This is a genomic window from Desulfoprunum sp., from assembly GCF_053613775.1.
On the sequence record NZ_JBSHXH010000004.1, the window covers coordinates 1,286,030 to 1,342,183 of the forward strand.

Sequence of the window (56,154 nt, forward strand, 5' to 3'; positions counted from 1 at the left end):
CCAGACGACCCGGGCGACATCCTCGCCGGTCCGGCCGAGGTCGACATAAGCCCCACCGCCCAGCAGCGCGATCAGCGCCCGGCAGCAGCCGGCGGCATCCCGGGCCACCGTCAGATCGAGATCACCGGCGGTAAGGCCCAGCAGGCAGTCGCGAACGGTGCCGCCGGAAATGAAGAGCTCGCCGTAACCGGCGCCAAGCCGCCGCAGGGCTGCGCCGATCTCCGACGGCCATGGTTCGAGCAGGCCCGCCAGCCGCTGCCGTTGGACCGTCCTTTCATTTTTCATCGTTGTTGACTATACTCCCGCCTCATTCGTTTCAACACCACCATGTGGCCAGTGTACCACACCCGGGAAGCGATGGACAGCTCCCGGCCGACCGAATTCCCCCGGACTATGACAGCGAACCAGAGCCCCACCCCCGCCGGACCACCGCCCTTCCTCACCCTCGCCCCGCTGCAGGGAGTGACCGAAGTCCTGTTCCGCAATATTTTCGCCCGCCACTTCCCCGGCTTCGACGCGGCGATGGCCCCCTTCGTCAAGCCCCAGGGACAGGCCCGTTTCCCGGACAAGCTGCTGCGCGACATCCTCCCCGAACTGAACGGCGGCCTGCCGCTGATCCCGCAGCTGCTGCACAACGATGCCGCCAATTTCCTGGCCGTGGCCGACCGGATCGCCGACCTCGGCTATCACGAGATCAACTGGAACCTCGGCTGCCCGGCGCCGATGATCGTCCGCAAGCAGCGGGGATCCGGCCTGCTGCCCCATCCCGAGCTGGTCCTCGCCCTGCTCGACGCGGTCGTTCCCCGGCTGCGGCTCGGCCTGTCGATCAAGACCCGGCTGGGCCTGCACGACAAAGGCGAGCTGCCGGCCCTGCTGCCCCGGCTCGACGCCTACCCGTTGACCGAGATCATCATCCACGCCCGCCTGGGCAGCCAGCTGTACGAGGGCCGGCCCGATCTCGACGGCTTTGCCGCCTGCCTGCCCCTGACCCGGCACCGCCTCGCCTACAACGGCGACATCGTCGATGTCGCCGGCTTTGTCGCCCTGCAGCAACGGTTCCCGCAGATCGACCGCTGGATGATCGGTCGCGGCGCCCTCGCCGACCCCTTCCTGCCGGCGGCGCTCAAGGGCATGGCCAGGCCCGGACAGGCGGAAAGGACCCGCCGAATCCGGATCTTTCACGATGAGCTGTACGCCGCCTACCGCGAGCGGCTGGCCGGGCCGAGCCACCTGCTGGGACGGATGAAGCAGCTGTGGGCCTACCTCATCGCCTCCTTTCCAGGGCGGGAGAAGCTGTTGAAGAAGATCACCAAGGCGATGAGCGAAGACCAGTACCGGCAGGTCGTCGAGCAGCTGTGGGAAGGACGGGAATCGGCGAGGGGCTGAACCGTCCTCAGAGCATCCAGCCGGCAAAGTCTTCGTCGGCGAGCGGCGCGGCGGCAACATGCCGCGCGCTGCCGGACAGGGTGATGACGATCTCGCCGGCCCGGGGCCTGCCGTCGATCTTGCGGGCATAGCGGGCGACCAGGGCGGCGGCGAGGTCGAGGTCGGCGGCCATGACGGCCGGCTCGGGGTAACAGCGGGCGGCCCGGCGAACGACTGCGATCGGGCCCGGCCGGTCATTCATCCGCAGCACCGCATCGTCGGCGGCGGCCAGCGCCAGCAGGCGGTCATTCTCGGCCTTGACCCGGCCGACCACCAGCCAGCCGCCGCCGGGCAGGACGAACTGACGGCCGACCAGCAGCAGGCGGACATCGGCGACGGTGAGGTCGGCGATCGGCAGCGCCAGCTGACCGCCGTAGAGCCGCTCGATCCGGCGGCTGAGGATCGGATCGGCGAGGATGCAGCCCCCGGCCGGGGAGGGAAAATCGCCGATCCCGAACTCCTCGGCCAGGGCGATCTGGCGCGATCGGCCGCGGCCGCTGAAATCGAGCAGGCGGGAGCGGTCGACCAGCCCCTGCTGTTCCGCCAGGGTCTCCGGCATGAGTCTGGCGGATAGCGGCCGCAGCAGGATGGAGCGGCTGCCCGAGTCCCGGCCGATGACGTTGAGGGTGTCGCGCCGCTGCGACATCGGCCGCTGCCCGAGGACCTCGCCGGTCACCAGGAACGAGGCCCCGACCGCCGCCATCATCTCTTTGGCCCGCCGCAGCATCATGATCTTGCAGTCGATGCAGGGATTGAAGTGCCTGCCGAAACCGTGCCGCGGGTGGCGCAGCAGTTCCAGGTAGCCCTCACTGATATCCTCGACCACCACCTCGATGCCGTATTTGTCCCGGATCTCCCGGCGGTAGCCGGCCACATCGGCAAGAAGGTCATAGTGGAAAAAGGGGGTGACGAACTTGACCGCCAGCACCTCGATCCCCTGGGCGGCCACCACCCGGGCCGCCAGGATCGAATCGAGACCGCCGGAAAACAGGGCCAGGGCCCGCGTCATGCCGCCGCCTCGCCCTTGGCCAGCAATTCCTCGGCCCAGGCCTCGGTATGGCCGGAGACCGATTCCCCGGCCAGCATCCGCGCCAATTCCCGGACCCGCTGCGGCCGGGTGAGCGGCAGGACCTTCGACAGGGTCCGGCCGTCCACCACCTCCTTGGCCACCTGGAAGTGGAGGTGGCCGCGGGCGGCGATCTGCGGCAGGTGGGTGATGCAGAACACCTGGTGATGGCTGGCGAGTTCGCGAATCTTGCGCGCCACCGCCTCGGCCGCTTCGCCGCCGATCCCGGCGTCGACCTCGTCGAAGATGACGGTATCGACCATGTCGCGGCGGGCGAACAGGCACTTGAGCGCCAGCATCAGGCGCGACAGTTCCCCGCCGGAGGCCACCCGGGCCAGGGGTCGGGCCGGCTCGCCGGGATTGGCGGCGAAGAAGAACTCGATCCGGTCCCAGCCGCTGGCCCGCAGGTTGGCCGGGACCGGTTCGATCACCTGCCAGTTGACAATGAAACCGGCCTGCCGGAAGGCCAGCGAGGCCAGCTCGGCCGTCATCGCCCGCTCCATCTCGACCGCCACCTCCCGCCGCCGGGCGCTGAGCCGGGCGGCCAGGGCGCAGGCCTCGACCTCCAGGGCCGCGGTCTGTTGCTCCAGTTCCCGGCCCCGCGCCTCCATTCCTTCCAGCTGTTCCAACTCCTGCCCGGCCGCCGCGGCGAACCGCAGAACCTCGGCCAGAGTCTCGCCGTACTTGCGTTTCAGGCCCTGCAGCACATCGAGGCGCTCGCCGACCCGCTCCAGACGGAACGGGTCGCTCTCGAGCGAATCGCGGTAATGGCGGAGTTCGAGGGCATAGTCTTCGGCGAGGAAACTGTAGCCGCTCAGGTCCTCGGCCAGTTTCGCCGCCTGCGGATCGAGGGCCACCACCTGTTCCATGTTGCGGCGGATCTGGGCCAGACCGTCGATGAGGGTCGTCGTCAGCAGCGCATAGCTTTCCTGGCTCAACCGGATCAAGGCGTCGGCGCTCTTCAGCCGTTTTTTCTCGGCGGCAAGCTGCTCGTCCTCACCCTCGACCGGAGCCGCTCCCATGATCTCATCCACTTGATATTTGAGAAAATCCTTCCGCCGTTCCTTGTCCTGCTCCTGACGCCGCAGCTGTTCGAGTTCGGCACGGCATCGCTGCCAGCGCCCGAAGACTGCGGCGTATTCCTCCCGCTGCGGCCACAGGTCGCCCAAAGTATCGAGAAAATCGAGGTGCAGCTGCGGTTGCAGCAGCTGCTGGTGGTCGTGCTGACTGGCGATGCTGAGCAGGTCCGCCGTCAGGTCCGCCGCCTGCCGGGTCGTCACCGGCGAACCGTTGATATGGAGCTTGCTCCGGCCGGCGGCGGTGATCATGCGGCGGATGATGACCGTATCATCATCGCCGAGACCACTCTCCGTCAGCAGCCGGCGAAGCCGGCTGTTCTCCGGCTTCAGAACGAAGACCGCCTCGACGGTGCAGGAATCCATGCCGGACCGGATCCAGTCGGCGGAGACCCTGCCGCCCGCCAGCAGCCCGAGGGCCCGCATCATGATCGATTTGCCGGCTCCGGTCTCCCCGGTCATGACGATCAGTCCGGTTCCATCCCCCTGCTCGAAGTCGAGATGGAGGGACTCGATCAACGCCAGGTTTTCAATTCGCAATTCACTTAACATCGGTTTTCTGCCGGTACACGTGCTTCATGTTCATCGCCGCTTGACGATATGGCAAAAGGACAGTAGGTTACGGTCGTATAACAGGGCTTTGGAGACTTGGCAACCGGTTTTCCCGCCGATTTCAGATCACTGCCCGATCCTCCGCGCCCCGAAATCGACTCGCATGAAAAAGAAAAAAGATCTCAGCGCCAGCCTGGAAGACTATATCGAGGCCATCCTTCATATAGTCAACGAAAAGCATGTGGCCAGAAGCAAGGAGATCGCCAGCCGGCTCGATGTCAGCCGGGCCTCGGTCACCGAGGCCCTCAGGGCTCTGGCCCGCAAAGGCCTGATCAACTACGCCCCTTACGAGGCGATCACGATGACAACCAAAGGGCGGAAGGTCGCCAAGGATGTCATCTTCCGCCACAACACCCTGAAGCAGTTCTTCATCGAGGTCCTGGCCATCGACCGCCCGACCGCCGAAGAAGCTGCCTGCCGGATCGAACACGCCGCGCCGCCCGAGGTTATCGCCCGGATGATCAGCTTTACCCAGTTCATGCAGTGCTGCCCGCGCGGCGGCGAGGATCTGATCAAGGGATTCGCCAGCTTCTGCGCCGAGGGCCGGACGCGTATCAGTTGCGAGGAGTGCCTTTCCGGCTGCCTCGAGCAGGCCAAAGGCCATGACGACGTAAAGATCTGAGCCACAGGGACCGGCTCCCGGTCTCGCCATCGCCAACCGGCGATCGCCCTCGGCGCATCGGAACCGGTTGGAACAGCGTGCATTTTCCGCCAATCCAGGTATACTATCGAGCCTTTCCGGAAGCCCGCGTCATTTTTCCTTTGACCTGACCAGCCGCATGCCAGACAACAGCAATCCCACCGCCCTTTTTTCCCGCCTGCACGCCCTCGATTCCGACGAGGAGCGCCGGCTGTCACCGGCCGCGGCCCCGAGCCGGCAGGCAGTCAGACGCAGGGACGATGAACGGCCGGGCTATCGCCAGCAGTTCGCCCTCGACGCCGACCGCATTCTCCACTCCCGGGCCTACACCCGCTATATCGACAAGACCCAGGTTTTCTGCCTGGTCGCCAACGACCATATCACCCACCGGGTCCTCCATGTGCAGTTGGTGGCCAGGATCGCCCGCACCATCGGCCGTTTTCTCGGCCTCAACGAGGACCTGATCGAGGCCATCGCCCTCGGCCACGATATCGGCCATCCCCCCTTCGGCCACGGCGGCGAGGTCTATCTCTCCCGCCTCTGCCGGGAGCACGGCCTCCCCCCCTTTCAGCACAATATCCAGTCGGTCCGTTTCCTCGACCGTCTGGAACGCAAGGGCCGGGGGTGGAATCTGAGCCTCCAGACCCTGGACGGCATCCTCAGCCACGACGGCGAGATCGACAGCGGCCGCCTGAGCCCGACGCCGCTTGCCTCCTTTGCCGAATTCGACCGGCGCCTGCAGGCCAAGGAAGAGGAGCCCGGGCTGAAACTGGTGCCGGCCACGCTCGAGGGCTGCGTCGTCCGCCTGGCCGACACCATCGCCTATATCGGCCGGGACATCGAAGACGCCATCATCCTCGGTCTGATTCGGCGAAACGACATCCCCGAGTCCTGCCGAAGAAGTCTCGGCGACTCCAACGGCACCATCGTCTACACCCTCACCACCGACCTGATCACCGCCAGCACCGTGCCGGCCGCCGGTGACACGGCCACGGACATCACCCCCGCCGTCGGCTTCAGCGCCGAGATCGCCCACGCCCTGCATGAGCTCAAGGCCTTCAATTACGAGCGGATCTACCTGGCGCCGCAGACGCGGAAGGATCTGCCGCTCATCGGTGAATGCTACGCCGCCCTCTTCACCACCTATCTCGATGGGCTGGAATCAGGCCGCCGTCCGCCCGGCCAGGTCGACCTGATGACCGACATGAACCGCAGCTACCTCGACAGCCAGCCGCCGGCGGCCATGGTCCGCGACTACATCGCCGGCATGACCGACGATTTCTTCCTCAGCCAGGCAGCGGCAATCGGCTGCGCCATCCCCGAGAAACGATGAGAAAGACCCTCCGCCAGTTTCTGCCGGGTGAAAACACCCGGATGATACTTATCGCCACCTGCATCGGTCTGGGCGCCGGCCTGATGACCATCGTCTTCCGCAGCCTGGTCGACGCGGTCCATGCCCTGGTCTTCGACGGTGGCGCCAGCCTGCTCGGCATCGACCGGGGCGGCTGGCACCTGCTGCTGCTGCCGCTGCTGCCGCTGGCCGGCATGGTGCTGCTGATCCCGCTGTCGCTGCTGTTTCCGGGGGAGGTCAACGGCTACGGTCTGCCGGCCTTCCTCCGCAAGGTCAATCTCGAGAACGGCATCATCCGGGCGCGGACCATTGCCCTCAAGATCATCGCCACCGCGCTGACCATCGGCACCGGCAATTCGGCCGGGGTGGAGGGCCCGATCGCCCAGATCGGCGGGGCGATGGGGTCCCAGGCCGGTCAATTCTTCCGGGTATCCGGCAACCGGTTGAAGGTCTTCATCGCCGCCGGGGCCGCGGGCGGCATCGCCGGGATGTTCAACGCCCCGATCGCCGGCATCTTCTTCGCCGCCGAGATCGTCCTCCTCGGCACCTACGAGATCTCCTCCTTCGCCGCCCTGGTCATCGCCTCGGCGATGGCCACCGTCGTCACCCGCGGCTGGTACGGCGAGATGAGCGTCTTCACCATCCCCCAGTATTCGGTGGTCAATTACCTCGTCGAGATCCCCCTTTACTGCCTGATGGCGATCTTCATCGGCCTGGCCGCCGTTCTCTTCATCCGGGTCTTTTACGCGGTCCGGGACCGCTACCGGGCAATCGCTCTCCACCCCCAGCTCAAGCCGCTGACCGGGGCCCTGCTGATCGGCGGCATCGGCATCTTTTTCCCGCAGGTGATGGGCGACGGCTACGAGTATATGGAAGATGTCCTCCATGGCCAGGGCATCGCCTGGGTCATGCTCGCCCTGGTCCTGCTCAAGATCGTCGCCACCTCGATCACCCTCGGGTCCGGCGGGGCCGGCGGGGTGTTCGCCCCGTCGCTGTTCATCGGCGCCGTCCTCGGCGGGGCGTTCGGGTCCGTCACCCACCGACTCATGCCCGATCTGACCGCCGGGTCCGGGGCCTACGCCACCGTCGGCATCGGCGCCTTTCTCGCCGCGGCGACCCACGCCCCGATGACCGCCATCTTCCTGCTGTTCGAGCTGACCGGCAACTACCAGATCATCATCCCGATCATGATCACCTCGATCATCGGCACCGTGGTGGCCAGCAAATTCTGCGAGGATTCGATCGACACCGTCGATTTCAGCCGGGAAGGGATCAATATCCACGAGGGGCGCGAGACGGTGATCCTGAAATCGCTGAAGGTCGGGGCCGCCGTCAGCGATGAGGTCTACTATATCAGCGAGGATGCCAACATCAAGGAACTGCTGCAGATCTTCAGCATGGGCAAGGGCTTTTATTTCCCGGTCATCGACACCTCGGGCAAGATGACCGGGATCGTCTCGCTCCAGGATGTGAAGAATATCCTCCATCGCGAGGAGAAGGAACGGATCGCCTACAAGGTGGGGGGAATCTGCAACCGCAACATTATCATGCTGACCCCGGACGATTCCCTCTTCGCCGCGATGCAGCTCTTCGATATCAAGGGCATCGAGGAGATCCCGGTGGTGGAAAGCCTCGAGGAGCGGTGGGTGGTGGGGATGCTCAAGCGCCGCGACGCCCTCGATCTCTACAATCGGGAGGTGCTGCGGCGGGGGATCAACGCCAAGGTCGGATCGCAGGGGCTTGGCGGCCGTTAGCGGCGTTACCGGGAACAAGGACGCGGCGGGGAGCCCGGGACCGCCGTTTTTTCGGCCCCGGTTCCAGCACAAGGGCTTGACCTTCGCCGGCGGAAATGGTATCGGAAAGCTCTCACGCACGCACCCGTAGCTCAGCTGGATAGAGCACCAGGCTTCGAACCTGGGAGTCGGGGGTTCGAATCCCTCCGGGTGCGCCACTCTCACCAGACTCCCTGCCGATTTGTTCCTGCCCCGTTACAACGTTTTCGCCTGGAAGGTATCGCAACTGCCGATCTCGCCGGCCTGGAAGCCGCGCCGGAACCAGCTCACCCGCTGCGCCGAACTGCCGTGGGTGAAGGAATCAGGGGTGATCTGGCCCTGCGAGCGGCGCTGCAGCCGGTCGTCGCCGATATTCGAGGCGGCGTTCAAGGCCTCTTCGATATCGCCCGGTTCGACCACCTGCCGCACCCGGTCGGCATGGCTGGCCCATATCCCGGACAGGCAGTCGGCCTGCAGTTCGAGCCTGACCGACAGCCGGTTGTATTCGACCTCGGCCACCCGGCCGCGCTGCGCCGCAACCTTATCGCTGATCCCGAGCAGGTTCTGGACATGATGGCCGACCTCATGGGCGATGACATAGGCCTGGGCGAAATCGCCCGGAGAATCGAGATCGGCCTTGAGGTCGTGATAGAAGGCCAGGTCGATATAGACCTTGCGGTCGGCCGGGCAGTAGAACGGCCCCATCGCCGCCTGGGCGAAACCGCAGGCCGATTGCACCGCCCCGGAGAACAGCACCAGCTTCGGTTCGCTGTAGGTCCTGCCGGCCGAGGCAAAGACCTCGTTCCAGGTGTCTTCGGTATCGGCCAGCACCACCGCCACGAATTCGGCCAGTTCCTGCTCTTCGGCGCTCGGCTGGTAGGGGGCCGACGAGTCGGGGGACGATTGCTGCACGGTTTCACCGATGTTGAGGATCAGGGCCGGATCGATGCCGAAATACATGGCGACCAGGGCCAGCAGCAGGATGCCGATGCCGCCGCCCTTGAATCCCCTCGGGACCCGACTCCCCCGCTGGTCCTCGATATTGCCGCTCCTCCGTCCTGTCTGCCAGCGCATGGTTTCCCCTCCTCCTGTGTTGTGACTTGAACGATAGCCGTTGCCGATACGAACCGGCGGTTCGACACCACTGCCGGCGATCCCGACCTTGGACCGCCCGATCGGCGTTGGCCGCAGCCAGGCAGGCCATTGATCTCCGCCCCTGGCCCCCTTCCGGGGATTGCCCATGCCATGAACCTTGCCGCAGGAGCCGGATATATCTTTCGGGATCTCTCCGGTCGCCGCGACAATTCCGTGTATTTATCTGGACTTTCATTATATATTCGATCAATCGATAAAATCAACGGGTTGATCCACTGTTCATTCATGCGGCCGGCCACCGGCCGGGGGCCGGCGGATGTCGACTTCACCTCGAGCGGCCGGGAGCCAAATTTGTCTGCGGCCGTCCACTTCCTCCTTGCACCGCCGATCAGGAATCAATACTGTACATGCAAAGACGGCAAACCGGCCCTTCGAACTCTTCCCCTCTCAATTCGCCATGACACGGTCTTCCTCCGCCACATCCCTTCTTCTTGTCGACGATGAAATAGAATTCACCGAAATCATGGCCCAGCGCCTGCATAAACGGGGGTTCCCGATAACCACGGCGACCGAGGGAGCGACCGCCCTGCGGCGGCTGGAGGAACATGCCATCGATGTCGTCATACTCGATGTGGCGATGCCCGGCATGAACGGGATTGACATCCTCAACGCCATCGGGGAACGCCAACCGCTGGTCGAGGTGATCATGCTGACCGGCCAGGCCACTGTCGGCACGGCGGTCGAAGCGATCAGGCACGGGGCCTTCAATTACCTGAAGAAACCTTGTGAAATCGAGGATCTCATCGCCCAGATCGATAGTGCGATGGACCGCCGGATGGAGCGCCAGAAAAAGGTCCTCGAGGTACGGATGACGCCGTATCTCTCCCCTGAAAGGCGTGCAGAAATGATTTCCGCTATCCTCAAGAGTTGACATCGGCACCCGAAGCCCCGCCGGCCAACCGACACGATGCCCCGTCAACCGATCATCACCGCCCAAGGAATGCGACACCGATGACAGACAAGACCATATTTCTCATAGTTCTGATCCTCGCAATCGTTGTGGCCCTCGCCATCCTCAAAAACGGCCGGACGCCTGATGCCGTCGGCCTGCGCCAGGGACGGCTGTCGCCTCTGCCCCCCACACCCAATGCGGTCTCAAGCCAGACCGAGGATGAACAACGCCACGTGGCGCCGCTCGCGTTCACCGGTGACCGGCAGGAGACCCACCAGGCTCTGCGGCAGGCAATCACCGGCTATCCGGGCAAGGTGAAGATCGTCACCGATACGCCGGCATATATCCACTGCGTGTTCAGCAGCGCCACGTTCGGCTTTCGCGACGATGTCGAATTCCTGTTGGACGATACCAGCCGCGTCGTCCATTTCCGCTCCGCGTCGCGCCTCGGATACTCCGACCTGGGGGTCAATCGCCGCCGCTACGCAGCCCTCGCGGCGCTGTACCGCCGCCCGCCCCGACAATGACGATTTCCCGCTCCCGGATACGGACAAAACCATGCCCAGACAGCTGCCGATGACCGGCGACGACGACAACACAGCCCGGGACATCCCCCTGGCCGAGAGGGCCCGCCCCCGCGAACTGGCCGACCTCTTCGGCCAGGACAGGCTGCTGCGGCCGGACTCGCTGCTCCGACGGATGATCGAGCAGGACAGCTACAGTTCCTGTATCCTCTGGGGGCCGCCCGGCACCGGCAAGACGACGCTGGCCCGGATCATCGAACGCAAGACAGGGCACGCCTTCGTCCCGTTCAGCGCCGTACTGGCCAAAATCACCGAGGTCAAGGAACTGATGGAGAAGGCGCGCCGGCTCCTCCTGGCCGAGGGCCGGCGGACCATCGTCTTCATCGACGAGATCCACCGCTTCAACAAATCGCAGCAGGACGCCTTCCTCCCCTACGTCGAATCTGGGGCGATCATCCTCATCGGCGCCACCACCGAGAACCCGTCCTTCGAGGTCATCCCCGCCCTGCTCTCCCGCTGCCATGTCTTCGTCCTCGAACCGCTCGGCGATGGGGAAATCAGAAACATCCTCGGGCGAGCCCTCACCCTCGTCGGCCGCGATCTCCACCTCGACGACGCAGCCCTCGCCCTGCTGGCGGAGAAGGCCGGCGGCGATGGCCGCCGGGCCCTCAACCACCTGGAGATGGTCTGCCGCAACGCCGACCGCGGCGACCGCATCGACGCCGAGGCCGTCGAGAAGGCCCTGTCGCACCGCTCGCTGTTTTACGACAAGGGGGGCGAAGAGCACTACAACCTGATCTCGGCCCTGCACAAGTCGATCCGGGGCAGCGACCCCCAGGCGGCCCTGTATTGGTTGGCGCGGATGCTCGAGGCCGGCGAGGACCCGATGTACATCACCCGGCGCATGGTGCGACTGGCCACCGAGGACGTGGGACTGGCCGACCCGCAGGCCCTGGTGCAGGCGATCGCGGTCAAGGACACGGTGCACTTTCTCGGCATGCCGGAGGCCAGCACCGCCCTGACCCAGCTCATCGTCTACCTGGCGACGGCCCCGAAGAGCAATGCCACCGAGGTGGCCTACAACTCGGCCAAGGCCGACGCCATCGCCACCAGCCATCTCAAGGTGCCGCTGCATATCCGCAACGCCCCCACCGCACTGATGAAGGATCTGGGGTACGGCCGGGGCTACCGTTACTCGCATGACTTCACCAACCGCTACAGCTATCAGCGCTGTTTTCCGGAGCAGATGGAGGAGAAGACCTATTACCGGCCTTCGACCTTCGGTTTCGAAAAGGAGATCAAAAAACGTCTCGACTGGTGGGCGGGCCTGAGACAGCAGCAGGAAGAACAGGAAAAAAAGGACGGTTAGCGGCGGCCGCTGATCACGCCGATGCCGGCGGCCGCCCCATCTCGGTCTTGATCGCCCGGACGAACTGGCTCATCGTGTACGGTTTCTTGACAAAACCGCCGACCCCAAGCTGCATCGCCGCCTTGACGTCGGCGCTCTCCGAGAAACCGCTGACGTTCCAGACGACGGTCAGGCCGAGCCCCGTCCCTTTCTTTCCCATCACCTTGCGGGTGTAGAAGGGCTCGAAGATATGCGCCCGGTATTCTTCGGGGATGCCGGGACCGTCGTCGCCCACCTCGAGCACCGCCTGGCCGCCATCGGCCAGGTCATCGACCCCACCCGGCTCCTGGCGTGAGGTCCTGACGACGACGGATCCACCACCGGGAGCAACGGCTTCGACCGCGTTCATCACCAGATTCATGATCACTTTCTGGATATGGACCGGTGAGCAGTTGATCCGGACGTTGTCCGATGCATCCACCACCGTCACCTTCACTTCCGGATGCAGCCGCATCATCGCCTGAAATTCCGCCGATCCCACGTACTCCTCGACCAGGGAATGGAGCGCGACATTCTGTTTGATCCGCGCACTGCCCTTGGCCAGGGTGAGCAGGTCGGCGACGGAATCGTATCCCATCATTGCCGCCAGCGCCGGGTTGATCTCAAGCAGGGTGCCGTCCAGGCGGGCGCGATAGATCCCTTCCAGGGCCGAGACGAAGAGCTCCCAGTATTTTTCCTCCGCCTCGCTGATTCTCTGGAAGGCCGCGATGCGTTCGAGGGCGCTTTCCATCAGGCCGGACAGGGCCTGGACGAAACCGGCCTCTCCCGGCGACAGCTGCCGGCCGTCCGTCTGGGCGACAAACTGGAGGGAAGGCCCGTCGGCGGCGCTGTTCCACCGTTTGACCGGCAGTGTGAGCAGGAAGCCGGCTTCATGTTCATCCGGTTTCCGGCGGACCGGCAGGTTTTCCTCGATCTTGTCGGCGGCGATACGAAAGACCTCTGCCCTGTCATCGGCCCGGGAGAATTGTTCGGCCGCCAGATTGAGGGCCTGCAGTTTGCAGGTTGAGTCCTCGATCTCTTTGAGCAGAGCATTGACCTGCCGCATCAACTCGCCCAACTGGTCGGGCACGCCGGGATTGACGATCCGGGCGGTAAAATCGCCGGCGGCATATCTTTTCAGAATCGCCGAGGCCTCGATGATGCGCGGGACGACCATCCGGTGGACGAGAAACGCCGAGATCAGCGTGGTCAGGATGATCGCCAGGGCGGCCCCCAGACTGAAAAACAGGATAGTGCCCATCTTCCGGTCTTTGATCGCATCGGCCGAGATCCTGACGTAGAGCCCTCCCGGCAGGGTGCCTTTGGCCGTCAGGGGGGTCACGTTCGATATGGTAGTGCGCCCCGCTCCCGTCGACGAAGGCATATTGCCGGGCCTGATCCATATCCAGGACGAAAACGCCCTTTTCCTCCTCCAGGAGAAAATCGGTGTATATCCTGCCCTCCCTGGACGGTTGAAAATTAAAGAAAATTTTCCCTTCCCGGCCGAAAATAAAGGCATCGACCACCTTTTCCTGAACCAGGTCGCTGAGCGCACGCAGGTCCTTGACCTTGTCATAGGGCATGGCCCGCTGATTCATCAACACACCGGGAAGGGCCAGCTTGTCGGCGATGCGACTGTCGATTTCCCGGTTGAACCGCGAACTGTAAAAAATCCCCATCACCATCAGCAGGACGACCTCGATGGCCAGGATGGCGAGGAGGATTTTGACGGGGATATTCATTCTGGTGCGCTCGATCAACCACATAATCAATCTACTGTATGAAAACTCTTCCTGGCCGGGGTAGCTCGTAAGAAGGCGGGATGGCCTCGCCCTTCGGGTGCCGTGTGGTCGTGGCATGTGCGAGGCATCCGGTCCTCGTCCTGACGCCGGATTGGCTCGTCACCGCTGGCTCCGGCGGACAAGCGTCTGGTAATAGTCCTTGGCCTTGAGCTGTCTGGTAATAGTCCTTGGCCTTGAGCTTTCCCTCGAGAATCAGGGCCAGACTGGTGCGGAATTCCTCCTCGCCTACCGGAATGCCCTTGCCGAAGACATAGGTCGGGGCACGAAAATTGCGCATCGGCAGCGTACTGTACTGCTGTTCCATGTCGTGGAGGAATTCACCGTAGACATCCCCGTCGACCAGGCCCAGCACCGGTTCCTGGAGGTTGCCGCGGATGCCGGTCGGATTTCTTGTATACTCCACCCATTTCTCGGCGATTTCCGGCTCCGCCCACATCATCGACAGGTCGATCGCCGCCTGTCGGTTGGGGCTTCTTTTCATCACCGCGAAGGCGTTGACAAAAAGGCCGACCAGTCCATTCGGCTGCTTCACGTACGGCTGTTCCACCGGAATGCCGTTTTGATAGTGCTGCGGCGAAACGCCGCGGAAATGGCTGTACATGCAGGTTCCGCCGGGCAGAAAGAGGCTGCCGCCGGTCAGGAAGGCCCGTTCGCAGTCCCTCCAGTCAAGGGTCCGCCAGTCGGCGTTGAGCAACGGCTGATAGTGCGAGAGGTGCTCGAAGATCTCCAGGGTGGCCAGAAAGGCCTTGGCCTTGCTGGCATCATATTTCTCCTCGATCACCAGTCCAGGGTCGGAAAACTGGCTCTTGAACAGATATTCGAACAGGGCCTCGATCCTGTTCAAGGAACTGAGATGCAGGAAGGGGATTGAAGTCCCGTGCTCTTTGTTGTAGGCGGCAAGCGCCCTGGCATAGGCGAGGAAATCATCGCTCGTCATCCCCCGCTCCTTGACCGCAATACCCGTTTTCTTCACCACCTGCCTGGTGGTCCAGAGACAGAAGACAATCCCTTCGATATGCGGGCCGGCAAAAATGCCGCCCATCCGTTCCCTGTAATACGGTGTATTGACGATGAAGTCTTTCTGGCTCCCGAGAAAACCGGGGACGGTGGCAAAATCGACCAGATGCTTCTGCCCCCACAACGGATCGCCAAGCAGATCGGCGACATGGTTATACACGGGAAGGTCGCAGAAGACGACATCCCATTCGATCCTGCCGGTTGTGATCATTTCGACGATCTTGTGCGCAACCTTCATTTTGTAATAGTCGCCCTCCCCTTCGATATCGACATCGAACTGGAGATTCACCGTCACATCCGGGTGGAGGAACTCATACTGTTTCCTGACCTCATGGACCAGCAGTTCACGCTTGTCCTCCCCCTTCCAGTGCCCCATCCAGTTGAGTTGGGCTCCCTGCAACGATGCAGGCGCAACCAGGACGAGCAGTGTCACCCAGAGAACATACGTCCTGTTCATCTCATTCTCTCCTCCAGAATGTCAGGGGAAGCCGGAGTCATTGATCCATTACAGGTAGTTCGATACGATCGGGATCCTTCGTCATCATACGGTTGATTTCTGGAAGTAAAAGAATATTTCCCGCCATCGCACAATCCGGCCACACTTCCGCAACCTGGTCGTCGGTCCAGCCGGATTTCGGATTATCCCGGAATATCTGCCGTTGGTGTCAAACTCAAGTTCACACCTTCATTCAATCCCACCGCCAGTCAGGATATTCCGCCTTTCCTTCTCCCGTGTCGACTGATCTTATTTCTTGTCAAACAGCAACAAATTACGTAGAGTTCAAACAGAGGACAATATAATTTTCAAATAAACTCAATCGTTCCGGACATTGGCGGCTGCAGCATTACGGCACATACAAGCGAGGCATTTTCCGCTCATCCGGCGGGACAGCAGGGATTGTCGGGGCGGCATCAGGGGCACCGGGTAACACATTACACCGTACAATTCTTCCCGGCGCCTGGAGCGGCCGGAACAACACAAGGGAAGTCATGGAAAAACGACGACACCAACGGATGACTATAAACAACCTCTGGGCGGATGTATCCGATGGCAAAGGTTTTTATTCCGGGATGGTGACTGATCTGTCACGTTTTGGCCTGAGGTTGACCGATCTTCCGCTCAGGTGCGACACCAGCCAGCGTCTCTCGATCGTCGTTTCCGGCCAGGGGAAAAATTTCAAGATGCTGGCCAGGCCGTGCTGGACGAAGAAAGACAACACCCAGAAAAGCGTCGGAGTCGAGATCATGAACGCCTCCTGGGGCTGGACCGAATTCGTCATGAGCCACGAACCACCTCCCGTTGATGTCTGGGGCGAGGTCGCCCTCCGAGCCAGCCCCGCCTTCCCATCGATATCACAGGGCAGCATCCGAAAACCACCGGAGCGGTGACCCGGGATATTGCATTACCGGGCCTACCGCATGATAGAGACTGATCTCGTCGAGTTGTCCTTTCCCCACTGTTGCCTCGCCCGGGTAAGGCTGTCCCGGATCCGCCGGCCATGAATTTTCTCTACGAACGGATCACCTATCTCTTCGACCCACTGCATCATCTCTGGGAACATGAAAAGATGCACAGGAAGATATCGGTCCTGCTGGTCATGTTCTTCCTCGGCAGTCTGATCGGTATCGAACTCAAGCGTCAGGGCTATCTCCCAGCCTCCGTCGCCCGGTATATCCCCGGCAATCATTTCTATGCCGTGCAGGCTGCCTTCACCGTGGTGTTGATCCTCGAGGTGATCAGCCTGATCTTCACCCTCCCCTGTTCGTTCAGCCGTTCGGTCGGCAAGCAGTTCGAGATCCTGTCGCTGATCCTGATGCGGAACGCCTTCAAGGAGCTGTCCCAGTTCCCGGAACCGATCGCGTTCGCCGGCAACCAGGTGGCGATCCTCCATATCCTCTCGAGCGGCTTCGGCGCCCTCCTGATCTTCGCCCTGCTGGGGTACTATTACCGGGTCCAGGCCAAGTCCGCCGACGAAGCCATGCGCCCCGTCGATCTCTACAGCTTCGTCGCCGCCAAGAAGGGCATCGCCTTGATCCTGCTGCTGGTCTTCTGCACGATGGGGATCCACAGCGGGATCCAGACCTACTTCGGGACCCGGGAGACGGATTTCCTCCATGAATTCTATACGATCCTGATCCTGACCGACATCCTCGTCGTCCTCATCTCCCAGTGTTTTCACCCCAATTTCGCGGCGATCTTCCGCAACTCGGGATTTGCCTTGTCGACCCTGATCATCCGCATCGCCCTGGCCGCCCCGCCCTATTTCGATGTCCTGCTCGGCATGGCCGCAGCCCTGTTCGCCATCCTGCTGACAAGGATCAGCGGCCACCTGTTTGTCAGGCAGAAAAAGGACCACTGAACGAAAACGGCAGAAAAAAGGGAGTGATCAGAAAATCGAGGACGGCAGTCAGTCCCAGATGCCGGCAAGATGGGCGCCGCAATCCGGACACGCCCCCCGGGTGAGGCGGTTCGCCACCACCTCGACCCCCCGCCGCTCGATCAGACCGGCACCGCAGGCACCGCAGATGGTGTCCTCGCCGCCGGTACCAACGTTGCCTTCATAGACGTGCAGCAGCCCCTTGTCCTTGCCGATGCGGGCGGCGGTCGTCAGGGTTGACCGCGGGGTGGGGGGGATATCGAGCATCCGGTGCGACGGGTGAAAGGCGGTGACATGCCAGGGAATATTGCGGTCGATGGCCGCCAGGAACGAGGCGATCGCAGCCAGTTCTTCCGGTGAATCGTTCATCCCGGGGATGATCAGGGTCGTGACCTCGACCCACACCCCGAGCCCATGCAGCAGCTCGACGGTGTCAAGCACCGGCTGCAGCCTGGCACCGCAGACCTTCTTGTAAAACTGGTCGCTGAAGGACTTGATATCGACATTGATCGCGGTCAAAACCGGGGCCAGCATCTCCGCCGCCTGCCGGCTCATGTAGCCGTTGGACACGAAGATATTCTTCAGGCCCTGCGGCGCGGCGAGGACGCTGCATTGATAGGCGAACTCGAAAAATATCGTCGGCTCGACATAGGTGTAGCTGATCGACCGGCAGCCATAGCGCTGCGCCGCCTCGACGACACTCTCGGGCGTCCTGGTGCTGCCGGGAAGATCGCCGGATCTGCGGTCGACCTGGGAGATCGAGGAGTTCTGGCAGTGGAGGCAGCGGAAATTGCAGCCCATCGTCGCAATCGAATAGGATAAGCTGCCCGGCAGGACATGGAAGAGCGGTTTTTTTTCGATAGGATCGATATGTTCGGCCACCAGGTTGCCGTAGACGAGTGAGACCAGCTTCCCGCCCCGGTTTTCCCGCACCCCGCAGATCCCCCGTTTTCCCTCCCCGATCAGACAATGGTGGGCACACAGGCCGCAACGGACAGCATCCCCCTCCCGTTCGAAGAACAGGGCCTCGCAGGTTGAGTTCATGGTCGCACCGGTTTCGAAGTGAATTCAGGCCGCAGATAATCCCGGCCGGAGCAGGGAACTGTCATCAGATCAGACGCAGGAACCAACCGGCGATGTTCCGGATCGCGACGACCAGCACACATTCCCGCGATACCGACGATCTGTAGTTCCGTATCCTGCCATACATCTGCCCCTCATCAGGCACGATCAACCGACGGCCGTACTGGTTGCCGGTATTGACAATGCCCTCCATGTGCCATTTTTTCATTGGTCCACCCCCATCATGGAATACCAATTTAAAAAGGTCGTGGCGCTCATGCCTCAACTCAGCATATCACAGATCAAAATCATTCGTCAAACATCCGGGCGAACAATCCATCATACCGAATTAATACTATAAAAATTCATTTCATCCTCCCGCTGCCCCCTCCCCGGCCGGCAGGCTACGATCGATAGGACCGCCATCGCCCCTCCTCCAACAGGGCATGGGGTTTGAATGCGGTCTTGTAACTCATCGCCGTAACTTCACGGATATAATAGCCAAGGTAGATGTAGTCGATGCCCCACTTGCGGCACAGATCGACAAGGGTGATGATGTTGGAGGTGCCAAGGCTGCGGCTGCTCTCGTCCGGATCGAAATAGAAATAGACGGCATTGACCCAGTTCCGGCCGATATCGGCAATAGAGGCACCGATGAGACGACCGGCCAGGCGCATCTCGATCCGGCGGCTGTCGACAATGCCGTTGAGGAAAAAATTCTGGTAATATCCTTCCGCGGTGTTGTTTTTCTGCGGATACCGCCGGGCGAGAAATTTCTGACAGAGGTCGAGGTTCTCCCGGTCCTGGACCAGGTCCACGACACTGCAGACAACATCGACGTTCTTTTTCTGTACCCGCCGCTGGTTCCGGTTCGGCCGGAATTCCCTGACGTCCAGACGGATCGGAATGCAGGCTGCACAGTCGGCGCAGTGCATGGTATAGAGGCAGTTTCCGTTGCGCCGGTAGCCGGCGGCAAGAAATAATTCCATCACCCGCTGTTCGATCGGGCACAGCATCGCCTGGTGAAATGTGGCGACGAAAGGGAGACCATACGGACAGGCTGTCCGCAGATCAACGAAATACGGCTCGATCCGGTGCCTGATCCGGCGAAAATCTTCGGCGCATTGTTCGTCATACGAAGACATCAGCCCCTCCCTCCACGACGATGAACCGGCCGGTGGGTTCATGGGTTGCGTCTCCCCGGTCGCCCCCGGTTGGTGCCGCGGCCATCATGGTACTGTTCGAATTCCGACGGGGTGTTGATGTTGTCCCAGGCCTGAAGGTATGCTTCCGGGATGACCGGACGGTAGACATTGACGTTGTGGGCAATTATCCCGATTTTGAGGGAACCAGAGCATCGCAGTTCCTCGAACAGTGTCCGGCAGCGCCGGTCATAGCAGGCGAAAAGCGGCTCGACATGGCTGTCGGCGCTCCGTCGCGGGATGACGGCCCATCGACCGGGACGGCGCCGGTCGAGCAGCCACTGCACCGCGGGAGATGTCAGCGACGGCATATCGCAGGCAACGAGGAGCCAGGTGACGTCCGGTTGCCAGCGCATGGCGGCGAGGATTCCTGCCAGGGGGCCGATGACGCCCGGCACATCGGCAATCCGGGTCAGATCCCGGAGGGAGGAAGGAATCTCCCCCTGACCGGCAAGGACGACTCTCTCGACGTGGGGCCGCAGGACCTCGACCGTGTCCTCCAGCCAGGTCCGGCCGTCGGATTTCTCGAGCAGGTGCTTCGGCCGGCCCATCCGCGAACTCCGGCCGCCGATCAGGACACAGGCCCAGACCGGGGCCATCTGCCAGACCTCTTCCAGCCAGGAAAGAAGGAGCTCGGCACAGGCCGCGACCCCCTGGCGTGGATCGGCCGTTCGGAGATTGACGCTCGCCTCGTCACCTGTCGCCGGCTCCGCCTTGGCCGCCAGGCGTAAGGTGTTGAGGGGCAGGCCGCAGTCCCCGTCGACCATGACGATAGTATAGTGCCGGGCCAGATCGGTCAGCAGCGGCATGGCATGACGGCATTCCGCCGCCTCGAAGCAGGCGATCCTGGATCGACCGCCACCGTCAAACCCGTCCGCCATTGTGGCCCACGCCGCCATGTGGGACGGGGAGGAAGCGGCCGTTGGCCCACCGCCCGACGGAAAACGGACGATCAGGAGCCGCATGCCCCGACCGGCGAGCTCGCCGACCAGCGCACGACCGAAGTCCCGATCGGTCACTCCGTCCCCCCCGATCAGCCGAAAGACCGGCAGTCGGCTGCACTCCGCCATCTCGAGGCCGGCGTCGTTCATCTTCCGTCCCCGAGTTGACAGGCAAAGAGGGGCGCCTGTCCGGCAGTCTCCGGCGGCAGAACGCCGGCAGCCCGACCGCGCTGAAGGAAGGCGGTAATCGCCGCCATTCCTTCGTCACCAAGATTACGGGAAAAATCATTTACATACAGGCGAATATGTTCCTGCACGATTTCCGGAGCTGTCTCCTGGCTGTTTGCCCGGATATAGGGCAGACTTTCCTCAGGAAAGCGGAAGGCATACTCGACGCTGGACGCCACCGTCCGCTCGATGCGCTTGATCATCGCGCCGCCCAGGCTCCGCCTGGCGACGATGCAGCCGAGCGGGATCGGCTGGCCGGAGATCGTCTCCCACCACTGGCCGAGATCCTGGAGACAGGTCAATCCTTCTTCGCCATAGGTGAAACGGCTTTCGTGGATGATGACCCCGGCATCGACCTCTCCCCGGCGAACCGCCGCCATGATCCGGTCGAATCGCATCTCCACCAGGTCGGTGCAGGCCGGCTGGAACATGCGGAACAGCAGGGCGGCGGTGGTCAGGCGGCCGGGGATGGCCACCCGTCGACCGGCAAGGTCGGCCACGGGAATGCCGGAGGCGGCAACCACCAGCGGTCCACAGCCGCGGCCGAGAGCGCCGCCGGCGGCGAGGACGCAGTATTCGTCACTGACATGGCCCAGGGCATGGCAGGAGATCTTGGTGACATCGAGGTGATGGGCCAGGGCCCAGGCGTTGAGCGTCTCGACATCCTCCAACTGCGGCCGGCCGAATTTCAGGCCGCCGAGATCGATGGTCCCATGGCTGATGGCGTAGAAGATGAAGGTGTCGTTGGGGCAGGGCGAGTAGCCTAAAGAGAGCTGTTTCATTACAGTTCCAGTTCACGGAGAAGCAACGAGGCGGCCCTGGCGGCGATCTCGCAGGCCTCGTCCAGCCGCCAGTTCTGCGGATTCCGGTTCTCGACCATGTTCGATATGCAGCGCACCTCGAGGAACGGCAGGGCAAAGGCCTCGGCGACCCGGGCTATCGAGGCGCCTTCCATGTTTTCGCACAACCCCTGCCACTGCTGCCTCAGATTCTCGCCGCGGGCCCTGGTGCCGGACACGGCATTGACGGTGATGAAGGTCCCGATATGGGGATTGAGGCCATTGCGCTGGAGGATCAGCCCGGCCTGGAGCAGTTGGGAACGGTCGATGTCATAGGCGATCCGGCCGGTCAGCTCCTCCGGCAGGTAATCCATGTTGTCGCCGTAGCAGATGCCGAAATCACCGGCGATCTCCCGCTCGGCCAGGCAGACATCAAGGGGCGCGGCCAACTGAGATCCTTCGAGGAGGACATAGGCCCCGGCGACGCCGAAGTTGATGATCCCGCGGATATGGCGCCCGTCCGTGCAGAGGAAGCGCACCAGCCGCAGGGCCGACTCGACCGGTCCCACCCCGGTGACGAGGGTCTCGCAGCGAACCTCGGAGGCAACCATTATCCGGCCCAGGGGCGCCATTTCCATTTCAGTTGCGGCAACGGCCAGGAACATGGTATCTAAAGCAGCCCCCTCACTGACAGATCCCAGGTAGTATGCCCGGTCTCCGCCCCAGACTTGCTGAAGCGGCGGAAACGGAGGCGACGTCCATCTCATCTCTTACTACTGAAAACAACACCCACATGCAACAGGATTTCATCCTCTCAGCGTACGACTATCACCTGCCGGCGGAGCGGATCGCCCAACATCCGGCCGACCGCCGTGACAACTCCCGCCTGCTGGTCCTCGACAACGAAAGCAAGGCGATCAGTCACCGACGATTTGCCGACATCGTCGACCTCATGAACGACGGCGACATGCTGGTGGTCAACGACACCCGGGTCTTCCCGGCGCGGCTGCAGGGACGAAAGGACAGCGGCGGCAAAATCGAGGTCTTTCTCCTCGAATTTCCCGCCCGCGTTGACGGCTCCTCGGCAGGACCGGCCCGGGCGACGGCCCTGCTCCGGTGTTCGAAGCGGCCGCAGCCCGGCAGTCGCCTGCTCCTCGACGGCGGTCCGGTCTGCACGGTCATCGAACTCCTGGCCGACGGCAAGGCCCGCCTCGAGATGCAGTTCGGGGAAGGCGAAGATATCGCCCAGGCCCTCTCCGCCTGCGGCCAGGTTCCCCTGCCGCCATACATCCTGCGCCAGGAGGGGACGACGGCGGCCGACCGCGAGCGCTACCAGACGGTCTACGCCCACCGACCCGGGGCCGTCGCCGCCCCGACCGCCGGCCTCCATTTCACCGAGGCGCTGCTGCAGCGCCTGAAGGACAAGGGGGTGCAACTGGCGACCATCACCCTGCATGTCGGATACGGCACCTTCGCGCCGGTGCGGACCGAGGAGATCAGGGATCACAGGATCCATGCCGAATATATCGAGGTCCCCGCCGCCACGATGGCAATGATCGCCACGACCAGGCAAAACGGCGGCCGCATCTGGGCCGTCGGCACCACCACCGTGCGGGCCCTCGAGTTCGCGGCGAGACAGTGCCACGGCACCCCGGCTGCAGTCGAAGGCTGGTGCGATCTCTATATCTATCCGGGCTTTGCCTTCAAGGTGGTGGACTGCCTGATCACCAATTTCCATCTGCCGAACTCATCGCTGATGTTTCTGGTCGCGGCCCTCTGCGGACGCGAGACCCTGCTGTTGTGCTATGAGACGGCGGTCAGGGAAGGCTACAGGTTCTATTCGTACGGCGATGCCATGGCTGTCGTTACCGCGAAGGCCACAGCATCGGCGGGATAGGCGGAGAAAACCCTTAACTGGCGGTCGCCGCCGGGCAGTTGGCACAACCGCCGCCAGACGGGCAGGAAGCGGCGGCTGCCGGTGCCGGTTTGCCGGCACCGCCGGAGGAACTCGAGTAGCCGTCGGCGTACCAGCCGCCACCCTTGAGCTGGAAGGAACTCATTGACATCAGCTTCTTAACCGATCCGTCGCACTCCGGGCAGACACTCAACGGTGCGTCCGATAGCTTCTGCTGGACCTCAAAAACCTTGTGACAATCGCTGCATTCGTATTCGTAAACAGGCATTATCGTACTTCCTCGACTATGGTTACACGGACCACAGGTCCGATTCAGATTGTAGCGCCGCCCCCTCTGCCTGGAGACGGCCCCCTTCCGAAACTGGTGCTAAAATAATTCTCCCGCCCGCCGCTGTCAACAGGCAGTGAAAATGAGCCGGGAAAAATCATTCCCTCAAGACCGGCATCTCTCGGGCCGAACCACCCGGATTCCCGGCAGCGGCCTGGAGGGAAACGCCCCGCTTGTTGTTTCGGTTCATTTCTGGTATAGATAACCTTCATTTTTTATTTTATTTCCGCAGCATCTCCCGCTACCGCATGCAGCGGTTCCACCTTTCTTCCATAGACATTCATGATTGGCATCTTCGATTCAGGCATCGGCGGCATGACCGTGGCCAGGGCTGTCGAGCAGCTCCTGCCCGATCATTCCATCCTCTATCTCGGCGATATCGCCAGGACCCCGTACGGCACCAAGAGCGCGGAGACCATTATCGACTATTCCCTGCGCAACACCGAGTTCCTGCTCGAAAAGGGATCGCGGCTCATCGTCATCGCCTGCAACACCGCCTCGAGTGTCGCCACCGAACGTCTCCGCCAGGAATTCAAGGTGCCGATCATCGAGGTGGTGACCCCGGCCGTCCAGGCGGTCCTCGCCCGCAGCCGCACCGGCCGCATCGGCATCATCGGCACCAGGGCGACGGTCAGGAGCAATATCTACGAGCGGTCGATCACCGCACTGGCCCCGCAGTACAAGGTGTTCTCCCAGGCCTGCCCGCTCCTCGTGCCGCTGGTCGAAGAGGGCTGGATCAACAAGCGCGAGACCAAGATGATCCTCCGCCGCTATCTCCATCCGTTCAAGGACAAGCAGATCGACACCCTGGTCCTCGGCTGCACCCATTACCCGCTGCTGACCGACCTGATCCAGCCGCGGATCGGCAACCGGGTGAACCTCGTCGATTCGTCGATCGAGACGGCCCACTACCTGCAGCACTTTCTCGCCGAACACCCCGACCTCATCAGGAACAACGGCGATCAACCGGCAACCCGCAGATATTTCGTCACCGATCTGACCGAGTCGGCGCAGCAGGTCGCCGCCAAAATCTTCAACCGCCCATTGGAGCTCGAGCTTGTATGAAGCCGTTTCACCCCAGCTGCCATATCGTCCTCCTCGCCTTTTTGCTCCTGGTCCTTCTTTCAGCTCAACCGGTACCGGCTTGGGCGGTGGACAACTTCCCCGACCCGCCCGGCACGGTCGCCGCCCGGCTGCAGGAGCGCTATGACGCGATGCGCAGCCTCTCCTTCTCGTTCGTCCAATCAACCAGTGGCCAGTTGGCCGGCCGGCCGCGCGAGGGCAGCGGCAGGGCGGTCTTTCTCAAGACCGGCACGTCGAAGCGGATGCGCTGGGATTACGACAGCCCGGAGAGACAGGTACTCGTCAGTGACGGCACGACTTTTTCGATGTATTTCGAGAACCTGCAGCAGATGATCGTCTCGCCGGCCAAGGTGATCGAAGAGGATATGACCTATTCTTTTTTCACCGGCTCCGGCAGGCTGGCCGATGAGTTCGCCATCCTCGGTCCCAACAAGAATATCGTCGACACCGAATACCGGGACCTGCGGGTCATCCAGCTGGTCCCCAAATCCGCCGAATCGCAGGTGCAGGACATCCATCTGTGGATCGGTCCCGATTCGCTTATCCAGCGCATCGAGATCCGCGACCAGTTCGACACCCGGACCGTTTTGACCCTCAGTCATATCGAGGAGAACACCCTCGACGGCAAGGACGAGCAGGCCCTTTCAGCCCTATTCTCCTTCAGTCCACCCGAAGGCACCGAGATCATCCATCAGGACGAATGACCGCCAGCGCGTCCGCCTCATGCTTCAGGGCGACGCTGATCTCGATGCCCTGGGCCCTGTTCAACCGGCCATCCCTCCAGCTCGCCGCCCTGAAGGCCTATGTCGAACAGGAGATGGGGGCGGAAATCACGACCGCCCACCCCTTCCTTCATATCGCCGCCGCCATCGGGATCGATGTCTACCGGCGGATTTCGGAAACCAGCTGGGCCGGCGAGGCCCTGTTCGCCCCGTTGGTCTTTCCCGGGCAGCGGGACAAGGCGCGCCGGCTGTTCGGGAAAAGTCTCCGTGAGGGTGGCGCGGGCGGGAAATCCCCCGACTATGACGAGCTCGTCGCCACGATTGCAGCGGCCTGCCGCAACTGGGTGGCCCACCAGGATTTTTCCTCCTGCCGGCTGCTCGGTTTTACCGTCTGTTTCGGTCAGCTGCTGTCGTCGCTCCACCTTGCCCGCCTGATCAGAGAACAAGGCTGCAGCGCCCCGGTCGTACTCGGCGGTTCGTCCTGCAGCGGGACGGTCGGACGAGCACTGCTGCGCCACTTTCCCCAGATCGACTACATCGTCGACGGCGAGGGAGAACGGCCGCTCCTCGGTCTCTGCGCCTTTCTCGCCGGAAACACGCAAGGACTGCCCAAGGCCATCGTCGGGCGCACCACCGTCCCCGCTGTCCCCTGTCACCAACTGGAAAATCTCGATCTTTTGCCGATACCCGATTTTCGTCCCTACTTCATCGAGATCAAAACGGTATTTCCCGAGTTCCCCTTCATCCCGGTGCTGCCGCTGGAATTTTCCAGGGGCTGCTGGTGGAACCGCTGCGCCTTCTGCAACCTCAACCTTCAGTGGCAGGGGTATCGCCATAAAAGTCACCAACGGATGGCGGCCGAGGTGGAGGCCCTGACCCGGACCCACCATTGTCTCGACTTTTTCTTCACCGACAACGCCCTGCCGCCCGGCGAGGCCGACCTGTTCTTCCGCCGGGAGGGGGAGTCCGGCCGGGATCGCCGCTTCTTCGCCGAAATCCGGGGCATCGCTACGCAGGAACAACTCGAAATTTACCGCAGCGGTGGGCTGAACGCCATCCAGGTCGGGATCGAAGCGCTGTCCAACTCCCTGCTGCGAAAAATGGCCAAGGGTCTCACCGTCATCGACAACATCGCGATCATCAGGGACAGCGCCGCCGCCGGGATCAACCTCGACGGCAATCTCATCCTCGAATTTCCCGGCAGTACGGCAGAGGAGGTCGCCGAGACCATCGACAACCTCGACGTTCTCCTCCCCTTCAGACCGCTGGCCAAGGCCGTCTTCTTCCTCGGGCAGGGGTCACCGGTCTGTCGCGCCCCTCGAACGTTCGGCATTTCCGCCCTGGCGCCGGAACACCGGTACCGTGCCCTCCTGCCACCCGAAGTAGCTCAGGATATCGGCGTATTCATCATGGATTACCGGGGCGGCCGCCGCCGGCAGCGACAACTGTGGCGTCCCGTCGCCGACCGGATCGCGACCTGGCGTGCATTTCACCACAACCGGAAACACCCGGACCAGCCGGCCCTGAGCTATCGGGATGGCGGCGAGTTCCTGATCATCCGCCAGGAACGCACCGACGGCCCGCCCCTGCACCATCGACTGCATGGCCGCTCCCGCGAGATCTATCTCTACTGCGGCCGGATCAGAACCAGGGACCAGATTCAGGAGCGATTCCAGCCGCTCTCGACATCGGCCCTCGACGCGTTTCTCGGCGATCTGCGCCGTAAGCGTCTGCTGTTCCAGGATGGCGAACAGGTCCTGACCCTGGCCATCCGCCATCCCGCGTAGCCCGGTTCCATCAGGGGACAACGGGCGGGGATATCACTCTCATGCGGACAACCTTCCCCGCATCAGGTACAATGCGATACGAGCAGACAGAAACCGGAGCGTCCAGCATGCCGGTTCGATCCAGAAGCGGCCGAACGTCAGGCTGGAGCGACTCCCTCCTCGGGCAGTCAGCAGGAACCTGCCGTGCATCAGGGCAGGGGAATATTACCAATCAGCAGCACTCAACAGGTACATCATGAGCATGACAGACGACAGTTTTGCAGACCTCTTCAACCAGGAAGAGAAAAAACAATTACGGCGCATCGCCCCCGGCCAGAAGATCACGGCGACCATCGTCGGCATCAGTGGCGAGTCGGTCTTTCTCGATGTCGGCGGCAAGAGCGAAGGGGTCATGAACACCTCCGAGATCACCGACAGTGCGGGACAGCCGACCAAGGCAGTCGGCGACACGATCGAGGTCTATTTCCTCAAGAGCCGGTCAGGGGAACATCTCTTCACCCGCCGCATCGGTTCCGGCTCCGACGCCGACCACCTCGAGGAGGCCTGGCGCAGCGCCATCCCGGTCGAGGGCCTGGTGAAGGGGGAGATCAAGGGCGGCTTCGAGATCACCCTCGGCAGCAATGTCCGGGCCTTCTGCCCCCACTCCCAGATCAGCCTGCGCCGCAGCAGCGATCCCGCCGGCGAATTCATCGGCGCCCGGCTGCCGTTCCGGATCACCCGCTTCGACGAGGGCGGCAGGAATATCGTCGTCTCGGCCCGGGCCATCCAGGAAGAGGAACGGGCCGAACGGCGTGAGGAATTGAAGAATACTCTGGAGGAAGGACAGGCTATTGACGGGACCGTGACCTCCCTGCGCGATTTCGGGGCCTTCGTCGACATCGGCGGCGTCGATGCCCTGATCCCGATCTCGGAGATCGGCTGGAGCCGGGTCGACAACATTGCCGATCACCTCAGCGTCGGCCAGCAGGTCAAGGTCGTCATCAAATCCCTTGACTGGGGCAAGGACCGGATCTCCGTGAGCCTGCGCGAGGCGCTGGCCGATCCGTGGGAAAACATCCCGCTCCAGTTCCCGGAAGGATCGACGCAGCACGGCCGGGTCGCCCGTCTTGCCCCCTTCGGTGCCTTCGTCACCCTGGCGCCCGGCATCGACGGCCTCATCCATATCTCCAGACTCGGCGGAGGACGCAGGATCCATCACCCCCGCGAGGTTCTGGAAGAAGGCCGGGAGATCGAAGTAAAGGTCGAATCGATCGATCCGGCCGGCCGCAAGATGAGCCTGGCCCCGGCAGACTACGTCTCACCCGAGAATGTCGAGGAAAACGAGCGGGGTGAATATCGACAGTACGTGGAAAAGAGCAGCAGGGAGCCCGCGGAGGCCAGGACCGGCAGCCTCGGCGATCTGCTGAAGGCCAGGCTGGCAGAGAAGAAGAAACGTTAACCGGGGATCCGGCGGCGGGAGGACAAAGGGCTGGCTGTAGCCCGGCGACCGGTCAGACAGCCCCCTCGTTCTGCCGCATGGCCTCGAACAGGATGACCGCGGCCGCCACCGAACTGTTCAGGGAGTCGAGGGTGCCGGCCATCGGGATCGAGATCAGGATATCACACTCGCGGCGGACCAGGGGCCGGATGCCTTCCCCCTCACTGCCGACGACGATGCATGCCGGGAGATGGAAATCGGTGGCATAGAGGGACTGGGCCGCCGGCTCCTTGACGGCGCCGAACACCCATGCCCCGGCCTCCTTGATCTTCTTCAAGGCGGCGACCAGGTTGGTGACCTGGCAGATGTCGATGTGCGAGATCGCCCCGGCCGAGGCCTTGGCAGCGGTTCCGCTGAGCGGGGCCGAGCGCTCGCGGGTCAGGACCACCCCGATGGCCCCCGAGGCCAGGGCCGAGCGGATGATCGCCCCGAGGTTATGCGGGTCCTGCAGCGAATCACAGGCGATCAGACGCGGCCTTTCGCCCTTGCGCACCCGGGCGGCGAAGCGCTGCACCAGTTCGTCGAACGGCAGCAGCGCTGTCTGGCTGGTCCGGGCCACGACACCCTGATGGCGGATGTCTCCGGCACCATCGCCGACCAGGCGCAAGGATGGGACGAAGGTCGTCTTGATCCCCTTCTCCCGCGCCATCCCGACAATTTCTTCAATCCTGCCGCTGCGTTTTTCCCGGTGAAGGATGACCTCCACCACGCGCCCGGGCTCGCGTTGCAGCGCCTCCAGGACAGGGTGCACGCCCCAGATCAGGTCGTCGCTCAGCCTGATCCGCTTTTCCGCCCCCGGTGGCTGTACTTTCTTTCGGCTTGTCATAAATCCAGCTCAAGTCCGATGTGCCGGCCGTCAGGACGGCGATGGGCCCTGGCCCGTTCGGCAAGAATGATGGCCCGCAGCAGTTCCGCCGCCTCGTCGAGGACGTCATTGACGATGAGATACTGGTATTGCCCTGCTTCCCGCATCTCGAGTCGGGCGGTCTGGAGCCGGGTTTGAACCTTTTCCTCGCTCTCGGTCCCCCGACCGCGCAGCCGCCGCTCCAACTCCTGCAGGCTGGGCGGGATGATGAAGATATGGGAGGCATCCGGGCCACCTGCCTTACGGACGGCCGAAGCCCCCTGGACATCGATATCGAGGATGACATCAAGCCCCAGTTGCAGTCGTCCGTCAATCTCCTGCCGGCTGGTGCCGTAATAATTGCCGTAGACGTTCGCCCACTCGAGGAACACGCCGCTGTCGCGCATGGCCAGGAATTCGTGCTGATCGACAAAGTGATAGTCGATCCCGTTCCGCTCCCCGCCCCTCGGCAGCCTGGTCGTGTGCGACACGGAAAAGGCCAGACCGGAGATGCCGGCCATGACCCGGCGCAGCAGCGTCGTCTTGCCGGTCCCCGACGGGGCGGAGATGACGAACAGCCTGCCGCCCATCACGATTCCGTCTCGCCCGGCTTCTCGGCAGCGGAAAGGCCGGCCAGATGATAACTCGGCTGCATCGCCTGGATGCGCTGGCTGATCGTGTCGGGCTGCACCGAAGAGAGAATGACATGGTTTGAATCCATCACCAGGATCGATCTGGTCCTCCGCCCTTCGGTGACATCGACCAGCTTTCCCTCAGACTTCGCCAGTTCCTTCAGCTTCCTGGCCGGCGACGATCCGGTGTTGATCACCGCCACTATCCGCTCGATCATGACGGTGTTGCCAAAACCGATATTCAACAACTGCATCCTGTCCTCCTCATCTCTTCAACGTTGTTCTGCAATCGAGACTCTGCCGTAACAGCTATTCGATATTCTGGATCTGCTCCCGCATCTTTTCCAGTTCGCTCTTCAGTTCGACCGTCAGGTGGGCAATTGCCGGATCGTTGATCTTTGAGGCCAGTGTATTCACTTCCCGAAGAAATTCCTGTACAAGAAAATCGAGTTTGCGTCCCACCGCCGCCTTTTCCTCGAGGAAGGCGAGAAACTGCCCGATATGGCAGCGCAGCCGGACAATTTCTTCCGTGACATCGGTCCTGTCGGCAAGAATCGCCACTTCCTGGGCCAAGCGGGACGGATCGAGCCGAACCTGGCCGAGCAGTTTCTCCAATCTCTCCTCCAGGGTCCGTTGACGTTGCTGCAGCAGAGTCGGAATGGCTGTTTCGATGGTGTCGACCGTTCTGGCAAACAGGCTGAGCCTGGCTCTGAGATCATCCCTGAGCACCAACCCCTCCTGCAACCGCATCTCGTCACAACGATCGAGCGCCTCCCGCACCACGGTTCCGAGTTGAAGCCAGACAGTCTCCGGGCCCTCATTTTCCTGTTCGCGGACCAGGACATCCGGCATCGATGCAATCTGGCTCACCGTGACCTGATCCGGCAGGTCCAGGGCCGAACAGATCTCGGCCAGGGCATGGTGGTAGGAACGGGCGAGATCGAGATTCACCTTTACCTGTTCGATATCCGCACACTCGCCGCTGGTATTGACGACAAGATCGACTCGCCCCCGCTGCAATTTCGACGATAGCAGCTTACGGAGCGGTTCTTCAAACATTGTACAATTCTTCGGCAGGCGAGTCTTGAGATCGAAATAGCGATTATTGACGCAGCGAAGCTCGGCAATCCAGGTTCTTCCTTCAGTCTTCACTTCTCCCCGGCCGAACCCGGTCATACTTTTGATCGACATACTCTCCTCACCACAGTTCCTGAAAAAACAAAACGATGCAAGGGAATCTCCCCTTGCATCGTTTCAGTACAGCACACACTTCAAATGCCTGGTGGCATGGACCGCTGTTACTTGCCCATGCTTTTGTTCAGCTCCTTGATGATGATATCACTGACATCGATCGCCGGATCATGATAGATAACACCGTTTTTACTATCGAGAATGGCGGTATAACCGTTTTTCTCGCCATATTTCACGACAACACCCTCAAGGGCCTTTATAATCGGTCCAATTTCCTTCTCTTCAAGCTGTTTCAGCTCAAAACGCGCATCCTCGGTTTTCGCCTGCAGTTCGCGCTGTTTTTTCTGGAAATCACGAATTTTTGCCGACTTGGTTTCTTCGCTCCAGGCTGAGCTTTTCTTTTCTATTTCCTGCTTGAGGGCTTTCAGGGTGTCTTCTTCGCCTTTGAACCTGCCCTGCAGTTCCTTAAATTTCTGATTGACACGGGCCGATCCGGATTTTCCCGCCTCGCACTGGGCGATGATCTTCTGTACGTTCATGACCCCGATCTTCATCTCGGCGGCCTGGACACCGCCTGTGAAATATCCAGTGAGCATGAAGAACATGCCGACGATCAACAGCTTTTTCAACACCATTGCCTTCTCCACAATATAAATTTACCTCTCAGCCTGGACTGCACTTAAGCGTTGTTAATTATTCAACGATGACGAAGTCGTCACGCCGGTTCTGAGCCCATGACATCTCATCTTCGCCGTGCAGCAGAAGACGCTCCTCACCGTAGCTGACGGTGGTCAGTTTGGCTTCTGCAACGCCGAGTTCGAGAAGAGCCTTCTTGGCGCTCAGGGCACGTCTCTCGCCAAGGGCCATGTTGTACTCGTTGGTGCCGCGCGGGTCGCAGTTGCCCTCGATACGGACATTGACGGTACCCTTGTTGATGAAATCGGCATTCAGCTGAATGCGGGAAGTCTGATCCGCCCGGATGGAAGAATCATCAAAATCAAAATAGACAGGCAGCATGCCCTCTGAGGTACGACCCTCGGAGATGCCGGTTCCCTTGGAGTCCAGCGACTCTTCCGGGGCTGCATCCGTCTTCATTGCTGCATCGGTATCAGCTTTCTTACCGCAGCCTGTCAGTGCCAGAACGGACACGCACAGCAATGCGGGTACTACGACCTGTAATCTCTTCATCATGACGAAACCTCCTAAGTCCGATATGATAGTGGATAAAAAAATGGCGGACAGCCCGAATAAAAAAACCCTTCCAGTGAACACCACTGGTAAGGCCCATTTTTTCACTAATGCGCTATATACAAAGAATACTATCTAAAATTCAAGCACAATCTACAGTGTCCGGAAGACCCGATCAAAAAAAAGTAGCTGTACTTCTCGAGTCACTGTCATATTATTACCAGACGCATTTGGATGTCAAATGCTATGTTCCGATTTATCTCCGGTTTTTGATTCATTTCCGTTTTATCTGCAGGAAAGGTTACCATGAACGCACCACGCCCCATCACCATCGATCGGCTGGAAAAAGAAATGATCGCCACCAGCCCGATCGGCACCTTTTTCGGAGTCAGCCAACAGACATTCGATCACGTCTGGGGCCACCTCACCGATCCAGCCGGCGATTCCGTCATCTATATCTCCATGGAAATCGGTGCTGATCCGGATGCCTACAGCCCGGTCCGTGACAGACTGGAGAATATCACCGACAGCCACCAGATCATCGATAGCCGATTGCAGGATTTTTACCACAGATACATCCATGGCCCGCAAAATATCCCCACCTACAGCGGCGGCCTCGGCATTCTCGCCGGCGATACGCTGAAGAGCTATGCCGACTGTCATCTGCCGGTGATCGCCGTCAGCCTGCTCTACCGCCAGGGCTATTTCGCCCAATACGTCGATTCCCAACTGGGGCAGATCTCGCAGGCCGTCGACTGGCAGCCCGAGTCCACACCGGGACTCTACCTGCTGCAGGACCCCGGCCATCCCGACAGACCGCTGCAGATTGCAGTCCCCTTCCTCAACGAATACGGCCAGGAGACTGTCGCCACCGCCCAGGTATGGATGAAAATGGAAGTCAGCTGCGATCTCGATTTTTTTGTCCCGGAGATCCTCCTCGATTTTTATCGTCCCGAAACTCCGAGCCTGATCCGTAATGCCGCGTCCAAGCTGTACAATGCCGAATCGTCGATGATCAAGGCCATCCAGCGCCGCATGCTCGGGATCGGCATCCTGCCGGCCCTGCGGGCGCTCGGCATCACCTCGAAGACCTTCCACCTCAACGAGCAGCACGGGGTCATCGTCGCCATCCAGCTGATCGTCGATGAATTGACCAGGATCCTGCAGCACCCGCACATCGAGCGGGCAAGCGACGAACAGGTGTTCGAGGCGGCCAGGATCGTCTCACAGCGACTCGTCTACACCATCCATACCCCCGTGAAGGCCGGCCACGATCGCTTCAACAAATCACTGTATGCCGGTATCAGTGAAAAATCGTGCCAGCGGATCCTCGATCTGCTCGCCCATGACGAGGACAGCCCGCATTCGTACAACTTCACCCAACTGGCCATGCACGTCAATCGATCGGCCAACAGCGTCAGCCGCCTGCACCGCGACGTCACCTGCCGGCAGTTCCCGCAATTCGCCGGCAAGATTGCGGCGATCACCAACGGTGTCCATCACCTGACCTGGATAAGCGACGAACGGGCCAAGGTGTTCGACGCCACGCCGCTGCTCTCCGGCTGGCGCCATGACCCCGGGGTCTTCGCCCGGGCAACGGTGATCATTGACGACCCCGACTTCAGGGACAGACTGAGCTCGGCCTGGCAGGCCGACTCAAAGACCCTCATCGACGCTGTCAACCGGATGCTGATCCTGCATCGGGCCCAGATGAGCATGACCTGGATCGACCCCCCGAATTTCCTCTCGACCCTCGTTGACGCCGACAGCAGCCTGAAACCCGAGGTCTTCACGGTCGGCTTTGCCCGCCGGTTCTCCACCTACAAGCGTGCCGATCTGATCTTCAACGATATCGAGCATCTCTGCCGGATTTCGGTCGAGAACAACTGGCCGATCAATTTTCTCTTTGCCGGCAAGGCTCATCCGGCCGACGAACCGGGCAAAACGGTGATCAAGAATCTGCTCAACCACCAGGAGGAACTGTACCGCAAGAGCGACGGCCTGGTGAATCTGGTGTTTATCCCCAATTACGACATGAATATCGCCAAGAAACTGGTGGCGGGGGTGCACTGCTGGCTCAACAGCCCCAAGAGACCGCTCGAGGCATCGGGGACCAGTGGCATGAAGGCGGCGATGAACGGCGTCCCCAATGTGTCGATCATGGACGGATGGTGGGTGGAAGGATACCATGACGGGGCCACCGGCTGGAAATTCGGCCATGAAGGCCCCATCGACGGTGCCAGCCTCTCCGAATCCCGGGAAGAACTGCTCTACTTCGAGGACTCCACCTCATTTTATTCACTGCTGCCATTGATTCTCAGGGCTTTTTATGACAAGAATACATCAAAGGTCTTTCTCGACAAGGGCATCAACAACCTGCTGCTCAATATTCCCATTTTCAATACGCACAGGATGTCGGCGGAATACCTGCAGCGGTACGAGCTGAAGTTGCCGGCCGACCAGACCCTGGAAATGAGGCACTTCGCCCAACTTTACAGTAGTGATATTTAGCTTTTCAGTTTATATAAAAAGGTTTACCCGTCGGCATCAACGCCTAGTCCATCCCGGTCCCGGCCGGAAAACATACATACCTGGAGACGTTCATGGCCAAAGCCCATATCAGTTCCAACCGAGCAACAGACAAGACCATACGTGCAATAGACCGCAAGAGAGAACAGGAACGGCGGAAGATGTTCCATCAGGCCAAGGACAACGCCGAGGCCCTGGCCGCCAAACTGGTACAACGGCTCCTCGACCGGGAGATCATCGAAACCTCGTCGATACAGCGCATCCGCGAAAATCTCGAGGAACAGCTCAAACAGCTGGGGTATATCGATGAATTCGAACTGCAGATGAAGGTCGCGCCGATCAGGACCATCGCCCAGGACCCGAATATCGTCAGCCTGTATATCACCCAGTACATTGTCGAGGATCTTATCAATCACCCGGATATCCAGGATGTCTTCGGCGACGACCTCGATATCTATCTTGCAGTCGATTCCGTGTTCAGGGTGCTCCGCTCCGCGTGATCCACCCTGATTCCATCCCTTCTCTGGTCTTTGCCGACAGCCAAGGCTCCATCATAGATTATCCTCCGCTGCATATGGCCGGCATGAGTAACGGCCATTTCGTCACCCCTGAACGTACCGACCTCATTCCCCTGCCGAAAGGAAGCGAACTGTTCGTTCTGCCGGGCCGGCTGCCGGTCGCATTCGACCCCGAGACTTCGGAACCGCTGCTGCTGGAGGACAATCCGTTCGAACCCGGCGCACCGATCCAGGCGGTGGCTGCCTTCATGGCCCCGGCCCACACCTCGATCCTCACCGCCGCCTTCCAGACCGCCGACAGCGCCCCGACACTGCCCCTCTTCGCCTACACCGCCGTCGGCTGGAGCAAGGGGCGCTTCTGGGTCGCCGCCTTCCGCAGCGATCCCGACAAACGCCAGGACAGCGACCAGTTCACTCCGTCGGCCGTCGACACCAGGACCCGACGCAAACTGAAACAGCATCCGGACAACCGGCTGATCCAGCACCTGGGCAAGTGCTGCCTGGTCTACGGCTGCCCTGCCGCCCGCAACTATTTCCTCGGCCGCTGGGAGGCCCCGATCCCGACCTCGCCATCCTGCAACGCCCGTTGCGTCGGCTGCATCTCGCTGCAGTCGTCGGGGTGCTGTCCATCGACCCAGGAGAGGATCACCTTCGTCCCGTCGCCGAAAGAGATCAGCACGATGGCGGTCGAGCACCTGGACCAGGCCCCGAAACCCATCGTCAGTTTCGGCCAGGGATGCGAGGGGGAGCCCCTGCTCCAGGCCGATACCATTGCCGCTGCCATCCGGCTCATCAGGCAGGAGACCGGCAAGGGAACGATCAATCTCAATTCGAATTCCAGTCTGCCGCAGGCCCTGGAAAAACTGGTCGACGCCGGACTCGACAGCCTCCGGGTCAGCCTGAATTCGGCCCAGGAACACTATTATACCGGTTATTACCGGCCCAACGGCTATGCCTTTGCCGATGTCCTGCGGTCAATCCGGCTGATGAAGAGCGCCGGACGCTTTGTCTCGCTGAACTATTTCATCCTGCCCGGCCTGAGTGATTCCGCTCCTGAATTCGAAGCCCTGTGCACCCTTGTCGCCTCCTGCCGTCCGGACATGATCCAGTTGCGCAATCTCAATATGGATCCGGAATGGTACCTCAGGACCATCGGCCTCCCACGTTCCGAAACGGCCATGGGCATGCGCCCCTGGCTGAAGGCGCTGAAAAAGGAATTCCCCACCCTCAGGTTCGGATATTTCAATCCTTTTCTGACCACTCAAGAGTAAAACGCCACGTGCGGCAACCTCTTGCCGGAAACCGGTCCGTATTCAGCCGGATAGAGGTTCAATCCCTTTATCGGACGGCAGTTTCTTGTTGAATTATTCCTGAGGTGGGATTATATGCCAACTAATAAGATTTATCATTTGCCAATAGACTTCCACCACTCGATACGACCATGGACCAACTTCCCAGCATGCGGTTGACGACCCAGAGACAGATAATCCTTGAAGAACTCGCCAAGGTCACATCTCATCCGACGGCGAACGAGGTGTACGATATGGTGCGCAAGCGGCTGCCCCGGATCGGCCTGGGGACCGTCTACAGGAACCTGGAATTGATGGCCGACAGCGGCGTCATCCTCAAGCTGGAGGTCGGTGGAACCCAGAAACGCTTCGATGCCACCGTCTACCCGCACTACCACATCCGCTGTTCACAGTGCGGCAAGGTCGATGATATCAACATCCCGGTCCAGCCCAATATCAACGATGCCGCCGCCGTCGCCAGCAGCTATGAGGTGATTGGACACCATATTGAATTCACGGGAGTCTGCAGTGATTGCCAGCTCCACTTAAAGGATCCTTCCCTCAACTGAGGACGTTGCCGGCAGAACCCGGACCGGCCTACCGTTCCACAGGCTTTCGACACAAAAAAGGGGTGGGAGGCACCAGGCCTCCCACCCCTTTCGTTTTTCTGCCGATCGCTTCGGCTCAGGAGAAGAACACCCGGCAGAACCGCCGTTTCCCCACCTTGATCAGGATCTCGCCCGCAGCCTGCACCTTGAGCCCCTGATCACCGACCCTTTCGCCATCAAGGCTGACGGCGCCCTGCTGTATCATCCGCCGGCCATCGGAGGTCGAGGTGACCAGGCCGGCATCGACGAGGAGCTGCGGCACCCAGATCTCCCCGTTGGCAGCCAGCCGGACCTCGGGAATGACATCGGGCAGGCCTCCTTTCTGGAAGACCTTTTCAAAATTCTCCTCCGCCATCACGGCGGCCGCCGGCGAATAGAATCGTGCCGTCAACTCCCGGGCCAGCCGCTTTTTCACTTCCTTGGGATGAACCTCGCCGTTGGCCAGCTTCGCCTTCAGGGCGGCGATCTCCGATCGGCCGAGATCACTGAGCAGATCGTAGTAGCGGAACATCAGATCGTCGGAGATCGACAGGACCTTGCCGTAGATGCTGTCGGCGGACTCGGTGATGCCGATGTAGTTGCCGAGGGATTTACTCATCTTGTTGACGCCGTCGAGACCTTCAAGCAGCGGCAGGGTCAGGACCACCTGCGGTTCCTGCCCTCGTGAACGCTGCAGATCCCTGCCCATCAGGACGTTGAACAGCTGATCGGTCCCCCCCAGCTCGACATCGGCCTGCAGGGCCACGGAATCATAGCCCTGGATCAGCGGATAGAGAAATTCATGGATCGAGATCGGCTTGCCGGTCTCGAAACGGGTGCGGAAATCCTCCCGCTCGAACATCCGGGCCACGGTCAACTCCGAGGCCAGTCGGATCATGTCATAGGAGTCGAGCTTGCCGAGCCAGGTGCTGTTGAACACCACCTTGGTCCTCTCGGGATCGAGGATCTTGAAGACCTGTTCCTTGTAGCTTTCGGCATTCTCGGCGACCTGCTCGACCGTCAGGGCCTTTCTGGTCTCCGACTTGCCGGTCGGGTCACCGATCATCCCGGTGAAATCACCGATCAGAAAATACACATCATGACCGAGGTCCTGAAAATGTTTCAGTTTCTGCAGCAGGACCGTATGGCCGAGATGCAGATCCGGGGCCGTCGGATCAAAACCGGCCTTGATTTTCAACGGAATCCCGGTCCGCGCTGATTTTTCGAGTTTTTTGACGAGTTCATCGCGAGAGATACAGTCGACCACCCCCCGTTCAATCAAGGCAATCTGTTCATCTATAGAAGGCATAAGGCAACCGGCATCCTCTCCTGTAGTTGTACGTATTCGATTAGCGGGCGTACTCGACGGCCCGGGTCTCCCGGATCACCGTCACCCGGATCTGTCCCGGATAGGTGAGCTGCGTCTCGATCGCCTTGGCGATATCCTGGCACAGCAGCATGGCATCGCTGTCTTTGATCTTTTTCGAATCAACGATGATCCGCAGGTCGCGCCCGGCCTGGATGGCATAGGATTTTTCCACGCCATTGAAGGCATTGGCAATGTTTTCGAGATCCTCCAGGCGCTTGACATAGCTCTGGAGCATCTCCTTCCGGGCGCCGGGACGGGCGCCGGACAGGGCGTCGGCCGACTGCACGAGGATATCGAGGACACTCTGCGGCGGCAGGTCTTCATGGTGGGCGCCGATGGCATAGACCACCTCTTCCGGCTCCCCGTATTTTTTGGCAAGGTCACGACCGATGATCGCATGCGACCCCTCGACTTCATGGTCGACGGCCTTGCCGATATCGTGCAGCAGACCGGCCCTCTTGGCCATTTTGACATCGATGCCGAGTTCCGCCGCCATGATCCCGCAGAGGAAAGCGACCTCGAGGGAATGCTGGAGCACATTCTGACCATAGCTGGTGCGGTACTTCAGCCGGCCGAGGATGTTGATGAGCTCGACATGGACCCCATGGGCGCCGACATCGAAGGTGGCCTGCTCGCCCGCCTCCCGGATGGTGATTTCGAGTTCCTTGGTGACCTTGGCGACGACCTCTTCGATCCGGCCGGGGTGGATGCGCCCGTCGCTGATCAGCTGCAGCAGCGCCAGGCGGGCGATTTCGCGCCGCACCGGGTTGAATCCGGAGAGAATAACCGCCTCCGGGGTGTCATCTATGATGATGTCGATTCCGGTGGCCGCCTCGATCGCCCTGATATTTCGGCCTTCCCGACCGATGATCCGCCCCTTCATCTCGTCATTGGGCAGGGGCACCATCGACACGGTCTTGTCGGCGACATAATCGCCGGCATACCTGGAGATGGCCAGGGCGAGGATATTTTTCCCTTTTCGGTCGGCCTCCATCTTCATTTCATTCTCGATCTTGACCAATCGTTTGGCGGCGTCCATCCTGGCCTCGCTTTCCAGCGAGTCCATCAGCATCTTTTTCGCCTCTTCCTGGCTGATCCCGGCAATTCTCGCCATCTCGTACCGCTGTTTATCAACCAGTTGATCGACATCCTTCAGCTTGGATTCTATCTCAACCTCCCGCTGCCGAAGCTTCTTCTCGCCGGCGACCAGTTCGGCATTCTTGACGTCATAGCCATCCCACTCCTGCTTCAATGCCTCACGTTTCTTGTTGAGCTGCCGCATCTCATCCTTCAGCTCATCCCGCTCGGCCTTGAGTTCCTGCTCCAGAGCCTGTTTTACCCGATAGGCCTCTTCCTTGCTCTGGAGCAGGGCCTCTTTCTTCAGTTGTTCCGCCTCGACAATGGCGTTTTCGATGATCTGTTTGCTCTGGGCCCGGATATTGTTCTGGTGTCCTTCGATAAAGCGCTTTCGCAAGAAGATTCCTGCAACGAGACCGGCACAGATACCAAGACAGAGAAAGACAATGGGGTGATAAAGTATGCCCATGGAAATACAATCCTTTTTTAGGGACTGGCGCAACGGGGAGGGAGGAAACGGAGGGCAACCAGATAAGGAAGGAATCAAGAAAGAGAGGGGGGATGATCAGATAGACGTCCGCTAACCTGCAATCCGTTCAGCTTGTTTGCGGCCCGGAATGAATAATATCATTTTTGCAGTCCTTCTTCCGCCATACCGTCTTCTCTCGGTATCGATGTACATCCATCGACAACACGATCCGGCAAGGCCTCGAAAGATGACGATTTTTTTTTGACCGCATCACAGGATGTCCCACTTCAGATTATCACGGAAACCACCTGGACCGGATCGTTCGACGAACCCATGTCCAAAATAATCTCCAGGAAATCATGTGAACATGTGACTTTTCCCCAACTCAACATCCCACCGTACGGGATGTTCCTTTCATGCACCATGTTCTCGATCCGGCACATGAGAAGATATTGTTTAAAAAGCAACTCTGCTTCCTGATTTCAGTTAAGCCCGCTTTCCGGCGTTCCCGCCGCCAATCTTGATTTTCTGGAGCAACCGCGTCACCGGGAAAGTGGCCCGAAGATCACCGGATGATCCAGAATATATTCAAACAGGATATTTATATCCTGATGGAAATGATTTCCCCACACTGCCGTGTCTGCAGGACAGTTAAACCTAATGAATTAGGTGGGCAGCTTCGTGCTATCTTCAGGAAATTCGCGAACGATTTTCCATCATCTACCAGTGGAAGTACCCTTTTAATGAGAGTTGGCTCAACACACACCGCAGATCACCAACAGCACAGGGAAATACCTAACTGCCGTGTCTTCAAGACACGAGGCCACATGAAAATTTTCAATACTGCTTAAAATTTAAATAACTGGACTTCAATCTTTACGAGTCCAGTATAGCAGACTTTGATCCAAACGAAAACATTTTATACCCGGAGTGGTCAGTCCTTGATCAACCGCGCCCGAATCAACTCATTCAACCGTTTCAGCCTCTCCTCGGTTTCGATTTGGTAATTCTCATGCTCCTGCTGCAGCCTGACATGCCGTGACGCAATATTGAGACAGGCCAGGACCGCAACCTTGCTGATCGGCAGAGAACCCTGGGGACCGTGGATATTCTCCTCAACCAATGCCCTCACCATGGAGAAGACGGCATCCAGTTCATCCTCGGATGCCCCGGTATAAAAGGCGTATTCCTGCCCGAGAAGCTTGAATCGAACTAATCGTTCCGATTCGGTCATGATCCCTTGCGCCTCATCCGCTCATCGCCTGTTGATGCCTGAATCAGGCGACCCGGATCTCAGTCATTCTCCACTGCCCCCTGAGACTCACTCCCTATCGAAAACAGATTCCCCTGTATTCTCCCTTCGGGATTGTCGGCTGTTGCGGCTTGTCCGGCAGAGGCGGCGCCACTCTTTTCCCACTCCTCTATCTGGAAGATTATCCCGCTGACCCTGTTGCCGATCTCGGTCCGCTCCGATTCGAGTTGTGCCACATTTTCCCGAAGTTCTTCAATGATTCCATCCCGTTCCTGAACATCCTGGGCCAGCCGCTCGCTTACTTTCTGCAGATCATTGTAGCGGGCAATCAGGCTGTTGACAAAATGCTCAAGACGCTCCAGTTCGCTTTCCTGTTTCATATATTCTGCTCCTTTGGCTTTTATCTTCAATACCTGTTCAGTGCTGACGCTGACTATACCATGCACTCTGATCTCCGCAAGATATTCCGGAATCCATCGCCATTTCCTCCAAACCGCCGGGAACAGGGTCGTTCCGCCCACTGAGACCGATTTCTAGATCCGCGTATACTGCCATGAAAGCGGCGTCTCATTGCGGTACGGCATATACCCATGGAAGGTCCGGGGATCGTCATCGAAGACCAGGGGAAGAAAAAATTTATCCCCCTCCCACATCGGCAGGGTGTCGAGAAGGGCGATATCCACCCACGCCAGATCCCCTTCAATATTGGATGCTTTCGCCATACCGGAAAAGGCGTCGACCCGGAAGATGAAGCCGAACCAGTCCTCCCCGTGCGGGCCGAAACCGGTCCAGTTGATCGTGCCCCGCAGCACCGCCTTTTCACAGACGATGCCCGCCTCTTCGTAAATTTCCCGCACCAGACACTGGTAAATGTCCTCGCCCGGCTCCATCTTGCCGCCCAGCCCGTTATATTTTCCCAGATGCTGGTCATTCTGCCGGCGATTTCTATGCACGAGCAGAGTCTGTTGCCGATCGCTCGAGATAATGTACCCCAGCGTGGCCAATATCGGTGTATACATCCCGCACCCTCATACGATTGTTGATCACTTGTTTTTCCGTGTAATTAAAAGCGAAAAATATTCCGATCCGCCGGATGTTGTGATATATAGTCCATATCGATTAATTTTTCCCTGGTAAATCGAGCATGAAGAAACCAGTTTCAGCAATCGGCACCGCCATCGTCCATCTCTTCCGGGGCCTTTTCGTCTTCCTGCTCGCCATGGTTGCGTGCACTCCACCCAACACCCATGCCGCCTCCGGCAATGCACATTTTCCACTCTATCCGGTTATCCAGCACAATGTCGCATTCTGGAAGAATATCTATACCAGGTATTCCCTCAATACCGCCGTCATTCACGACAAAAACGATCTTTCCATCATCTATGAGGTCGTGACCAAGGTTGACGACTCGGTTCCCGGGGCGGGAAAAGCGAACAAGCTGCTCATCGACCGCAAGGTGCGGCATTACAGTGCCATCCTTCGCAAACTGTCCCGAACTGCGCCCGTCACCGGCGAGGAGCGACGGGTCGCCGCGATGTTCTCCGGCGGTAACCGCCAGCGGAGATTGGCCTTGGCCGCCGACTCGGTCAGGGCCCAGACCGGCCAGAAGGAACGCTTCCTGGCCGGTGTGATCCGTTCGGGGGCCTATATCCCGGCGATCAAGCAGGTGTTGCGGTCCTACAGCCTGCCCGAGGACCTGGCCTATCTGCCCCATGTCGAATCTTCCTTCAACATCGAGGCCTACAGCAAGGTCGGCGCCTCGGGGATCTGGCAATTCACCAACAGCACCGGCAAAAACTATCTCCGCATCGACCGGGCCGTCGATGAGCGGAGTGACCCCATCATCGCCGCCCACGCCGCCGCCAAGTACCTGAAGAACAGCTACAATCAGCTTGGCAGCTGGCCGCTGGCACTGACTTCATACAATTACGGAACGGCGGGAATGAAGCGGGCGCTGAATGAAAAAGGCTCCTATGAGCGGATTTTCACCGAGTACGACAAAGGGCATTTCAAATTTGCCTCCAGAAATTTCTATTCAGAATTCCTGGCCGCCCTCCAGAGTGCCAAAGAGCTCGAGCGAAACCCCGGAGTCCGCCTGGACAGGCCGCTCCCAACCCGGACCGTCACCCTCAAGGGCAGCGCCGATATCCGCCAGATCCGGAAACGTTACGGGGTATCGCAGAGCAATCTTGAGCGAATGAACCCGGCCCTGAGCACGGAGGTCTTCACCGGCCGACACCAGGTCCCGAAAGGATACGCCCTCCGCCTGCCGGCACCGGCCTCAGCCGACAAGCCGGTCATCGCCGCCAAGGGCAGCGACAGACCGGCCCTGGTCACAACAGGCGCAGTCCACCACGTGCAACAAGGTGAAACACTGACCGCTATCGCCCGAAAATACGGCATTTCCACCCGGGCGCTGGTCCAGAACAACCGGCTCGACTCTTCAGTCATCCGCGTCGGCCAGAAACTCCGTGTTGCCAAAACATCCGGCAACCTCCAGCCAACCGCCACTGCCGCACCAGGCAAAACACACGCTGCGGCATCGAAGCCGACCAGATCCAGATTCGCAGTGTACAAGACCACTATCCACCACGGCAAACGCTATGGCAAGATTCAGGTTCAACCGGGAGAGTCCCTGAACCTCCTGGCGAAGTGGACGGCGACACCAACAGTCGAGCTGCAGCGCCTGAACAACCTCAAGGTGGCCGCCAGAATCAATTCCGGCCGGGACTTGGTTCTGGTCTTCGATAAGGTCTCCGATCGATACTTTCTTCAAGAAACGGCAACAATTCCATCAGAAATCCAAGACCGAAGGCCTGGCGTTGGTCAACCCTGCAGGATGACAAACCTGCCGAATCTGGAACAGGAACAGGAAGCCGGGAAGAGGCTCAATCTACCCATCCCGGTTTTTTTGCGCCGTCGGCCCATGCCGGAGTGATTTTTACCGCATCGGGCCGACGCCACGAACCTGCGCGCAGTCCTACCGGCCGGCCACACCGCCGACCACACATTTCAGGAACAATATCATGGACATTTCACAGACAATTGCAGAACTGAAAAAGCGTCCCGGCTTCAAGGACAATGTCGGCATGATCCTGATCCACAACGGTGTCGTCAGGAACTGGTCGAGAAAGGACCGAGCTGCCGTCACCGCCCTCGAAGTGACACCCGATTTTGCCAGGATCGAAGCATTACGGCAGGAATACCTGAAACGGGAGGGAATCTTCGAGATCATCATCGAAGCGCGAGCGGGCCGCTTTACCCCTGGCGACGATCTTCTCTTCATCATCGTCGCCGGCGATATCCGCGAGAACATCAAACCCGTACTGGCCGAACTGCTTGACCGGGTCAAGAGCGAAGCGATCGGCAAAAAGGAGCTCGCCATTCGCTGACCCTATGGCGTTGACGAACAACCATGACCACTGCCGGGCCGATTGAAGAAAAGACCAACATGGCCATTGCCGCACAGTATCGACATGCAAAGTGCGGCCGACGGTGACGGGGAATGAGAACCTTCATCGGCGGTCTCTATTCCAGACTGCTTTCCTGGATTGACGACAGGGACGAGGGGCGATCACGGCCGATATCCGGTCTGCGTCGTCTTCTCCGTGTCATCGTCATCACCCTGCGTGAATTTCATCGCAACGATCTGTCCCTGCGGGCCGCCGCCCTGACCCTGACCATTCTCCTCTCCCTCGTCCCGATCCTGGCGATCAGCACCGCCGTCATCAAGGGGCTCGGCGGCGACAACCACCTGAAACAGCTGGCCTACGACTCCATCGCCATTTTCGGCAGTCAGGAAATGACCGCTGAATCCGGCAGCAAAACCGTACCCGCCGACACTTCCTTTCCGGAACACCTGCGCTCGGCGGTGGACAGGATCTTCGCCTACGTCGACCGAACCAACTTCACCACCCTCGGCACCATCGGCACGCTTGCCCTGATTCTCAGCATCATGCTGGTGCTGCACCAGATCGAAGCGGCGATGAACATCATCTGGCACGTCAGGGCCGGGCGTTCCTTCCTTCGCAAGGTCTCCGATTACATCACCCTGCTCGTGCTGATGCCGCTGGCCGTCAATATCGGCATCGCCGCCAGCGCCTTCATCGAAAACCCCAACCTCCTCGCCCAGGTCGATGCCCTGGTTCCGGCACAGTGGCTGCAGGGAATGCTGCTCAAGGCGATCCCGATCGTTTTCATCACCCTGGCACTCCACGTCATCTACGTTTTCTTCCCCAACACCCGGGTCAGGACTCTGCCGGCACTCGCCGGATCGATGCTCGCCGCAATCTGCTGGTTCGGCGTCCAGAGCCTCTTCGTGTCGATGCAGATCGGGGTATCCCGGTACAACGCCATCTATGGCTCCTTCGCCACCTTGCCGCTCCTCCTGCTGTGGATCCATCTCGTCTGGATCATCGTCCTGGCGGGAGCCCAGTTCGCCTGGTCCCTGCAGAACAGCAGCATGATCCCGCTCACCTCGTCGGCGGCAGGGGAGCAGCGACTCGGAGCCGCCTTTGCCGTCATGATCGAGGTGCAACGGGCCTTTGAAGACCAGCGACTTCTCACCGCATCGGAGGTGGCAAAAAATCTCCCCGATCACAAGGAGCAACTGATTCGGGAGATCACCGAGGAACTGATGGAGGCCGGATTGATTCACCGCTCGAGCGCCGACGGCAGGCTGCTGCCCTGCGGCCCGGCCAAGGCCTTCCGCCCATCTCGACTCGTCGCCCTGATTAACCGGCAAAGCTTGTAGTCCGGTACCGGCGGATTCTGCCGTGCCGATATATCGTCGCCGCAACAGGCATAAAAAAAGCCCGGTGGAGTCTCTCCACCGGGCTTTTTTGGTCAGCATATCAGCCGGGCATTGTCATTGCGGCTCATCGTGACAGAGATCGCAGCTCTGCGAGATGGTCTTGCCGAACTTGGTCACATGGGTATCGTCATGACATCTGAAGCAGCCGTACCCGTCCGCCTCGTCCTGGTGACCATTGTGTCCCTTATAGGTCCCCCAGGTCACCTTCATATCCGGCCAGACATTGCCGAGATAGGCCTCGAGCAGATATTTGCCGGATGTAATCAGTGCCGCTTCATGTTCCTTGGCGAACGCATCACCGTTACGCTTGGCCTGCAGGGTCACCAGATCCTCGACAATCTGCTCCTGGGCCTCCTCACGGCTTGTATACGCAGTCTGCATCACGGTGAAGGAATCCTCCCGAATACCGGGCAGATCGGGGTTGATCTTCTTGGAATAGAGACCGAGATCGATTTTTTCCGACAGGTTCTCGTAGACGTGGGTCGGTCGGTTGTGGCAGTCGATGCAGTCCATGGTCCGCCATACCCCTTCGCCCTCTTTGGGCTCCTCCGACCCGCCGGGGACTTCGTACTCCTCGGTGATGCCGTTCGGCTTGGTCACCTTGATCTTGCCGATGGCCGTCCGGGTGTTGTCGAGGGACTGGTACTCGACCTTGACATCCTTGCTCACATGCCAGTGAATCCCTTCAAAGGTATCGGTGTAGGGATTGCGCCCGCCGATATGCAGCGCGACTTCCTGGATGGAGGCGTCCTTTTGATTGTCGTTGGAAAAGGAGATGAACTGCTTGGTCCTCTTGCCATGGAATTTTTCCGGCCAGTGGCAGGCCTCGCAGGTATCCCGGGCCGGACGGAGATGCTCGACCGGGGCCGGGATCGGAGTGCGATAACTGCCGTCCAATACCGCCTTGACCTGCCGCAGGCCTGACAGCTTGGCCTTCACGTACCATTCCGCGCCGGAGCCGATATGGCACTGGACGCAGCCGACCTTGGCATGGGGAGAACGCTGATAGGCGGTGTATTCCGGGTCCATGACCGTATGGCAGACGGCACCGCAGAAGAAATCCGACTCGGTGAAATGATACGCCTCATAGATCACCAGGGCAAAGATCGTCAGGTTGATGACCGACAGTACCAGGCACAGAAATACGGTCCGACGGTGGATCTTCTTGCTGAAATCGATGATGAGAAAGGCCTTGCCGAGGCTGTTCTTGAACCAGCGTTTACGACGGAGGTAAAACGAGACCGGGATCAGGATCAACCCGAACAGGACCCCGGCCGGAAAGACCAGGAAGGTGACGATGGCGGCGTAATGGTTTTCGATCAGGCCGGTCATGTGGGCGAAAAGACCGAGGATAAGCAAGGTAAAACAGATTGTCGTCAGGGCGACTCCGAACAGGCCCATCGGTGTCTTCCAGGACAACCCGACCTGTTCCTGCCAGGTGAGACGCGGTTCGGTCTCGGCTTCTTCAGCGGGCTTTTTCTCCAACGGTAAGTTCTCAGCCATTTCTCTTTCTTCCTCCTCTCGGGCCGAATTGTACCCTTTTTGCGCGACCATTATCGCTGCGAACTGGCACGAGCAGCACCCTAAGCACGGGAGACAGACACAAGACGCCCCTTCCCAACCTACGAGATGACCTTCCGCCAGATCCCGGCAATCCTTGTCCCACCTTCTATGATTTTGCGCAGCATCTCACGTTTTTCAGGCGATGAGGCTTCATCTTCGGCCATATCTGTCAGAAGCTGTGCGTAATTGATGATACCGTTGAGCTGATTGGTCGTCTCGTTGACGGTCTCCGCCAGCATGGTCAAGGCCGCGGCATTTTCACTCTCGCCATTGTGCCTGCAGGCATGGAGATGGTCTTCTATCGCCTTGGTCAAATCGATCAATTCCCGGCAGGCATGGGCGGCGGCCACAACCTGCTCGCCACTGTCCTCGGCAACCTGCAGGTGCTCTGTTAATTTCAGCAGCGGCACCAAGGTGTTGCGGTAGAGATAGACCAGTCCGATGCTCGCCAGGCTGATCCCCAGTCCCATGATGCCGATGATGGTCTTCTGCAGGTTGACTATGCTCGCCCGGGCCTGTCCGACCACGATCCGGTCGTACTGGAGCAGCTGGTCGGCGACCATGCGCAGCTGCTCCTGCAGTTGTCGTCCCCGATCCGCCCGCTCCTCGTCGTCGATCAGCTTTCTGAGGGAAATGACGATGGCGGCCAGATCGATCCTGCCGACCATGGCCATTCTCAGCTGCGGCGGTATCGAGGGTTGCTCCTCCATACGGCCGATATCGGCATGGAGTTTTTCCAACTCGGGGATGGCCTGGACCAGTTTCGCCCGGCTGTTTTCAATCAGTCCGGCGGTGATCATCTCCCTGATGGTGGCAAAGCGGAATATCATCCCGCCGCTCTGGCTGGTGATTTCGTTGTACTGGCGATTGAGCTGAAATTGTCGCACGCCAAGTGTGACGATCAGGGCGAGGACGGCGACCGTCAGGACGAAGGCCAACAAGAGAAGCCGTCTCAGAGAGTACATGATGACTCGCTGCGTGCCTTGCAGTGCAGGCAATGCCCCTTGGCCGGACAGTCGGCGCATTCCCCTGCATCATCGCCGTTTTCGATCTTCTCTTTCTTGCGGACGGCGCATTGGTAGATGATGTCGAATTCTTCGCTGTCGAGGGTTTCGACCTGGAGCAGGATCTCGGCCAGCGACTTCAGGAACACCCGTTCCTGGTCGACTATATTCACCGCCTCATCAAAGCATTCATTCAACAGGGCCTTGATCTCCCGATCGATGATGCCCGCAGTATCGCTGCTCACCCCCAGACCGCTGGGACCGAGGCCGAGGAAACCGCCGTCTTCGATCGCAAAGGCCCGGGGACCGAGGGTCTCGCTCATGCCCCAGCGACAGATCATATTGGTGGCGATATCGGTGGCAAGCACCAGGTCATTTTCGGCCCGCGTCGTTTGGGTATTGAAAACGATCTTCTCCGCCGCCCGTCCCCCGAGAAAAATCTTGATCCGGTTTTTCAGGTATCCGGAACTGTAGGCGTAACGGTCCCCCCGCGGCAGCTGCTGGGTCTGCCCCAGGGCGCGGCCTCGGGGGATGATGGTAATCTTGTGGATCGGATCCGATTCCGGCAGCAGCCTGGCAACGATCGCATGGCCGGCCTCGTGGTAGGCGAGGAGCAACCTGTCCTTTTCGGTCAGGACCATGCCCTTGCGCTCCACCCCCATCATGACCCGGTCCCGCGCCAGGTCGAAATCTTCGTGCTCGATGGTGGAACGACCGTTTCTGGCGGCCATCAGCGCCGCTTCGTTGACGAGGTTGGCGAGTTCGGCGCCGGTGAAGCCCGAGGTCATCATGGCGATCTGTTCCAGATCGACATCCGGGCCGAGCTGCACTTTCTTGCAATGGACTTCGAGAATCCTGGTCCGTCCCTTGAGGTCAGGAGGCAGGATGGTGATCTGGCGATCGAAGCGGCCCGGCCGGCTCAACGCCGGATCAAGGATATCCGGCCGGTTGGTGGCGGCGAGAACGATGATGTTGTCGGTCGAACTGAAGCCGTCCATTTCCACCAGCAGGGCGTTGAGCGTCTGCCCCCGCTCATCCTGGCTGTCGGTCGCCCCGGTGGTGCGACGTATGCCGACCGCATCGATCTCGTCGATGAAGATGATGCAGGGGGCGTTTTTCTTGGCATCCCGGAAGATATCCCTGACCCGGGAGGCCCCGACGCCGACGAACATCTCGACAAAATCGGAGCCGCTGAAACTGTAGAACGGCACGCCGGCCTCGCCGGCGACAGCCCGGGCCAGCAGGGTCTTGCCGGTTCCAGGCAACCCCTGCAGCAGCACGCCATGCGGGATGTAGGCGCCGACCGCACTGTACTGGCCTGGATTCTTCAGATAATTTACTATTTCCTCCAGTTCCTCCTTGGCCTCCGGCACCCCCGCCACATCATCGAAGGTAACCTTGTTGCCGTTGGTGGCGGGCAGGATCCTCTTGTCTCGGGCGAATCTCGATTCCTCCTCACCCCGACGCCTGGCCTGGAGGGAGAACCAGATCACCGACCCGAGCATCAGGGCGAAAAAGAACAGGCCGCCCTGGAAATAGTAGAGGGTGTAATCCTCGTTCACCGCAATAGGCACCGCTCCTCCGGAAACCGAGGCGGCGAGGCTGGACGGATCCATGACCCGGGTGACGTAATGGCCGCCATCCCTGGTGCTGACTTCGACCTTGTTCCCGGTAAAGCTCAGTGCCGCCACGTTTTTTTCGGCAAGCTGTTGCACAAGTTCAGTATAATTGCGGACCGGCAGCCTGTTTTCGATCGACCAGAAAAACAATCCCAGGAGAAAACAGACGAGGATGATGAAAAAAATGAGGAGATTTCTGACGACGATGGCCATGACCCTTCCTTCTGAAAATGCAGAAATACATGTAATTTCTAATTGTATACTGCACTTTCAGTAAGAAAAAAAGAGACCACGTCAAAACGGCGGGGGCGTTCCGCCTTTGACGACAGAACGCCCATACCTCAAACCCTTTTCTCGTCGATCACCATCGACAGATTTCCTCATCCGGGGGGATGCTACAGGCCGAACACCGCTTTGAACCAGTTGCCGACCAACCCCAGAGGGCCGCCGCTGGAAACCAGACCGCCAACCAGGGAGGCGAGACTCCACAGCCCGACGATGACCCCGAATATCGCCACCACCGAAACGCCGACCTTCGATATCTCTGTCCCGACACTGCCGGCTGCGCCGACGCCAGTTCTGACCCGCTGATCTACCTGAATTGTATTCTTCATGATTCCGCCTCCATTTCAGCTCTCGTATTAACCGGGTAGCTCATCTGCACGGTGGCCTGTATTCCAAGGGAAAAGTGCTCCAGGCGGCTGCAGACTCTTCGATCCATGCAGACTTCACTGCAGCATAGATGCCAGAATCGGAATTATTTTTGGTAAATTTTATATCTCTATGTTTTTTATATATAAAATAGACATGCATCAATGGCCTGCAGCAGTATATCGAACTTGGGCAACAGCGTTGCAATGGATCGTTTGTGGCATCAATGGTGTTGCAGTGAACAGGTCGGCGCCACACTGCAACAGTATCGCAACACTTCTGCAACACTGATGCAACACGTTGGCTGGATGAAATATCAGACCAGACGGTACCGTTTCATCTTACGGTAGAGGGTGCTGCGGTCAATATGCAGTAATTTCGCCGCCAGGCTCTTGTTGCCGCCGCTTTGCAGGAGGGCCTGTTGGACCATTTCCTGATCGGTGGCCGCGGCTGGTACGAACTGCTGCGAGGACGGGGTCGCCGACCCCGGCTGTCGGAGGGTATCGGACGAGGTCTTCTCGGATATGCCAACCAGATCAACCGGCAGATTCTCGCGGCGCAAGGTCGATCCGGTGCAGAGGATGCAGGCCCGCTCCATCACATGCCGCAGTTCCCGGACATTGCCAGGCCATGGGTAGCGAGTCAGGGCGTCCAGCGCCTGGTCGGAGATGGTATGGATCCTGCGGCCGAGTTTTTCGCGGAACAGGGCAAGAAAATGGTGGACCAGCAGCGGTATGCATTGCCGGCGCTCGCGCAAGGGAGGCAGCATGATCTCGACCACCTTGAGCCGGTAATAGAGATCCTCGCGAAACAATCCCTGCCGCACCTTCTCGCGCAGGTCGACATTGGTTGCGGCGATGACCCGCACGTCGACCTGAAGCGGGGTGTCCTGGCCGACCGGGGTGAAGGTCTGTTCCTGGAGAAAACGGAGCAGCCGCAGCTGCATGCGGCTGGAAATATCGCCGATCTCGTCGAGAAACAGGGTGCCGTGGTCGGCCTGCAGCAGGCGCCCGGGCCGATTGCGGTCGGCCCCGGTAAAGGCCCCCTTGCGATGACCGAACAACTCACTCTCCAGCAGGTCCTCGGCCATGGCGGCACAGTCGACCTTGACCAGCGGCCGGTCACACCGCCAGCTCTCGGCATGGAGGGCCTCCGCCGCCAGTTCCTTGCCGGTACCCGATTCGCCGGTGATGAGCACCGAGGTATCGACCTTGCCGACGTTCTCGATCAGGCGATAAACCTCCTGCATCTGCGGGCTGATCCCGATGAACCCGTGGAACCGGCTTCGCAGCCCACCGTGCGATTCCGGCAGGCCGAGGCTGATATCCCTGGCGACAATCACCGCCCCGTTGAATTCCTCGACCGCATCCTTCAGGGGAGCGGCGGTGAGGCTGATCATGCGGATGGTCCCGTCGGCCTTGCGGCATTCCACCTGGTGCTCCCGCACGACCTGCCCTTCCTTGATGACCCGGCTGGCATCCTGGAGACAGGCCATTCCCATCTCGCCGGGCAGCGACTGGAGGTCGGTCACCTCGTCGCCATGGACCTCCGCCATCCAGGTCCTGGCAGTATCGTTCACCTGGATGATCCGCATCGCCTCGTCAACGGTGATGATGGCGTCACTGACCGAGCTGAAGATGACCTCGAGATAGCGGCGGAACTTCTCGTTTTCCCGCTGCAGTTCCTGTTTCTCCTTCGCCAGCTGCCAGTGCTTCAGGGCCTGGCGGACGATCCGCAGCAGAGTTTCCTTGTTGACCGGTTTCGAGATGTATTCAAAGGCGCCGTAGCGCACCGCCTCGGCCGCCGAGTTGAGATTGGGGAAACCGGTGATCATCACCACCGGGCATTGGACCCCGGTCTGCTGGATATATTTGAGCAGGTCGGTGCCGCAGGCGCCTTCGAGCACGATATCGCTGATGATGAGGTCGAAGTGTTCCTCATTGATGGCGACGAGCGCCTCTTCGATCGTCGCGGCCGTGGTCACCTTGCCATAGCCCTCGCGCTTGAGAAACATCTCGAAGGTGACCCGGATGCTCTCTTCGTCATCGACGATCAGAATATGGACATCTTCCATGGATTCAGACATCGGCGGCTGGAATCTCGATAATCATCTCAGTGAATTTATTGAGCATCGAATCGACCCGCAGGCGGCCGTGGTGATTCTTGATGATGCCGTAGCTGATGCTCAGCCCCAGACCCGATCCCTGCCCCGCCGGCTTGCTGGTGAAAAACGGTTCGAACAGTTTTTCGAGAATACCCTGGGGGATGCCGGTACCCCAGTCCTGGACCGAGAGACGGATAAAGGCCTGGCCCTCGAGCTCGACCGGTCGGCAGCTGATACGGATGCGTTTATACGGAGATGGTTCGCGGTACCGTTCGTTCAGGGCATAACGGCTGTTGCTCAGCAGGTTGAGGACCACCTGCTGCATCTGCAGAAAATTTCCCCGAATCAGGCTGGATGGCTCATGGTAGTCGGTCTCGATGATGATCCCTTCGTTCTTCATCTGATGCTGCACGAGCGAAAGGCTGGCCCGCACCACCTCGTTGAGATCGACCCAGGTCAATTCGTTGCCGTCTTCCCTGGCAAACGAGAGCAGGCTGTAGATGATCGTCGCGATCCGCTCCCCCTCCTGGACGATCCGGTGCAGCAACTTCGACTGCAGGGTGTTGTCTTCGGTTTCGTCGATGAGGAGCTGGGCGTAATTGATGATCCCGTTGATCGGGTTGTTGACCTCATGGGCAACGCCGGCGGCCAGTTCACCGATGGCGGCAAGCTGGGCGGTGCGGATGGTGTCGACCTTGCGGACCTCGTCCCTGGTCAGTTTCCTGGCGATCAGCAGCATGTGCCGGGTCTCCAAATCCTTTTCCCTGACCGGAACGATGGTCAGTGAATATTCCCCGCCCAATCCGGGCAGACGGGTATCCTCGACCCGAGCCTCCCTCGTCAGCAGGAATTCTTCGAGCGGGCACTTGATGTGAGGCCAGCGGCCGCCATGGATGATCTCGCATACCCCCCGGCCGACGACCTCGTCACGGGTCCTGCCGACGGCCCGGAGAAGGGCGAGATTGACCTCGACGATCGCTCCCTGCGGAGTGACGACCAGCACGGGGTCGGGAATGGAGTGGAAGAGTTCGATACCGGCCCCTGCCGGCACAGTCCGTTCCCCCGGATCGATGTCGGGGGTGATCGGGGTATCGGAGAATGACGGACAGTCTTTCTGCATAACGGCTCCTGCCGGAGGCATGGTCGTCGGGTATGGCCGCACGGGGGGACGTCGGGAAGATCAGGGCGTTTGTAGTATACAACCATATTGTATACCTAAATTACCATCCCCCCACAATGGAATTATCGACAGCGCATTTCGAGCAAATGCAATAAATCTTGAGCAAGCTCATGCCGCGATTCCGGCAGGATATGGGACCATTGGCCGGCATGAGAAGTCAACCCCATTGTTATTTTCGCCCGTTCAGCCTATGATGGAGGGGTACCCAGGCAACAACCCCACCTGTCCATCCCTGCGGAGGCTGCATCGTGCCGGAAACAGACCTCACCAGTTTCGACGAAATCGAGAGCGGGTACGTCACCGTTGACAACAACTGGCGGATCACCTCGTTCAACAAAAAGGCCTGCGATATCCTCGACATCGACGACAAGGATATCATCGGCCGCCACTGTCGTGAGATTTTCTATAACGACAAACGATTCAGCGCCATCTGTTCCCAACTCGAACCGCTGACCAGGAAGAAAGGCAGCAATTCGGTCCAGCTCAATCTCGGCTGCCCGACCACCGGCAAAAAGAATGCCATCAACCTGAAGGTCATTACCCTGCCGGGGCAGAACGGCCTGATGCTCGGCGCCATCATCGGCTTCGCCGACCTCAGCGAACCGCTGGCCGCCAGCCGTCTGGCCCTGAACAGCATCGCCGAAGGTGTCTTCACCGTCGATCACATCCGCAAGATTACATCGTTCAACAGCGCCGCGGAAAAGATCACCGGCTGGTCCGAGGAAGATGTCATCGGCAAGCCCTGCAAATCCATTTTTCATTCCAGTATCTGCAAGTCAACCTGCGCCATCGCCGAGTCGATCCTGAAGAAAACCGCGATCACCGATCGCATGGCCTACATCCTCGGCAAAGAGGGCCGCTCCATCCCGGTCAAGGTCAGCGCCGCCCCCCTTGTCGATCTCAGTGACAGGATTGTCGGCTGGGTTGAGACCTTCAGGGATATCACCGCCACGCTGCAGCACGAGATGATCCTCAACGCGGTCGCCGACGGGGTTTTCACCGTTGATCCGGAAGGCAGGATCACCTCCTTCAATGCCGCGGCCGAGCGCATCACCGGCTGGAAAGAAAGCGAAGTTCTCAGCAAGATCTGTTCGGTCGTCTTCTTCTCGAGCCCCAGCGTCAACAGCTGCGCCCTCGGCGTCAGCATGCGGGAAAAGCGGACCATCGTCGACTACGAGACCTTCATCATCGGCAAGGACGGTTTTTCCATCCCGGTCAGTGTCAGCGCCGCCCCTTTCCTCGACCACCGCAACGAGGTTATCGGCGGAGTGGAAACCTTCAGGGACAATACCTTCCGGCTGCAGAACGAACTGATACTCGATTCGGTCGCCGACGGGGTCTTCACCGTCGACCGCAACTGGACCATCACCTCGTTCAACCTGGCGGCGGAACTGATCACCGGCTGGTCGCGGGAAAACGCCGTCGGCAAGAACTGCAGCGAGATCTTCCAGTCCTCGATCTGCGGCCGCAATTGCGCCATCGCCGAGAGTCTCTACACAGGGAAAGCGGTATCCAACCGCTCCATCACGATCAAGACCCGCAACGGCCGCTCGCATTCGGTCAGCATCAGCGCCGCCCCGCTGGTGGACCACGAAGGCAACGTCGTCGGCGGGGTCGAGACCTTCCGCGACCTCAGCGTCGAGATCAGCCTGCG

At 60.2% G+C, this 56,154-nt stretch carries 53 protein-coding genes, 1 tRNA gene and 1 other RNA gene (2 of these 55 only partly in view); 24 read left to right on the forward strand and 31 right to left on the reverse strand.

Translation table 11 applies throughout. The features are described 5' to 3' along the window. Positions 1-285, reverse strand: the beginning of a protein-coding gene (locus tag ACWGKN_RS09835; RefSeq protein ID WP_052159585.1) for an HD domain-containing protein. Its footprint begins 1,218 nt before the window's first position; the window shows 285 of its 1,503 coding nt (coding positions 1-285); the start codon lies at positions 283-285; its stop codon lies beyond the left edge, outside the window. Between the two features lie 108 nt (positions 286-393). Here ACWGKN_RS09835 and ACWGKN_RS09840 point away from each other — a divergent pair, with 108 nt between their 5' ends. Next, positions 394-1,386, forward strand: a complete 993-nt coding sequence (locus tag ACWGKN_RS09840) for a tRNA-dihydrouridine synthase (RefSeq protein WP_052159595.1) — start codon at positions 394-396, stop codon at positions 1,384-1,386. A 7-nt stretch (positions 1,387-1,393) separates the two neighbouring features. On the opposite strand, the gene ACWGKN_RS09845 is transcribed toward ACWGKN_RS09840, so the two are convergent. Both ACWGKN_RS09845 and recN read right to left on the reverse strand, forming a co-directional pair. Beyond that, positions 1,394-2,434, reverse strand: a complete 1,041-nt coding sequence (locus ACWGKN_RS09845; protein ID WP_035225968.1) for an adenine nucleotide alpha hydrolase family protein — start codon at positions 2,432-2,434, stop codon at positions 1,394-1,396. Next, positions 2,431-4,119, reverse strand: a complete 1,689-nt coding sequence (gene recN / locus ACWGKN_RS09850) for a DNA repair protein RecN (protein WP_035225965.1) — start codon at positions 4,117-4,119, stop codon at positions 2,431-2,433. The genes ACWGKN_RS09845 and recN overlap by 4 nt, the downstream gene beginning before the upstream one ends. A 163-nt stretch (positions 4,120-4,282) precedes the next feature. On the opposite strand from recN, the gene ACWGKN_RS09855 reads away from it, so the two are divergent. From ACWGKN_RS09855 to ACWGKN_RS09870, 4 genes are all read left to right on the forward strand, one after another. Further along, entirely contained in the window at positions 4,283-4,801 is a 519-nt protein-coding gene (locus tag ACWGKN_RS09855; protein ID WP_035225962.1) for a metal-dependent transcriptional regulator, read from the forward strand. A 157-nt stretch (positions 4,802-4,958) separates the two neighbouring features. Further along, a complete protein-coding gene (locus ACWGKN_RS09860; RefSeq protein WP_052159584.1) occupies positions 4,959-6,152 on the forward strand; it encodes a deoxyguanosinetriphosphate triphosphohydrolase family protein in 1,194 nt (397 codons plus the stop codon). Beyond that, positions 6,149-7,924 carry a chloride channel protein gene (locus ACWGKN_RS09865; RefSeq protein ID WP_035225959.1) on the forward strand — a complete coding sequence of 592 codons (1,776 nt, stop codon included), beginning with the start codon at positions 6,149-6,151 and terminating at the stop codon, positions 7,922-7,924. Before ACWGKN_RS09860 ends, ACWGKN_RS09865 begins: the two co-directional genes overlap by 4 nt. 120 nt (positions 7,925-8,044) lie before the next feature. Further along, positions 8,045-8,121: transfer RNA gene (locus ACWGKN_RS09870), tRNA-Arg, on the forward strand. Positions 8,122-8,158: 37 nt separating this feature from the next. Here the strand turns inward: ACWGKN_RS09870 and ypfJ are convergent. Beyond that, positions 8,159-9,016 carry a KPN_02809 family neutral zinc metallopeptidase gene (gene ypfJ, locus ACWGKN_RS09875; protein WP_035226059.1) on the reverse strand — a complete coding sequence of 286 codons (858 nt, stop codon included), beginning with the start codon at positions 9,014-9,016 and terminating at the stop codon, positions 8,159-8,161. Positions 9,017-9,494: 478 nt separating this feature from the next. Between ypfJ and ACWGKN_RS09880 the strand changes: the two genes are divergently transcribed. From ACWGKN_RS09880 to ACWGKN_RS09890, 3 genes are all read left to right on the forward strand, one after another. Further along, on the forward strand, positions 9,495-9,968 hold the full coding sequence (locus ACWGKN_RS09880; protein ID WP_424255901.1) for a response regulator: 474 nt from the start codon (positions 9,495-9,497) through the stop codon (positions 9,966-9,968). A gap of 80 nt (positions 9,969-10,048) precedes the next feature. Continuing rightward, the gene (locus ACWGKN_RS09885; RefSeq protein WP_424255903.1) at positions 10,049-10,516 is read left to right on the forward strand and encodes a DUF1499 domain-containing protein; all 468 of its coding nucleotides are present in this window, start codon (positions 10,049-10,051) and stop codon (positions 10,514-10,516) included. A 31-nt stretch (positions 10,517-10,547) separates the two neighbouring features. Then, a complete protein-coding gene (locus ACWGKN_RS09890; protein ID WP_452095122.1) occupies positions 10,548-11,882 on the forward strand; it encodes a replication-associated recombination protein A in 1,335 nt (444 codons plus the stop codon). Positions 11,883-11,895: 13 nt separating this feature from the next. Here ACWGKN_RS09890 and ACWGKN_RS09895 read toward each other — a convergent pair whose 3' ends face one another. Further along, complete coding sequence (locus ACWGKN_RS09895) at positions 11,896-13,242, reverse strand: sensor histidine kinase (RefSeq protein WP_452095123.1); 1,347 nt, start codon at positions 13,240-13,242, stop codon at positions 11,896-11,898. A gap of 7 nt (positions 13,243-13,249) precedes the next feature. Between ACWGKN_RS09895 and ACWGKN_RS09900 the strand changes: the two genes are divergently transcribed. Then, positions 13,250-13,684, forward strand: a complete 435-nt coding sequence (locus ACWGKN_RS09900; protein WP_424253593.1) for a hypothetical protein — start codon at positions 13,250-13,252, stop codon at positions 13,682-13,684. Here ACWGKN_RS09900 and ACWGKN_RS09905 read toward each other — a convergent pair. Beyond that, positions 13,674-15,176 carry a hypothetical protein gene (locus tag ACWGKN_RS09905; protein WP_452095124.1) on the reverse strand — a complete coding sequence of 501 codons (1,503 nt, stop codon included), beginning with the start codon at positions 15,174-15,176 and terminating at the stop codon, positions 13,674-13,676. The two genes, ACWGKN_RS09900 and ACWGKN_RS09905, sit on opposite strands and share 11 nt — an antisense overlap. 533 nt (positions 15,177-15,709) lie before the next feature. Here ACWGKN_RS09905 and ACWGKN_RS09910 point away from each other — a divergent pair. Together ACWGKN_RS09910 and ACWGKN_RS09915 are read left to right on the forward strand one after the other, a co-directional pair. Beyond that, positions 15,710-16,108 carry a PilZ domain-containing protein gene (locus ACWGKN_RS09910; RefSeq protein ID WP_452095125.1) on the forward strand — a complete coding sequence of 133 codons (399 nt, stop codon included), beginning with the start codon at positions 15,710-15,712 and terminating at the stop codon, positions 16,106-16,108. A gap of 110 nt (positions 16,109-16,218) precedes the next feature. Beyond that, positions 16,219-17,079, forward strand: coding sequence for a hypothetical protein (locus ACWGKN_RS09915; protein WP_035225939.1), 861 nt, complete (start codon positions 16,219-16,221; stop codon positions 17,077-17,079). A gap of 48 nt (positions 17,080-17,127) precedes the next feature. Here the strand turns inward: ACWGKN_RS09915 and amrS are convergent, their stop codons facing one another. The 6 genes from amrS to mqnB form a co-directional block, all read right to left on the reverse strand. Further along, positions 17,128-18,141, reverse strand: a complete 1,014-nt coding sequence (amrS, locus tag ACWGKN_RS09920) for an AmmeMemoRadiSam system radical SAM enzyme (RefSeq protein ID WP_035225936.1) — start codon at positions 18,139-18,141, stop codon at positions 17,128-17,130. Positions 18,142-18,205: 64 nt separating this feature from the next. After that, positions 18,206-18,388 carry a hypothetical protein gene (locus ACWGKN_RS09925; protein WP_424253601.1) on the reverse strand — a complete coding sequence of 61 codons (183 nt, stop codon included), beginning with the start codon at positions 18,386-18,388 and terminating at the stop codon, positions 18,206-18,208. 175 nt (positions 18,389-18,563) lie between these two features. Next, positions 18,564-19,346, reverse strand: coding sequence for an arginyltransferase (locus ACWGKN_RS09930; protein ID WP_452095126.1), 783 nt, complete (start codon positions 19,344-19,346; stop codon positions 18,564-18,566). Continuing rightward, positions 19,343-20,452 (reverse strand): molybdenum cofactor guanylyltransferase, encoded by a 1,110-nt coding sequence (locus ACWGKN_RS09935; RefSeq protein WP_452095127.1) that lies wholly within the window; start codon positions 20,450-20,452, stop codon positions 19,343-19,345. The genes ACWGKN_RS09930 and ACWGKN_RS09935 overlap by 4 nt, the downstream gene beginning before the upstream one ends. Further along, a complete protein-coding gene (locus ACWGKN_RS09940) occupies positions 20,449-21,312 on the reverse strand; it encodes a 1,4-dihydroxy-6-naphthoate synthase (protein ID WP_035225931.1) in 864 nt (287 codons plus the stop codon). Before ACWGKN_RS09940 ends, ACWGKN_RS09935 begins: the two co-directional genes overlap by 4 nt. Continuing rightward, positions 21,312-21,974 (reverse strand): futalosine hydrolase, encoded by a 663-nt coding sequence (gene mqnB / locus ACWGKN_RS09945; RefSeq protein ID WP_452095128.1) that lies wholly within the window; start codon positions 21,972-21,974, stop codon positions 21,312-21,314. Before mqnB ends, ACWGKN_RS09940 begins: the two co-directional genes overlap by 1 nt. 41 nt (positions 21,975-22,015) lie before the next feature. On the opposite strand from mqnB, the gene queA reads away from it, so the two are divergent. Beyond that, positions 22,016-23,206: a tRNA preQ1(34) S-adenosylmethionine ribosyltransferase-isomerase QueA gene (gene queA, locus ACWGKN_RS09950; RefSeq protein WP_424253611.1), complete on the forward strand. Its 1,191-nt coding sequence runs from the start codon at positions 22,016-22,018 to the stop codon at positions 23,204-23,206. A 13-nt stretch (positions 23,207-23,219) separates the two neighbouring features. On the opposite strand, the gene ACWGKN_RS09955 is transcribed toward queA, so the two are convergent. Continuing rightward, entirely contained in the window at positions 23,220-23,492 is a 273-nt protein-coding gene (locus tag ACWGKN_RS09955) for an FmdB family zinc ribbon protein (RefSeq protein ID WP_035225926.1), read from the reverse strand. Between the two features lie 342 nt (positions 23,493-23,834). Here ACWGKN_RS09955 and murI point away from each other — a divergent pair, with 342 nt between their 5' ends. The 4 genes from murI (at position 23,835) to rpsA (ending at position 28,582) form a co-directional block, all read left to right on the forward strand. Beyond that, a complete protein-coding gene (gene murI, locus ACWGKN_RS09960) occupies positions 23,835-24,617 on the forward strand; it encodes a glutamate racemase (RefSeq protein WP_035225923.1) in 783 nt (260 codons plus the stop codon). Next, a complete protein-coding gene (locus tag ACWGKN_RS09965) occupies positions 24,614-25,339 on the forward strand; it encodes a LolA family protein (protein ID WP_424253615.1) in 726 nt (241 codons plus the stop codon). Before murI ends, ACWGKN_RS09965 begins: the two co-directional genes overlap by 4 nt. Next, the gene (locus tag ACWGKN_RS09970; protein ID WP_452095129.1) at positions 25,336-27,144 is read left to right on the forward strand and encodes a RiPP maturation radical SAM C-methyltransferase; all 1,809 of its coding nucleotides are present in this window, start codon (positions 25,336-25,338) and stop codon (positions 27,142-27,144) included. Before ACWGKN_RS09965 ends, ACWGKN_RS09970 begins: the two co-directional genes overlap by 4 nt. A gap of 235 nt (positions 27,145-27,379) precedes the next feature. Beyond that, the gene (gene rpsA, locus ACWGKN_RS09975) at positions 27,380-28,582 is read left to right on the forward strand and encodes a 30S ribosomal protein S1 (RefSeq protein WP_035225914.1); all 1,203 of its coding nucleotides are present in this window, start codon (positions 27,380-27,382) and stop codon (positions 28,580-28,582) included. A gap of 52 nt (positions 28,583-28,634) precedes the next feature. Here the strand turns inward: rpsA and rlmB are convergent, their stop codons facing one another. The 6 genes from rlmB to ACWGKN_RS10005 form a co-directional block, all read right to left on the reverse strand. Continuing rightward, complete coding sequence (gene rlmB / locus ACWGKN_RS09980) at positions 28,635-29,447, reverse strand: 23S rRNA (guanosine(2251)-2'-O)-methyltransferase RlmB (RefSeq protein WP_035225912.1); 813 nt, start codon at positions 29,445-29,447, stop codon at positions 28,635-28,637. Further along, positions 29,444-30,055, reverse strand: a complete 612-nt coding sequence (gene gmk / locus ACWGKN_RS09985) for a guanylate kinase (RefSeq protein ID WP_035225910.1) — start codon at positions 30,053-30,055, stop codon at positions 29,444-29,446. Before gmk ends, rlmB begins: the two co-directional genes overlap by 4 nt. Beyond that, complete coding sequence (locus ACWGKN_RS09990) at positions 30,055-30,351, reverse strand: DUF370 domain-containing protein (protein ID WP_035225908.1); 297 nt, start codon at positions 30,349-30,351, stop codon at positions 30,055-30,057. The genes gmk and ACWGKN_RS09990 overlap by 1 nt, the downstream gene beginning before the upstream one ends. Positions 30,352-30,406: 55 nt before the next feature. Continuing rightward, complete coding sequence (locus tag ACWGKN_RS09995) at positions 30,407-31,288, reverse strand: YicC/YloC family endoribonuclease (protein WP_035225906.1); 882 nt, start codon at positions 31,286-31,288, stop codon at positions 30,407-30,409. Between the two features lie 107 nt (positions 31,289-31,395). Beyond that, on the reverse strand, positions 31,396-31,917 hold the full coding sequence (locus tag ACWGKN_RS10000; RefSeq protein ID WP_424253621.1) for an OmpH family outer membrane protein: 522 nt from the start codon (positions 31,915-31,917) through the stop codon (positions 31,396-31,398). A 64-nt stretch (positions 31,918-31,981) separates the two neighbouring features. Beyond that, the gene (locus tag ACWGKN_RS10005; protein WP_424253623.1) at positions 31,982-32,479 is read right to left on the reverse strand and encodes an OmpA family protein; all 498 of its coding nucleotides are present in this window, start codon (positions 32,477-32,479) and stop codon (positions 31,982-31,984) included. Positions 32,480-32,782: 303 nt separating this feature from the next. On the opposite strand from ACWGKN_RS10005, the gene glgP reads away from it, so the two are divergent. The 4 genes from glgP (at position 32,783) to ACWGKN_RS10025 (ending at position 37,381) form a co-directional block, all read left to right on the forward strand. Then, positions 32,783-34,987 (forward strand): alpha-glucan family phosphorylase, encoded by a 2,205-nt coding sequence (gene glgP, locus ACWGKN_RS10010; RefSeq protein WP_035225902.1) that lies wholly within the window; start codon positions 32,783-32,785, stop codon positions 34,985-34,987. A 92-nt stretch (positions 34,988-35,079) separates the two neighbouring features. Continuing rightward, positions 35,080-35,505: a hypothetical protein gene (locus tag ACWGKN_RS10015; RefSeq protein ID WP_035225899.1), complete on the forward strand. Its 426-nt coding sequence runs from the start codon at positions 35,080-35,082 to the stop codon at positions 35,503-35,505. 83 nt (positions 35,506-35,588) lie between these two features. Then, positions 35,589-36,794: a radical SAM protein gene (locus ACWGKN_RS10020; RefSeq protein WP_452095130.1), complete on the forward strand. Its 1,206-nt coding sequence runs from the start codon at positions 35,589-35,591 to the stop codon at positions 36,792-36,794. A gap of 170 nt (positions 36,795-36,964) precedes the next feature. Further along, positions 36,965-37,381 carry a Fur family transcriptional regulator gene (locus ACWGKN_RS10025; RefSeq protein ID WP_035225892.1) on the forward strand — a complete coding sequence of 139 codons (417 nt, stop codon included), beginning with the start codon at positions 36,965-36,967 and terminating at the stop codon, positions 37,379-37,381. A 115-nt stretch (positions 37,382-37,496) separates the two neighbouring features. Here the strand turns inward: ACWGKN_RS10025 and tyrS are convergent, their stop codons facing one another. The 6 genes from tyrS to ACWGKN_RS10055 all read right to left on the reverse strand — a co-directional run bounded on the left by tyrS (position 37,497) and on the right by ACWGKN_RS10055 (position 42,585). Continuing rightward, positions 37,497-38,708 (reverse strand): tyrosine--tRNA ligase, encoded by a 1,212-nt coding sequence (gene tyrS / locus ACWGKN_RS10030; RefSeq protein ID WP_035225889.1) that lies wholly within the window; start codon positions 38,706-38,708, stop codon positions 37,497-37,499. A 40-nt stretch (positions 38,709-38,748) separates the two neighbouring features. Further along, on the reverse strand, positions 38,749-40,314 hold the full coding sequence (gene rny, locus ACWGKN_RS10035; protein WP_035225885.1) for a ribonuclease Y: 1,566 nt from the start codon (positions 40,312-40,314) through the stop codon (positions 38,749-38,751). A gap of 619 nt (positions 40,315-40,933) precedes the next feature. Then, a non-coding RNA gene (gene ssrS / locus ACWGKN_RS10040) (6S RNA) lies at positions 40,934-41,107 on the reverse strand. Positions 41,108-41,248: 141 nt separating this feature from the next. Further along, positions 41,249-41,548: a cell division protein ZapA gene (locus ACWGKN_RS10045; protein WP_035225879.1), complete on the reverse strand. Its 300-nt coding sequence runs from the start codon at positions 41,546-41,548 to the stop codon at positions 41,249-41,251. Positions 41,549-41,607: 59 nt separating this feature from the next. Further along, positions 41,608-41,946 carry a hypothetical protein gene (locus ACWGKN_RS10050; protein WP_035225876.1) on the reverse strand — a complete coding sequence of 113 codons (339 nt, stop codon included), beginning with the start codon at positions 41,944-41,946 and terminating at the stop codon, positions 41,608-41,610. A gap of 153 nt (positions 41,947-42,099) precedes the next feature. Further along, positions 42,100-42,585 (reverse strand): NUDIX hydrolase, encoded by a 486-nt coding sequence (locus ACWGKN_RS10055; RefSeq protein WP_035225873.1) that lies wholly within the window; start codon positions 42,583-42,585, stop codon positions 42,100-42,102. A gap of 125 nt (positions 42,586-42,710) precedes the next feature. On the opposite strand from ACWGKN_RS10055, the gene ACWGKN_RS10060 reads away from it, so the two are divergent. The 3 genes from ACWGKN_RS10060 to ACWGKN_RS10070 all read left to right on the forward strand — a co-directional run bounded on the left by ACWGKN_RS10060 (position 42,711) and on the right by ACWGKN_RS10070 (position 46,319). Further along, positions 42,711-44,504: a transglycosylase SLT domain-containing protein gene (locus tag ACWGKN_RS10060; protein WP_452095131.1), complete on the forward strand. Its 1,794-nt coding sequence runs from the start codon at positions 42,711-42,713 to the stop codon at positions 44,502-44,504. 88 nt (positions 44,505-44,592) lie between these two features. Further along, on the forward strand, positions 44,593-44,958 hold the full coding sequence (locus tag ACWGKN_RS10065) for a molybdenum cofactor biosynthesis protein MoaE (protein WP_452095132.1): 366 nt from the start codon (positions 44,593-44,595) through the stop codon (positions 44,956-44,958). Between the two features lie 113 nt (positions 44,959-45,071). Next, positions 45,072-46,319 (forward strand): YihY/virulence factor BrkB family protein, encoded by a 1,248-nt coding sequence (locus ACWGKN_RS10070; protein WP_052159579.1) that lies wholly within the window; start codon positions 45,072-45,074, stop codon positions 46,317-46,319. Between the two features lie 114 nt (positions 46,320-46,433). Here ACWGKN_RS10070 and ACWGKN_RS10075 read toward each other — a convergent pair whose 3' ends face one another. From ACWGKN_RS10075 to ACWGKN_RS10100, 6 genes are all read right to left on the reverse strand, one after another. Then, entirely contained in the window at positions 46,434-47,882 is a 1,449-nt protein-coding gene (locus ACWGKN_RS10075) for a NapC/NirT family cytochrome c (RefSeq protein WP_452095133.1), read from the reverse strand. A 119-nt stretch (positions 47,883-48,001) separates the two neighbouring features. After that, on the reverse strand, positions 48,002-48,907 hold the full coding sequence (locus ACWGKN_RS10080) for a hypothetical protein (RefSeq protein WP_452095134.1): 906 nt from the start codon (positions 48,905-48,907) through the stop codon (positions 48,002-48,004). Beyond that, positions 48,895-50,778, reverse strand: coding sequence for an ATP-dependent zinc metalloprotease FtsH (gene ftsH / locus ACWGKN_RS10085; protein ID WP_035225864.1), 1,884 nt, complete (start codon positions 50,776-50,778; stop codon positions 48,895-48,897). The genes ACWGKN_RS10080 and ftsH overlap by 13 nt, the downstream gene beginning before the upstream one ends. A gap of 182 nt (positions 50,779-50,960) precedes the next feature. After that, positions 50,961-51,179 carry a hypothetical protein gene (locus tag ACWGKN_RS10090; RefSeq protein WP_035225862.1) on the reverse strand — a complete coding sequence of 73 codons (219 nt, stop codon included), beginning with the start codon at positions 51,177-51,179 and terminating at the stop codon, positions 50,961-50,963. A 353-nt stretch (positions 51,180-51,532) separates the two neighbouring features. Continuing rightward, on the reverse strand, positions 51,533-53,302 hold the full coding sequence (locus tag ACWGKN_RS10095; RefSeq protein ID WP_052159577.1) for a sigma 54-interacting transcriptional regulator: 1,770 nt from the start codon (positions 53,300-53,302) through the stop codon (positions 51,533-51,535). Beyond that, positions 53,295-54,440 carry a sensor histidine kinase gene (locus ACWGKN_RS10100; protein WP_452095135.1) on the reverse strand — a complete coding sequence of 382 codons (1,146 nt, stop codon included), beginning with the start codon at positions 54,438-54,440 and terminating at the stop codon, positions 53,295-53,297. The genes ACWGKN_RS10095 and ACWGKN_RS10100 overlap by 8 nt, the downstream gene beginning before the upstream one ends. Before the next feature lie 308 nt (positions 54,441-54,748). Between ACWGKN_RS10100 and ACWGKN_RS10105 the strand changes: the two genes are divergently transcribed. After that, positions 54,749-56,154, forward strand: partial view of a sigma 54-interacting transcriptional regulator gene (locus ACWGKN_RS10105; RefSeq protein ID WP_424255988.1) — the 5' portion only. The gene runs 994 nt beyond the window's last position; 1,406 of the gene's 2,400 nt are visible here — the first part of the coding sequence; it begins with the start codon at positions 54,749-54,751; its stop codon lies off the right edge, out of view.

What these genes read in the sequence shown, in the direction of transcription:
- ACWGKN_RS09840 (WP_052159595.1), top strand. Translation starts at nt 394, where the DNA reads ATGACAGCGAACCAGAGCCCCACCCCCGCCGGACCACCGCCCTTCCTC.
- ACWGKN_RS09845 (WP_035225968.1), bottom strand. Translation starts at nt 2,434, where the DNA reads ATGACGCGGGCCCTGGCCCTGTTTTCCGGCGGTCTCGATTCGATCCTG.
- recN (WP_035225965.1), bottom strand. Translation starts at nt 4,119, where the DNA reads ATGTTAAGTGAATTGCGAATTGAAAACCTGGCGTTGATCGAGTCCCTC.
- ACWGKN_RS09855 (WP_035225962.1), top strand. Translation starts at nt 4,283, where the DNA reads ATGAAAAAGAAAAAAGATCTCAGCGCCAGCCTGGAAGACTATATCGAG.
- ACWGKN_RS09860 (WP_052159584.1), top strand. Translation starts at nt 4,959, where the DNA reads ATGCCAGACAACAGCAATCCCACCGCCCTTTTTTCCCGCCTGCACGCC.
- ACWGKN_RS09865 (WP_035225959.1), top strand. Translation starts at nt 6,149, where the DNA reads ATGAGAAAGACCCTCCGCCAGTTTCTGCCGGGTGAAAACACCCGGATG.
- ypfJ (WP_035226059.1), bottom strand. Translation starts at nt 9,016, where the DNA reads ATGCGCTGGCAGACAGGACGGAGGAGCGGCAATATCGAGGACCAGCGG.
- ACWGKN_RS09880 (WP_424255901.1), top strand. Translation starts at nt 9,495, where the DNA reads ATGACACGGTCTTCCTCCGCCACATCCCTTCTTCTTGTCGACGATGAA.
- ACWGKN_RS09885 (WP_424255903.1), top strand. Translation starts at nt 10,049, where the DNA reads ATGACAGACAAGACCATATTTCTCATAGTTCTGATCCTCGCAATCGTT.
- ACWGKN_RS09890 (WP_452095122.1), top strand. Translation starts at nt 10,548, where the DNA reads ATGCCCAGACAGCTGCCGATGACCGGCGACGACGACAACACAGCCCGG.
- ACWGKN_RS09900 (WP_424253593.1), top strand. Translation starts at nt 13,250, where the DNA reads ATGGTAGTGCGCCCCGCTCCCGTCGACGAAGGCATATTGCCGGGCCTG.
- ACWGKN_RS09905 (WP_452095124.1), bottom strand. Translation starts at nt 15,176, where the DNA reads ATGAACAGGACGTATGTTCTCTGGGTGACACTGCTCGTCCTGGTTGCG.
- ACWGKN_RS09910 (WP_452095125.1), top strand. Translation starts at nt 15,710, where the DNA reads ATGGAAAAACGACGACACCAACGGATGACTATAAACAACCTCTGGGCG.
- ACWGKN_RS09915 (WP_035225939.1), top strand. Translation starts at nt 16,219, where the DNA reads ATGAATTTTCTCTACGAACGGATCACCTATCTCTTCGACCCACTGCAT.
- amrS (WP_035225936.1), bottom strand. Translation starts at nt 18,141, where the DNA reads ATGAACTCAACCTGCGAGGCCCTGTTCTTCGAACGGGAGGGGGATGCT.
- ACWGKN_RS09925 (WP_424253601.1), bottom strand. Translation starts at nt 18,388, where the DNA reads ATGAAAAAATGGCACATGGAGGGCATTGTCAATACCGGCAACCAGTAC.
- ACWGKN_RS09930 (WP_452095126.1), bottom strand. Translation starts at nt 19,346, where the DNA reads ATGAACCCACCGGCCGGTTCATCGTCGTGGAGGGAGGGGCTGATGTCT.
- ACWGKN_RS09935 (WP_452095127.1), bottom strand. Translation starts at nt 20,452, where the DNA reads ATGAACGACGCCGGCCTCGAGATGGCGGAGTGCAGCCGACTGCCGGTC.
- ACWGKN_RS09940 (WP_035225931.1), bottom strand. Translation starts at nt 21,312, where the DNA reads ATGAAACAGCTCTCTTTAGGCTACTCGCCCTGCCCCAACGACACCTTC.
- mqnB (WP_452095128.1), bottom strand. Translation starts at nt 21,974, where the DNA reads ATGTTCCTGGCCGTTGCCGCAACTGAAATGGAAATGGCGCCCCTGGGC.
- queA (WP_424253611.1), top strand. Translation starts at nt 22,016, where the DNA reads ATGCCCGGTCTCCGCCCCAGACTTGCTGAAGCGGCGGAAACGGAGGCG.
- ACWGKN_RS09955 (WP_035225926.1), bottom strand. Translation starts at nt 23,492, where the DNA reads ATGCCTGTTTACGAATACGAATGCAGCGATTGTCACAAGGTTTTTGAG.
- murI (WP_035225923.1), top strand. Translation starts at nt 23,835, where the DNA reads ATGATTGGCATCTTCGATTCAGGCATCGGCGGCATGACCGTGGCCAGG.
- ACWGKN_RS09965 (WP_424253615.1), top strand. Translation starts at nt 24,614, where the DNA reads ATGAAGCCGTTTCACCCCAGCTGCCATATCGTCCTCCTCGCCTTTTTG.
- ACWGKN_RS09970 (WP_452095129.1), top strand. Translation starts at nt 25,336, where the DNA reads ATGACCGCCAGCGCGTCCGCCTCATGCTTCAGGGCGACGCTGATCTCG.
- rpsA (WP_035225914.1), top strand. Translation starts at nt 27,380, where the DNA reads ATGAGCATGACAGACGACAGTTTTGCAGACCTCTTCAACCAGGAAGAG.
- rlmB (WP_035225912.1), bottom strand. Translation starts at nt 29,447, where the DNA reads ATGACAAGCCGAAAGAAAGTACAGCCACCGGGGGCGGAAAAGCGGATC.
- gmk (WP_035225910.1), bottom strand. Translation starts at nt 30,055, where the DNA reads ATGGGCGGCAGGCTGTTCGTCATCTCCGCCCCGTCGGGGACCGGCAAG.
- ACWGKN_RS09990 (WP_035225908.1), bottom strand. Translation starts at nt 30,351, where the DNA reads ATGCAGTTGTTGAATATCGGTTTTGGCAACACCGTCATGATCGAGCGG.
- ACWGKN_RS09995 (WP_035225906.1), bottom strand. Translation starts at nt 31,288, where the DNA reads ATGTCGATCAAAAGTATGACCGGGTTCGGCCGGGGAGAAGTGAAGACT.
- ACWGKN_RS10005 (WP_424253623.1), bottom strand. Translation starts at nt 32,479, where the DNA reads ATGATGAAGAGATTACAGGTCGTAGTACCCGCATTGCTGTGCGTGTCC.
- glgP (WP_035225902.1), top strand. Translation starts at nt 32,783, where the DNA reads ATGAACGCACCACGCCCCATCACCATCGATCGGCTGGAAAAAGAAATG.
- ACWGKN_RS10015 (WP_035225899.1), top strand. Translation starts at nt 35,080, where the DNA reads ATGGCCAAAGCCCATATCAGTTCCAACCGAGCAACAGACAAGACCATA.
- ACWGKN_RS10020 (WP_452095130.1), top strand. Translation starts at nt 35,589, where the DNA reads ATGAGTAACGGCCATTTCGTCACCCCTGAACGTACCGACCTCATTCCC.
- ACWGKN_RS10025 (WP_035225892.1), top strand. Translation starts at nt 36,965, where the DNA reads ATGGACCAACTTCCCAGCATGCGGTTGACGACCCAGAGACAGATAATC.
- tyrS (WP_035225889.1), bottom strand. Translation starts at nt 38,708, where the DNA reads ATGCCTTCTATAGATGAACAGATTGCCTTGATTGAACGGGGGGTGGTC.
- rny (WP_035225885.1), bottom strand. Translation starts at nt 40,314, where the DNA reads ATGGGCATACTTTATCACCCCATTGTCTTTCTCTGTCTTGGTATCTGT.
- ACWGKN_RS10045 (WP_035225879.1), bottom strand. Translation starts at nt 41,548, where the DNA reads ATGACCGAATCGGAACGATTAGTTCGATTCAAGCTTCTCGGGCAGGAA.
- ACWGKN_RS10050 (WP_035225876.1), bottom strand. Translation starts at nt 41,946, where the DNA reads ATGAAACAGGAAAGCGAACTGGAGCGTCTTGAGCATTTTGTCAACAGC.
- ACWGKN_RS10055 (WP_035225873.1), bottom strand. Translation starts at nt 42,585, where the DNA reads ATGTATACACCGATATTGGCCACGCTGGGGTACATTATCTCGAGCGAT.
- ACWGKN_RS10060 (WP_452095131.1), top strand. Translation starts at nt 42,711, where the DNA reads ATGAAGAAACCAGTTTCAGCAATCGGCACCGCCATCGTCCATCTCTTC.
- ACWGKN_RS10065 (WP_452095132.1), top strand. Translation starts at nt 44,593, where the DNA reads ATGGACATTTCACAGACAATTGCAGAACTGAAAAAGCGTCCCGGCTTC.
- ACWGKN_RS10070 (WP_052159579.1), top strand. Translation starts at nt 45,072, where the DNA reads ATGAGAACCTTCATCGGCGGTCTCTATTCCAGACTGCTTTCCTGGATT.
- ACWGKN_RS10075 (WP_452095133.1), bottom strand. Translation starts at nt 47,882, where the DNA reads ATGGCTGAGAACTTACCGTTGGAGAAAAAGCCCGCTGAAGAAGCCGAG.
- ACWGKN_RS10080 (WP_452095134.1), bottom strand. Translation starts at nt 48,907, where the DNA reads ATGTACTCTCTGAGACGGCTTCTCTTGTTGGCCTTCGTCCTGACGGTC.
- ftsH (WP_035225864.1), bottom strand. Translation starts at nt 50,778, where the DNA reads ATGGCCATCGTCGTCAGAAATCTCCTCATTTTTTTCATCATCCTCGTC.
- ACWGKN_RS10090 (WP_035225862.1), bottom strand. Translation starts at nt 51,179, where the DNA reads ATGAAGAATACAATTCAGGTAGATCAGCGGGTCAGAACTGGCGTCGGC.
- ACWGKN_RS10095 (WP_052159577.1), bottom strand. Translation starts at nt 53,302, where the DNA reads ATGTCTGAATCCATGGAAGATGTCCATATTCTGATCGTCGATGACGAA.
- ACWGKN_RS10100 (WP_452095135.1), bottom strand. Translation starts at nt 54,440, where the DNA reads ATGCAGAAAGACTGTCCGTCATTCTCCGATACCCCGATCACCCCCGAC.